At 32.9% G+C, this 44,037-nt stretch carries 46 protein-coding genes, 3 tRNA genes and 1 pseudogene; 13 read left to right on the forward strand and 37 right to left on the reverse strand.

Annotated elements, in window-relative coordinates:
• Positions 1–1,088: pseudogene (locus ACIQ2J_RS12660) on the reverse strand (hypothetical protein); the annotation flags it as partial.
• 377 nt (positions 1,089–1,465) lie between these two features.
• Here ACIQ2J_RS12660 and ACIQ2J_RS12665 point away from each other — a divergent pair.
• Positions 1,466–2,251 carry a DUF3050 domain-containing protein gene (locus ACIQ2J_RS12665; protein ID WP_396170400.1) on the forward strand — a complete coding sequence of 262 codons (786 nt, stop codon included), beginning with the start codon at positions 1,466–1,468 and terminating at the stop codon, positions 2,249–2,251.
• 33 nt (positions 2,252–2,284) lie between these two features.
• Here ACIQ2J_RS12665 and ACIQ2J_RS12670 read toward each other — a convergent pair whose 3' ends face one another.
• The 6 genes from ACIQ2J_RS12670 to ACIQ2J_RS12695 all read right to left on the reverse strand — a co-directional run bounded on the left by ACIQ2J_RS12670 (position 2,285) and on the right by ACIQ2J_RS12695 (position 6,526).
• Positions 2,285–2,617 carry a ferredoxin gene (locus ACIQ2J_RS12670; RefSeq protein ID WP_396170403.1) on the reverse strand — a complete coding sequence of 111 codons (333 nt, stop codon included), beginning with the start codon at positions 2,615–2,617 and terminating at the stop codon, positions 2,285–2,287.
• A gap of 139 nt (positions 2,618–2,756) precedes the next feature.
• Positions 2,757–3,935: an acyl-CoA dehydrogenase family protein gene (locus ACIQ2J_RS12675; protein ID WP_396170405.1), complete on the reverse strand. Its 1,179-nt coding sequence runs from the start codon at positions 3,933–3,935 to the stop codon at positions 2,757–2,759.
• 137 nt (positions 3,936–4,072) lie between these two features.
• The gene (locus ACIQ2J_RS12680; protein ID WP_396170407.1) at positions 4,073–4,780 is read right to left on the reverse strand and encodes a tRNA1(Val) (adenine(37)-N6)-methyltransferase; all 708 of its coding nucleotides are present in this window, start codon (positions 4,778–4,780) and stop codon (positions 4,073–4,075) included.
• 79 nt (positions 4,781–4,859) lie between these two features.
• Positions 4,860–5,210, reverse strand: a complete 351-nt coding sequence (locus ACIQ2J_RS12685; protein ID WP_396170410.1) for a four helix bundle protein — start codon at positions 5,208–5,210, stop codon at positions 4,860–4,862.
• A 127-nt stretch (positions 5,211–5,337) separates the two neighbouring features.
• Positions 5,338–5,862 carry a ribosome maturation factor RimM gene (rimM, locus tag ACIQ2J_RS12690; protein WP_396170412.1) on the reverse strand — a complete coding sequence of 175 codons (525 nt, stop codon included), beginning with the start codon at positions 5,860–5,862 and terminating at the stop codon, positions 5,338–5,340.
• Positions 5,863–5,875: 13 nt separating this feature from the next.
• Entirely contained in the window at positions 5,876–6,526 is a 651-nt protein-coding gene (locus ACIQ2J_RS12695) for a 30S ribosomal protein S16 (RefSeq protein WP_396170414.1), read from the reverse strand.
• A gap of 154 nt (positions 6,527–6,680) precedes the next feature.
• Between ACIQ2J_RS12695 and ACIQ2J_RS12700 the strand changes: the two genes are divergently transcribed.
• The 4 genes from ACIQ2J_RS12700 (at position 6,681) to ACIQ2J_RS12715 (ending at position 11,187) form a co-directional block, all read left to right on the forward strand.
• Positions 6,681–7,436, forward strand: coding sequence for a DUF6252 family protein (locus tag ACIQ2J_RS12700; protein ID WP_396170417.1), 756 nt, complete (start codon positions 6,681–6,683; stop codon positions 7,434–7,436).
• 139 nt (positions 7,437–7,575) lie between these two features.
• The gene (locus ACIQ2J_RS12705; RefSeq protein WP_396170419.1) at positions 7,576–7,947 is read left to right on the forward strand and encodes an RNA recognition motif domain-containing protein; all 372 of its coding nucleotides are present in this window, start codon (positions 7,576–7,578) and stop codon (positions 7,945–7,947) included.
• Between the two features lie 218 nt (positions 7,948–8,165).
• Entirely contained in the window at positions 8,166–9,932 is a 1,767-nt protein-coding gene (locus ACIQ2J_RS12710; RefSeq protein ID WP_396170421.1) for a DUF885 domain-containing protein, read from the forward strand.
• A gap of 175 nt (positions 9,933–10,107) precedes the next feature.
• Positions 10,108–11,187 carry an acyltransferase family protein gene (locus ACIQ2J_RS12715; protein WP_396170423.1) on the forward strand — a complete coding sequence of 360 codons (1,080 nt, stop codon included), beginning with the start codon at positions 10,108–10,110 and terminating at the stop codon, positions 11,185–11,187.
• 105 nt (positions 11,188–11,292) lie between these two features.
• Here ACIQ2J_RS12715 and ACIQ2J_RS12720 read toward each other — a convergent pair.
• Positions 11,293–11,374 (reverse strand) — tRNA-Leu (locus ACIQ2J_RS12720).
• A gap of 110 nt (positions 11,375–11,484) precedes the next feature.
• Between ACIQ2J_RS12720 and ACIQ2J_RS12725 the strand changes: the two genes are divergently transcribed.
• Positions 11,485–12,873, forward strand: a complete 1,389-nt coding sequence (locus tag ACIQ2J_RS12725; protein WP_396170426.1) for a dipeptidase — start codon at positions 11,485–11,487, stop codon at positions 12,871–12,873.
• Between the two features lie 157 nt (positions 12,874–13,030).
• Here ACIQ2J_RS12725 and ACIQ2J_RS12730 read toward each other — a convergent pair whose 3' ends face one another.
• The 16 genes from ACIQ2J_RS12730 to ACIQ2J_RS12805 form a co-directional block, all read right to left on the reverse strand.
• Positions 13,031–13,630 carry a hypothetical protein gene (locus tag ACIQ2J_RS12730; RefSeq protein WP_396170428.1) on the reverse strand — a complete coding sequence of 200 codons (600 nt, stop codon included), beginning with the start codon at positions 13,628–13,630 and terminating at the stop codon, positions 13,031–13,033.
• 27 nt (positions 13,631–13,657) lie between these two features.
• Complete coding sequence (locus ACIQ2J_RS12735) at positions 13,658–14,020, reverse strand: hypothetical protein (RefSeq protein WP_396170430.1); 363 nt, start codon at positions 14,018–14,020, stop codon at positions 13,658–13,660.
• Positions 14,021–14,477: 457 nt separating this feature from the next.
• A complete protein-coding gene (locus ACIQ2J_RS12740; RefSeq protein ID WP_396170505.1) occupies positions 14,478–15,179 on the reverse strand; it encodes a LytR/AlgR family response regulator transcription factor in 702 nt (233 codons plus the stop codon).
• Between the two features lie 15 nt (positions 15,180–15,194).
• Positions 15,195–15,515 (reverse strand): Hpt domain-containing protein, encoded by a 321-nt coding sequence (locus tag ACIQ2J_RS12745; RefSeq protein WP_396170432.1) that lies wholly within the window; start codon positions 15,513–15,515, stop codon positions 15,195–15,197.
• A 4-nt stretch (positions 15,516–15,519) separates the two neighbouring features.
• Positions 15,520–16,542 (reverse strand): ATP-binding protein, encoded by a 1,023-nt coding sequence (locus ACIQ2J_RS12750; RefSeq protein ID WP_396170435.1) that lies wholly within the window; start codon positions 16,540–16,542, stop codon positions 15,520–15,522.
• Positions 16,542–17,672, reverse strand: coding sequence for an FIST signal transduction protein (locus tag ACIQ2J_RS12755; protein ID WP_396170438.1), 1,131 nt, complete (start codon positions 17,670–17,672; stop codon positions 16,542–16,544). The genes ACIQ2J_RS12750 and ACIQ2J_RS12755 overlap by 1 nt, the downstream gene beginning before the upstream one ends.
• A gap of 4 nt (positions 17,673–17,676) precedes the next feature.
• Entirely contained in the window at positions 17,677–20,361 is a 2,685-nt protein-coding gene (locus ACIQ2J_RS12760; RefSeq protein WP_396170440.1) for a PAS domain-containing protein, read from the reverse strand.
• Positions 20,362–20,440: 79 nt separating this feature from the next.
• Positions 20,441–20,848 carry a response regulator gene (locus tag ACIQ2J_RS12765; RefSeq protein WP_396170507.1) on the reverse strand — a complete coding sequence of 136 codons (408 nt, stop codon included), beginning with the start codon at positions 20,846–20,848 and terminating at the stop codon, positions 20,441–20,443.
• A 191-nt stretch (positions 20,849–21,039) separates the two neighbouring features.
• Positions 21,040–21,738, reverse strand: a complete 699-nt coding sequence (locus tag ACIQ2J_RS12770; RefSeq protein ID WP_396170442.1) for a PH domain-containing protein — start codon at positions 21,736–21,738, stop codon at positions 21,040–21,042.
• A gap of 43 nt (positions 21,739–21,781) precedes the next feature.
• Positions 21,782–22,153, reverse strand: a complete 372-nt coding sequence (locus ACIQ2J_RS12775) for an MmcQ/YjbR family DNA-binding protein (protein ID WP_396170445.1) — start codon at positions 22,151–22,153, stop codon at positions 21,782–21,784.
• Between the two features lie 33 nt (positions 22,154–22,186).
• Complete coding sequence (locus tag ACIQ2J_RS12780) at positions 22,187–22,585, reverse strand: GNAT family N-acetyltransferase (protein WP_396170447.1); 399 nt, start codon at positions 22,583–22,585, stop codon at positions 22,187–22,189.
• Positions 22,582–23,334 carry a cyclase family protein gene (locus ACIQ2J_RS12785; RefSeq protein ID WP_396170449.1) on the reverse strand — a complete coding sequence of 251 codons (753 nt, stop codon included), beginning with the start codon at positions 23,332–23,334 and terminating at the stop codon, positions 22,582–22,584. Before ACIQ2J_RS12785 ends, ACIQ2J_RS12780 begins: the two co-directional genes overlap by 4 nt.
• A gap of 84 nt (positions 23,335–23,418) precedes the next feature.
• Positions 23,419–23,796 carry a GxxExxY protein gene (locus ACIQ2J_RS12790; protein WP_396170451.1) on the reverse strand — a complete coding sequence of 126 codons (378 nt, stop codon included), beginning with the start codon at positions 23,794–23,796 and terminating at the stop codon, positions 23,419–23,421.
• A gap of 74 nt (positions 23,797–23,870) precedes the next feature.
• Positions 23,871–25,004, reverse strand: coding sequence for a radical SAM family heme chaperone HemW (hemW, locus tag ACIQ2J_RS12795; RefSeq protein WP_396170453.1), 1,134 nt, complete (start codon positions 25,002–25,004; stop codon positions 23,871–23,873).
• Between the two features lie 83 nt (positions 25,005–25,087).
• Positions 25,088–25,642: a crossover junction endodeoxyribonuclease RuvC gene (gene ruvC, locus ACIQ2J_RS12800; protein ID WP_396170455.1), complete on the reverse strand. Its 555-nt coding sequence runs from the start codon at positions 25,640–25,642 to the stop codon at positions 25,088–25,090.
• 16 nt (positions 25,643–25,658) lie between these two features.
• Entirely contained in the window at positions 25,659–26,681 is a 1,023-nt protein-coding gene (locus ACIQ2J_RS12805; RefSeq protein WP_396170457.1) for a YhcG family protein, read from the reverse strand.
• Between the two features lie 67 nt (positions 26,682–26,748).
• On the opposite strand from ACIQ2J_RS12805, the gene ACIQ2J_RS12810 reads away from it, so the two are divergent.
• The 3 genes from ACIQ2J_RS12810 to ACIQ2J_RS12820 all read left to right on the forward strand — a co-directional run bounded on the left by ACIQ2J_RS12810 (position 26,749) and on the right by ACIQ2J_RS12820 (position 30,548).
• Positions 26,749–27,693: a hypothetical protein gene (locus ACIQ2J_RS12810; protein ID WP_396170459.1), complete on the forward strand. Its 945-nt coding sequence runs from the start codon at positions 26,749–26,751 to the stop codon at positions 27,691–27,693.
• 10 nt (positions 27,694–27,703) lie between these two features.
• Positions 27,704–28,831 (forward strand): glycosyltransferase, encoded by a 1,128-nt coding sequence (locus ACIQ2J_RS12815; RefSeq protein WP_396170461.1) that lies wholly within the window; start codon positions 27,704–27,706, stop codon positions 28,829–28,831.
• Between the two features lie 64 nt (positions 28,832–28,895).
• The gene (locus ACIQ2J_RS12820) at positions 28,896–30,548 is read left to right on the forward strand and encodes a phospholipase D-like domain-containing protein (protein WP_396170463.1); all 1,653 of its coding nucleotides are present in this window, start codon (positions 28,896–28,898) and stop codon (positions 30,546–30,548) included.
• A gap of 7 nt (positions 30,549–30,555) precedes the next feature.
• On the opposite strand, the gene ACIQ2J_RS12825 is transcribed toward ACIQ2J_RS12820, so the two are convergent.
• The 5 genes from ACIQ2J_RS12825 to ACIQ2J_RS12845 form a co-directional block, all read right to left on the reverse strand.
• The gene (locus ACIQ2J_RS12825; protein ID WP_396170465.1) at positions 30,556–31,035 is read right to left on the reverse strand and encodes a hypothetical protein; all 480 of its coding nucleotides are present in this window, start codon (positions 31,033–31,035) and stop codon (positions 30,556–30,558) included.
• A gap of 4 nt (positions 31,036–31,039) precedes the next feature.
• The gene (locus ACIQ2J_RS12830; protein ID WP_396170467.1) at positions 31,040–31,411 is read right to left on the reverse strand and encodes a hypothetical protein; all 372 of its coding nucleotides are present in this window, start codon (positions 31,409–31,411) and stop codon (positions 31,040–31,042) included.
• Positions 31,412–31,610: 199 nt separating this feature from the next.
• Positions 31,611–31,684 (reverse strand) — tRNA-Asp (locus ACIQ2J_RS12835).
• An 85-nt stretch (positions 31,685–31,769) separates the two neighbouring features.
• Positions 31,770–32,696, reverse strand: coding sequence for a DUF58 domain-containing protein (locus ACIQ2J_RS12840; protein ID WP_396170470.1), 927 nt, complete (start codon positions 32,694–32,696; stop codon positions 31,770–31,772).
• Positions 32,697–32,891: 195 nt separating this feature from the next.
• The gene (locus ACIQ2J_RS12845; RefSeq protein WP_396170472.1) at positions 32,892–34,127 is read right to left on the reverse strand and encodes an ABC transporter permease; all 1,236 of its coding nucleotides are present in this window, start codon (positions 34,125–34,127) and stop codon (positions 32,892–32,894) included.
• 79 nt (positions 34,128–34,206) lie between these two features.
• Here ACIQ2J_RS12845 and ACIQ2J_RS12850 point away from each other — a divergent pair, with 79 nt between their 5' ends.
• Positions 34,207–35,634 carry an exo-beta-N-acetylmuramidase NamZ domain-containing protein gene (locus tag ACIQ2J_RS12850; protein WP_396170474.1) on the forward strand — a complete coding sequence of 476 codons (1,428 nt, stop codon included), beginning with the start codon at positions 34,207–34,209 and terminating at the stop codon, positions 35,632–35,634.
• 159 nt (positions 35,635–35,793) lie between these two features.
• Here ACIQ2J_RS12850 and ACIQ2J_RS12855 read toward each other — a convergent pair whose 3' ends face one another.
• Entirely contained in the window at positions 35,794–36,288 is a 495-nt protein-coding gene (locus ACIQ2J_RS12855) for a YkgJ family cysteine cluster protein (RefSeq protein ID WP_396170477.1), read from the reverse strand.
• A gap of 74 nt (positions 36,289–36,362) precedes the next feature.
• Between ACIQ2J_RS12855 and ACIQ2J_RS12860 the strand changes: the two genes are divergently transcribed.
• Positions 36,363–37,064 (forward strand): class I SAM-dependent methyltransferase, encoded by a 702-nt coding sequence (locus ACIQ2J_RS12860; protein WP_396170479.1) that lies wholly within the window; start codon positions 36,363–36,365, stop codon positions 37,062–37,064.
• Between the two features lie 57 nt (positions 37,065–37,121).
• Here ACIQ2J_RS12860 and ACIQ2J_RS12865 read toward each other — a convergent pair whose 3' ends face one another.
• The 5 genes from ACIQ2J_RS12865 to der all read right to left on the reverse strand — a co-directional run bounded on the left by ACIQ2J_RS12865 (position 37,122) and on the right by der (position 41,324).
• Positions 37,122–37,589: a DUF2059 domain-containing protein gene (locus ACIQ2J_RS12865; protein ID WP_396170483.1), complete on the reverse strand. Its 468-nt coding sequence runs from the start codon at positions 37,587–37,589 to the stop codon at positions 37,122–37,124.
• Positions 37,590–37,659: 70 nt separating this feature from the next.
• A complete protein-coding gene (locus ACIQ2J_RS12870; RefSeq protein ID WP_396170486.1) occupies positions 37,660–38,067 on the reverse strand; it encodes an energy transducer TonB in 408 nt (135 codons plus the stop codon).
• A 47-nt stretch (positions 38,068–38,114) separates the two neighbouring features.
• Positions 38,115–38,894, reverse strand: coding sequence for an energy transducer TonB (locus tag ACIQ2J_RS12875; protein ID WP_396170489.1), 780 nt, complete (start codon positions 38,892–38,894; stop codon positions 38,115–38,117).
• Between the two features lie 9 nt (positions 38,895–38,903).
• A complete protein-coding gene (locus ACIQ2J_RS12880; RefSeq protein ID WP_396170492.1) occupies positions 38,904–39,536 on the reverse strand; it encodes a 7-carboxy-7-deazaguanine synthase QueE in 633 nt (210 codons plus the stop codon).
• Positions 39,537–40,013: 477 nt separating this feature from the next.
• Entirely contained in the window at positions 40,014–41,324 is a 1,311-nt protein-coding gene (gene der, locus ACIQ2J_RS12885; protein WP_396170495.1) for a ribosome biogenesis GTPase Der, read from the reverse strand.
• 180 nt (positions 41,325–41,504) lie between these two features.
• On the opposite strand from der, the gene ACIQ2J_RS12890 reads away from it, so the two are divergent.
• Complete coding sequence (locus tag ACIQ2J_RS12890) at positions 41,505–41,999, forward strand: hypothetical protein (RefSeq protein ID WP_396170497.1); 495 nt, start codon at positions 41,505–41,507, stop codon at positions 41,997–41,999.
• Positions 42,000–42,359: 360 nt separating this feature from the next.
• Here ACIQ2J_RS12890 and era read toward each other — a convergent pair whose 3' ends face one another.
• Positions 42,360–43,244: a GTPase Era gene (era, locus tag ACIQ2J_RS12895; protein WP_396170500.1), complete on the reverse strand. Its 885-nt coding sequence runs from the start codon at positions 43,242–43,244 to the stop codon at positions 42,360–42,362.
• A 196-nt stretch (positions 43,245–43,440) separates the two neighbouring features.
• Between era and ACIQ2J_RS12900 the strand changes: the two genes are divergently transcribed.
• A tRNA-Met gene (locus tag ACIQ2J_RS12900) sits at positions 43,441–43,513 on the forward strand.
• A gap of 71 nt (positions 43,514–43,584) precedes the next feature.
• Here the strand turns inward: ACIQ2J_RS12900 and ACIQ2J_RS12905 are convergent.
• Positions 43,585–43,812 (reverse strand): hypothetical protein, encoded by a 228-nt coding sequence (locus tag ACIQ2J_RS12905; RefSeq protein WP_396170503.1) that lies wholly within the window; start codon positions 43,810–43,812, stop codon positions 43,585–43,587.
• Positions 43,813–44,037: the final 225 nt, after the last annotated feature.

Consider the following 44,037-nt stretch of genomic DNA (forward strand, 5'->3'; position numbering starts at 1 on the left):
AATGTTGGTGTTACATTTGGATTAACTGTGATGGTTAATGTAGCGGTTGTAGCGCAAAGACCAGCAGTTGGAGTAAAAGTATATTCCGTAGTTGCCGTATTATCCAAAGCTGGAGACCATGTTCCTGCAATCGAATTGTTAGAAGTTGTAGGCAATGCTGTTAAACTTGCTCCGGAACAAATAGCAGTAACTGCATCAAATGTTGGTGTTACATTTGGATTAACCGTGATGGTTAATGTAGCAGTTGTAGCGCAAAGACCCGCAGTTGGTGTAAAAGTATATTCCGTAGTTGCCGTATTATCCAAAGCTGGAGACCATGTCCCTGCAATTGAATTGTTAGAAGTTGTAGGCAATGCTGTTAAACTTGCTCCGGAACAAATAGCAGTAACTGCATCGAATGTTGGTGTTACATTTGGATTAACCGTGATGGTTAATGTAGCAGTTGTACCGCACTGACCAGCAGTTGGTGTAAAAGTATATTCCGTAGTTGCCGTATTATCCAAAGCTGGAGACCATGTTCCTTCAATTGAATTGTTAGAAGTTGTAGGCAATGCTGTTAAACTTGCTCCGGAACAAATAGCAGTAACTGCATCAAATGTTGGTGTAGGAATTGCTATAACTGTAGTTACAATAGCATTTGAAGTATAAGTATTTTCTAAATCGGTTAAAATTGACACTGTAACAACTTGACCAGTTGTTAGACTATCTGTAGTAAAAGTATTGCTATCAGTACCTGCATTATTTCCGTCAATTTTCCATTGGTATGAAGTCACCACTTGACCATGTAGATTTGGAGTTGCTGTAAAGGTTACACTAGTTCCATCGCAAATACTATTGTCCAAATCACTTGAAATAATACTTACACCTGCTAGAGGGATTGAAGTAAATGTGGAAAAAATAATGTTTTCGCAATTGTTAAAAATAGGTTTAGCAGATACTTTTCCTCCAAAAAAGAAAAGAAAGACAAACAATGACAATATATTTAATGTCAAATAACTTTTGTTTTTTCTTAATGATAATTCATTAATAAAAGTTGTTTTGTTTTTCAAAAACAATAAAAAATAATCTAGGTTTGTAATTAATTTCATAATAAGAAATGGGGGTTTATTATTAATATGTTACTTCTAATGTATAATTCAATTAAAATAATTATCTAATCCAGACATTATCTTAATACAGTTTTAATAATTAGCAATGTTGGCAAATTTAACATTTTTTTATTTATATTAAGCAAATATATCTAAATATTAATAACTTAACTCATTAATATTAATAACTTAACAATAATAAACCCTAATTTATCAAAATCAGAAGTGAAATAAAATTAGCATAAAAAAGACTTAGCATAAAAAAAATCAAACATAAAAAACAAAATAAAGCACCTTTTTCTGCAAAAATTGTTAATTTAAACAAAAAGCTTCTCAGTTTCGAGAAGCTTTTTTACTTTTGCATTAAAATCAATAAGATGACTATACCAACCATCAATCAAAACATTCAAGAATATAAAAATCAATTACTTTCCCATTCGTTATACGAAAAAGTGAAAACCATTGAAGATTTACATGTCTTTTTAGAAAACCACATTTATGCTGTTTGGGATTTCATGTCTTTACTAAAGGCTTTACAAAACAAACTTACTTGTACTACAACGCCATGGATACCTGTAGGAAATCCAGAGGTGCGTTATTTGATAAACGAAATAGTTGTTGCAGAAGAAACCGATTTGGCAATAGATGGATCAAGACAAAGTCATTTTGAAATGTACTTAGATGCTATGCAACAATGTGGCGCTAATACACAAGAAATAACTGCTTTTTTAGAAAACGTAAAAACCACCCAAAACATTTTTGTTTCAATCAAACAAAGTAATTTACACCCAAATGTAAAAGCATTTTTAGATTTTACTTTTAGAGTAATTGAAGAAGGAAAACCTCATACTATTGCAGCAGCGTTTACTTTTGGAAGAGAAGATTTAATTCCGAGTATGTTTACTGAAATTTTGAAGAACTTTCAAACCAATTTTCCTGAAATCAACCTTTCCAAATTGATTTATTATTTTGAACGACATATTGAAATAGATGCCGATGAACATGGCCCTATGGCAATGCAAATGATATCCGAACTTTGCGGAGACAATCAAACAAAATGGAAAGAAGTAGAAGCAATTTCGAAACAAGCATTAGAAAAACGCATCGGACTTTGGAATGCGATTGAAGAACATATTACCCAAAAAGAATTGGAACTTATTTAATAAAAAAAGCGAGAAGAAATTCTCGCTTTACTTTTATTGTTCGGGGGCTATCTCTAATTCTAACCCATCAATATCCTCTGAAATAGGAATTTGACAACCTAGCCTACTGTTTGGCTTTACATGATAAGCTTCCGAAAGCATTGCTTCTTCATCGTCATTGCGTTCGGTTTTTAAAATATCGTTCAAAACATAGCATTGACAAGAAGCGCACATTGCCATTCCTCCGCACACGCCTATAGTTCCTTCCGGCGCTAATTCATACATTCGAATGAGCTCCATAACATTAAGGTTCATGTCCGTTGGTGCAAGAAGTTCATGCTGTACTCCTTCTCTATCGGTTATTTTTATAGTAATATCTTGTTGCATTTTAAATTAATATTTTTTAAAATCAGTTAAATTTCCTAAACATTACTATCGTATTTGAAAAGTATAATTGGAAAATACACTAAAAAACATTCAAGCTACTACTATCCAAATAGCTACACTCGTTCTGATTCAAATTATTTTATTTAAATGCTGGAATCCCAGTGATATCGGCACCTGTAATTAACAAATGGATGTCGTGGGTTCCTTCGTAAGTGATTACCGACTCTAAATTCATGCTATGACGCATGATAGAATATTCGCCTGTAATCCCCATTCCGCCAAGTATTTGACGCGCTTCACGAGCAATGTGAATTGCCATGTCTACGTTATTTCTTTTTGCCATCGAGATTTGAGCTGTGGTGGCTTTTCCTTCATTTCTTAAAACTCCAAGTCTCCAAGTTAGCAATTGTGCTTTGGTGATTTCGGTAATCATTTCTGCTAATTTTTTTTGTTGTAATTGAAAAGAAGCAATTGGTTTATCAAACTGGATTCGTTCTTTTGCATAACGCAAAGCGGTGTCATAGCAATCCATGGCAGCACCGATGGCACCCCAAGCAATTCCATAACGAGCCGAATCCAAACATTGCATTGGCGCTCCAAGTCCAGATTTTCCTGGCATTAAATTTTCTTTTGGGACTTTTACGTTATCAAAAATTAATTCTCCAGTTGACGAAGCGCGAAGTGACCATTTGTTGTGCGTTTCTGGAGTGGTAAACCCTTCCATACCGCGTTCTACAATAAGTCCGTGAATTCTTCCTTCTTCATTTTTCGCCCAAACAACGGCAACATCTGCAAAAGGCGCATTGGAAATCCACATTTTGGCACCATTCAATAAATAATGGTCGCCCATATCTTTAAAATTAGTAACCATACCACTAGGATTGGAACCATGATCGGGCTCGGTCAAGCCGAAACATCCCATGAATTCTCCTGTGGCTAATTTTGGTAAATATTTTTGACGTTGTTCTTCGGTTCCAAATTTCCAAATAGGATACATAACTAAAGAAGATTGCACGGAAGAAGTAGAGCGAACTCCAGAATCTCCTCTTTCAATTTCTTGCATGATTAATCCGTAAGAAATTTGGTCTAATCCTGCACCACCATATTCTTCTGGAATATAAGGACCAAAACCACCAATTTCTCCCAAACCTTTAATGATTTGTTTTGGAAATTCAGCGCGTTGGGCGTAGTCTTCTATAATTGGGGAAACTTCGCGTTTTACCCAAGCACGGGCAGAATCACGAACTAATTTATGTTCTTCGGTTAGCAAATCATCTAACAAGTAATAATCGGGAGCTTGAAATAAATCTGGTTTCATAGTTTAAATTTTGGTTTACGAAATCGTTTGCAAATTTACATAAACATATTTAGTATTTCATTCAACAAATGTTATAAATTTTGTAGATATGATAATTATTTAGGAAAAAGAGAGATGAAATTTGACGAATAGCGAATTTACATTTTAAGATAAAACTCTTTAGTCAGTTCTATATATTCTTCGGTGTACTGGTGTCTTGCTGTTTCGACAACCAATTCGTCAGCGGTTAAGGTGCTTAGTTCGTAACGTTTGAAAGCTAACAAACTTCGTTTGATTTCGGTAGTTTGGGTGCCTTTTACGCGAGTTACTTTTATAGGGAAAAGTTCTACTTCGGCACATAAATCAATGAATCTTTCTTCTTCTTTATATGGAATAATTACTGCGAAAATTCCATTTTCAGAAAGTAATAAATCGGCAGCTTCAATTAAATCTTCAAAAGGCAAAGCGTCTTGAAATCGTGCTAAATCGCGTTGTGAATTGTCGGTTTTGTAATCTTCAGAATAAAAAGGAGGGTTGGAAATAATTAAATCATATTCGTCTTCCGGATCTTCTACAAACTCATCCAGAGCTGCATGATAACAAAATAGTCGATCTCCCCAAGGCGAATTTTCAAAATTTTCTACACATTGTTCGTATGCTTCTTCATCAATTTCTAAGGCATCAATTTGTTCCGCATTGCTTCTTTGGGAAAGCATTAAAGATAAAATTCCTGTACCAGCTCCAATATCTAAAACCGAAAAAGGGTTGTTATCTAAAGGACACCAAGCACCAAGTAAAACTCCGTCAGTGCCTATTTTCATGGCGCAGCGGTCTTGGGAAACAGAAAATTTTTTGAAATGAAACATAAAAATGAAATTCCAATATTTTAAATTCCAAATTCCAAAAACTCCAGAATTAAATTTGGAATCTTTTTGTTAGAATATATTACTTTGTTGTTTTTGTTATTATGGCAGAAAGTATTTTTCTTAGTTCTTCAGATTCGATAATTAATAAATCTGAAATTGCATTAAATTCAGGATTTAATTCTTGCAGCAATCGAAGCCAATATTTTGATTCCTTTGCTTCTTTTCTGGCAATTTTTAATCGAAAAGAGAGGTCTTTCTCTCCAAGTTTTTCATTAGCCTCAATATAATTTGCACCAACTGAACCCGAAGCTCTCACTACTTGTTTTCCGTCTTCTATGTTTGAAATAGTTTTTGGTATTTTTTGAATGTATAACCTACAATCTCTTGCAAATAAATAAGTTCTTTCTTCTAAATCGAATGGTTTATTCATAAAATATTGAAATTTGGAATTTTATAAAAACAATAAATTTGGAATTTGGAGCTAAAAATATTGGAATTTAAAATGTATTTACATCTGTCAATATTTGGAATTTGGAATTTAAACTATTGGAATTTTCTTAAAGGTACATTTCAACAAGTCCTTCCGGTAAATCCATGATTACTTTCTTGTTTTCTCTATCAATTTTAACCAAGAACTGATCAATCATTGGAACAAGAATTTCAACATTACCATTTATAACTTCAAATAATGGTTGGGCAGAAGTGTCGTTTATGGAAACTATTTTTCCGAAAATACCCAAACGTTGGTCTTCAATTTCAAAACCAATCACTTCATGAAAATAGAATTTGTTGCCTTCTAGTTTTGGCAACATAGATATTGGAAGGTAAACATCACAATTAAGAATACTATCTGCTTCTGCTTCGTCGTCTACATCTTCAAATTTAACTCGTAGAAAGTCGTTTTTGTGTAAGGAAGAATTTTCAATAAAAAATGGAACCAAGTTTTTGTTGAATTCAACAAAAACCGATTCCATATTTTCATATAACTCAGGCTCGTCTGTATCTAAATAGATTAGTACTTCGCCTTTGAAACTAAATTTTTTTGCAATTTTGCCTAAATAGAAACAATCTTCTTTACGCATTATTGCAATTGTATTAAGCCTCTGTAGATTCGTTATTCTCTTCTGCAGCAGGAGCTTCTTCTGTAGCCGCTTCAACAACTGGAGTTTCCTCAACAGCAACTTCAACAACTTCTTCTGCAGCAACCTCAGCAACTGGAGTTTCCTCAACGGTAACTTCAGCAACTTCTTCTACAACTTCTTCTTCTACAACCTCCGGTGCTTCAGCAGCTTTCAAAGCTTCAGCAGCAGCATTGATACGTTTTTCGTTAGCAACTTTTTCTGCTTTCAAAGCTTTCGCTTTAGCATCAATTTGTACTTTCGATAAACCTTCTTTTTTAGCATCTACTTTTCCAGCTTTATCTTCAATCCAAGCTGCTAATTTAGCATCCGCTTGTTCTTGAGTTAAAGCTCCTTTACGAATACCTCCATCAAGGTGGTGTTTCAATAAAGCTCCTTTGTAAGAAAGAATAGCTCTTGCAGTTTCTGTAGGTTGTGCTCCATTGTGTAACCATTGTACCGCTTGATCAAGGTTTAATTCAATAGTTGCAGGATTGGTGTTTGGATTGTAAGTTCCTAATTTTTCAAGGAATCTACCATCTCTTTTTGCGCGAGCATCTGCCGCTACGATCCAGTAAAAAGGTCTTTGTTTTTTACCGTGTCTTTGTAATCTAATTTTTACTGACATAAAATCTTGTGATTAAATTGAGGTTCTCGACCTCTGTTAATTAAGTTTGCAAAGATATAAAACTTTTTCATTCTAACTAATACTAAATAAAAAATAGTTTATCTTGGATTTTTAGCAAAAAAAACTATTTTTGTAGTATTAAATTTTGTTTAAAATGAAAAAAATAGCTTCCCTTATTGTAATTTTAGTTGCATTTATATCGTGCACTACTGATGTAAAATTTAATACACCAGGTTTTCAGGCCTATAAAGACGGTGTTTTATTTAGAGGATTAGACGTTAAAGCCTATAAGTCTGCTTCAACTGGCACTATATCTTTAGTTGCCATGGCACAAGACGAACAAGTCACCATTAACACTGCAAGTGCCGCTTTAGGAACTTATTATTTTGGAACAACCGATACAAATACCGAAGCAACCTATAGTTCTTCCTTTAACTCTGTGTCTTTAATGTATGAAACTAATATTATCTACGGACCAGTTTCTAAAATGAGTGGCTACCTATATACAGGTGGATCAGGTTATACTTCTGATTGCATTTTGACAAACGGAGTATATGTATGTTCCAATTCTCATCCTACAACAAACTCTGGAACAGGAAGTGGACTAACATTATCTGTAATTGCTAATGCTGCAGGTGCCGTGACCTCTGTTAAAATAGCTTCTCCAGGAAATGGATATAAAGCTGGTGATTTAGTAACAATAACTGGAGGCGGCGCTAATGCTACAATAACAGTTTTAAATGTTGAAGGAAGCAATGGCGAAGTTAGCATTACCGAAAACACAGGAGACACTGTAACTGGAAACTTTAAGTTCAATGCAATTAACACTAGTGGCAATCCTTTAGGAGGCGAACAAGTTAATTTTCAGTACGGAACATTTTATAAAGTGCCTTTGCAAGCTGCTCCATAAATATCAATATAACGAATTACATTTAAAACCATTTGCTACAACAAATGGTTTTTTTTGTGTTAAAAAAGAATTAAAGTCTAATTTATAATCAATTACGGATTTTTTTGACTATCTTTGAAATGAATTTTAAAATAATATTATGAATATTTTTGTTGGAAGTCTTCCTTGGAGTATTGAGGAAGCAGATTTAAGAGAGTCTTTTGAAGTGTACGGATCTGTAAGTTCTGTTAAAATTATTACTGATAAATTTACTGGAAGAAGTAAAGGATTTGGTTTTGTTGAAATGGAAAGCGATGAAGAAGCTGAAAAAGCGATAGCTGAATTGAACGGAGCAACTGTTGATGGCCGTACGATTGTAGTTAACAAATCAGAACCAAAACCAGAAGGAGAAAGAAAATCTTTTTCTAACAACCGTCCAAGTGGTGGTGGTTACAATGGTGGCGGTAATTCTCGTGGTGGCGGTGGTTACAACGATAGAAACAGTGGTGAAGGTAACAGAGGAAGATACTAGTTTTTCAAACTTATTATACTACAGAAACCATTCGATAATTCGGATGGTTTTTTTGTTTAAAGCGTAATCGTTTGTATTCTTTTTAAATCCCAAATTCTTTTATAATTTTGCATTACAACTTTGAGAAGCAATCTATCAATGACAGACCTACCATTTCAATAGAACTAATTATTATTTGTATTGCATACTTTCGAAAAAACTAACCAACCAAAAAACAAATGAAAAAACTCAAAATAGGAACCACAATAATTCTTTTTTCGCTGCTTTTAGTAAATTGCAAATCCGAAGAAAAATCAATCGACTTTAAAAAATTAACTGATAGTTATTTTGACGGAAAAAATGCGCTAAATCCTTTTGAAGGAACACTAAATGGACAAAATCAATTTAACGACAAATTGGTTTTTGACATGACCGATTCCTATCGAAAACAACAAGCCAAATTTTTAAATAAATACCAAACCGAACTTTCTAAAGTCGATTTTGAAAAACTTTCGGCAGAAGAAAAAAACAGTTACGAAATCATTAAATGGGAAGTAGAAGTTGGCCAACAAGCCCTTAAACAATCCACCAATTTAATGCCCTTACACCAATTTTGGGGAACTCATTTAACCATGTCTCAATTTGCAAGTGGTACAGCAGCACAACCATTTAAAACCGAAAAAGACTACCGCAACTTTCTGAAAAGAGTTGACTTGTATTCGGTTTGGATAGATTCTGCAATAGTTTACATGAAAAAAGGAATCGACAAAGGCATGGTGTTACCAAAATCGTTAACGATAAAAGTAATTCCACAATTTGAAGAAATCCTAACTCCAAAAGTAGAAGACAACTTATTTTATTCTACCATAAAAACATTTCCAACCAATTTTACGGAAGCACAAAAAAACAGTTTATCCAAAGAATATGCCGTTGCCATTCAAGAAAAATTGATGCCACAATACCAAAAAATGATTGCCTTTCTTAAAACCGAATACCTTCCAGCATCCAGAAGCACAAGCGGTATTGGAAGCATTCCAAACGGAAAAGAAATTTATGCAGCCTATGTAAAACAATGGACTACCACAACCAAAACTCCGGATGAAATTCACGAAATCGGACTAAAAGAAGTAGCCCGATTGAATGCCGAGATGGAAAAAGTAAAAGTACAAGTTGGTTTTAAAGGCAGCTTAAAAGAATTCTTAAACGACGTTCGAAATAAAAAGGAACTAAAACCATTTACAACTCCAGAACAAGTTATCGCTAATTTCCAAAAGATTTACCAAACCATAAAACCCAACGTAGACAAGTTATTTTCTTTACAACCCAAAACCAAATTTGAAATACGAAGAACCGAAGCTTTCCGCGAAAAAACCGCAAGCGCCGAATACGTTCAAGGCGCTGTAGATGGCTCCCGGCCTGGAATATTTTATGTTCCGATTCCTAACGCCAAAGAATACAATGTGCTAGAAGATGAGGATTTATTCTTGCACGAAGCCATACCAGGGCATCATTTTCAAATATCATTACAACAAGAAAATACCAATTTACCAAACTTTAGAAGATACAATTGGTTTGGAGCTTATGGCGAAGGCTGGGCTTTATACACCGAAAGCCTGGGGAAAGAGTTAGGTTTATACACAGACCCCTACCAATATTTAGGAATGTTAAACGACGAAATCCACCGCGCTATTCGCTTGGTGGTAGATACTGGAATTCACTCTAAAGGATGGACCCGCGAACAAGCTATTCAATATTCATTAAACAATGAGGCCGAAAGCGAAGATGGAATTACAAGTGAAATAGAACGTTATATGGCAATTCCTGGACAGGCGCTATCGTATAAAATTGGACAATTAAAAATTATAGAATTACGCCAAAAAGCAACCAAAGAATTGGGTACTAAATTCGATATTAAAAAATTCCATGCCATGATTTTAGAATCGGGTGTGATGCCATTGGCGTTATTAGAAAAGAAAATGGATGCTTGGATTCAGGCTAGTAAATAAATGCTAAATTTTACCACGAGCAGTTTTTTTTATGCGCTCCTTGTCAGTTTGACGAAGGAAGAATCTCATTACGAGTTCTTATTCTGTGATTCCTCCTTCGTTGGAAAGACAAAATACCGAACAAGATTATAAATTTAAATAATGTATATTTAACAAAATATAATTTGTTGTCTGCATGCTAGCTGCCCAAACCAAACCAACTTATTTCAAATCACTTACTGGAATTCGAGCCATAGCAGCCATCATGATATTTGTATATCACAATAGAAAGTATTGGAAAAACGATCTGCACCCAGAACTTTTACGATTGTGCAACGAATTCAATTTGGGCGTTCAATTGTTTTTTGTATTGAGTGGCTTTCTTATTGCTAAAAGTTACGGAGCAAAACCCTTGCAATCATTCAACCATTTCAAAAGATATTTTTCGCAACGTATTATACGCATCATGCCTTTGTATTGGCTTTTGCTAACTCTTTTTTATTTAGATGCAAAGTTTGGAAAACACCATTTTTCTCTACTTCATTATCTTTTATTACAAGGATTTTCCTCTAACCTGTCTTTAGATGCCATTGCACAATCTTGGTCGTTAACTGTTGAAATGACTTTTTATGCATTTGCACCTTTATTGCTATTGTTGTTAGAAAAAAATCGGGCGTATTTAATTGCATTTTTAGCATCCTTATTAGGAATTTCAATACTTACAGGCAGTTTATTGCATTCGTTTACAGGAAATGCCGATGGCTATTTTTATCCCGTAAATTTTGTAGTAATGAGCACTTTTGCAGGGCAATCGTTATTGTTTATTGCTGGAATGTGTTTAGCAAAATATCCTGATTTTTGGGAAAAATTATCCAGAAACAAACACCTTACAACTATTGGAGCATTGGGTTTTATTATAACCTTATATGCTATTGGCTATTTTCAAGAAAACAGAGTAGATCACGGCACCAACCACTGGCAAGGAAAACTATTGTTTTTTGGAGTTCTCCCTCTATTTATAACACTCTTATTTCAAGGATTAATTACCCAACGTAACTATTTGCAACGATTTTTATCTTCTAAAATCATGGTGGTATTAGGCAATGCCTCTTTTGCGTTTTACCTCATCCATATTAGTTATGTAAACCTAAAAATAAAATCTTGGGTATTTTTTAGTGATAGAAATTTCATTTTACTTTGGTTAGTAGCTATCGCTTTATATTATGGTTTTGAGAAACCTATATATGATTGGTATAGGAGGAAGTTTGTGAAATAGTGAGTGAAAAACATTTTTTTCACAAATTGTTTGGTAAATGCCTGGCAACTATTAAAATCAAAAAAACGCAAACCTTTATAAATTAAAGATTTGCGTTCTTAAAAGTGCGGATAATAGGACTCGAACCTACACGCCTTGCGGCACCAGATCCTAAGTCTGGCATGTCTACCAATTTCACCATATCCGCGAAATTTGTGAGTGCAAATATAATAATAAAATTCAATTACAAATTATGAATTACGAATTTTTTTTAAAACTCTTTTTTGTATTTTTGAAATTCCAAACAAACAATTAAAAATGAACAACATAAAAAATTACGTTCAAGAAAATAAAGAACGTTTCCTTAATGAATTAATAGAATTATTGAAGATTCCTTCAGTAAGTGCCGATTCTGCTTATGCGCATGATGTTATTGCTACTGCAAATGCCGTAAAAGAAAGTCTTGAAAAAGCGGGGTGTAACTTGGTTGAAATTTGTGAAACTCCTGGTTATCCAATTGTTTATGGCGAACACATAATCGACAAGAACCTACCAACGGTTTTAGTTTATGGTCATTACGATGTGCAACCGCCAGACCCTATTGAACTTTGGACTTCTCCACCATTTGAACCCGTTATTAAAACTACCGAGATTCATCCAGAAGGAGCCATTTTTGCTCGTGGTGCTTGTGATGATAAAGGTCAAATGTACATGCACGTAAAAGCATTCGAATACATGATTGCTAGCAATAATTTACCTTGCAACGTGAAATTCATGATTGAAGGCGAAGAAGAAGTTGGCTCTAAAAGTCTAAGTTGGTTTGTTACTCAAAATCAAGAAAAACTAGCCAACGACGTAATTTTAATTTCCGATACGGGAATGATATCCAACCAACAACCATCTATCACTACAGGTTTACGTGGTTTAAGTTACGTAGAAGTAGAAGTTACCGGACCAAACAGAGATTTACACTCTGGTTTGTATGGTGGCGCTGTGGCAAACCCTATAAATGTGTTGACCAAAATGATTGCGTCACTTCATGATGAAAACAATCACATTACCATTCCTGGTTTTTATGATAACGTTGAAGAGCTAACCGCTGCCGAAAGAGCCGAAATGGCGAAAGCACCATTTGTGTTAGACAATTATAAAAAAGCCTTAGACATTGCCGACGTTTATGGTGAAACTGGCTACGTTACCAACGAAAGAAATTCAATTCGTCCAACATTAGACGTTAACGGAATATGGGGCGGCTATACTGGCGAAGGTGCTAAAACGGTTATTGCTAGCAAGGCGTTTGCTAAAATATCGATGCGATTGGTTCCTAATCAAGATTGGGAAGAAATTACCGAGTTATTTAGTAAGCATTTTGTGAGCATTGCTCCAAAAACAGTAAAAGTAAAAGTTACTCCACATCATGGTGGACAAGGTTATGTAACCCCAATTGACAGTATTGGATATAAAGCCGCAAACAAGGCCTATACCGAAACTTTTGGAGTTCCTGCAATTCCCGTTCGATCTGGAGGAAGTATTCCAATTGTAGCCTTATTTGAAAAAGAATTAAAATCAAAAACAATCTTGATGGGATTTGGATTGGATTCGGATGCAATTCATTCACCAAACGAACATTTTGGAATTTTTAATTATTTGAAAGGTATTGAAACGATTCCGTTGTTTTATAAGTATTTTGTGGAAATGAATAAGTAGTTTAACCGCAAGGATCGCAAAGTATTACGCAAAGAACGCAATTTTTAAAAATCCGTTTATTCAATTAAGAATAAACGGATTTATTTTTTGTGCTACTTTTAAAAAAACCATAAAAAAAACGGAGCTTAAAGCTCCGTTTTCCGTAGGTTAATCTATATTAAATTTTAATCTGGGACCAGTTTTCACCGCTTTTAATTCTTCTGATTTGCATTTCGCTAACTCCAAATTGTTTTGCAATCATTTTTAATCGCGTTTTTTGATCTGGTTTAGCTAGCAGTTTTTTTATAAGCATTACCTTGGTAACGGTTAATTTTCTGCCATCCGAATTTAAGTTGTGTTCTATTAATTTTTTTTGTGCCTCAATTACAAAAGGACTTTTTCTGCTATGCGCTTCCATTTCTTCTTTGGTAGCCCATTTCAAATTGCGATAATCATCATTATCTCTTTTTCGGTCTAAATGCAAAACATACGTTTGCTCTTCCGATGTTTTATGTAAAAAATATTCAGCAACTAATTTAGAAATAAATAAGTGCTTATTTTTTATCAAGCCATTATTAAAAATCTTGTATTTGAATAAACGATACCCGTCAGACGAGCCTCCTTTTAGTTCGCGACAAAAGTTGATGTCGTCAACAAAACTAACTAATCTCCCTTTGTTGGAGACAGCATATCGTAATTTTAATTTATCCTCAACGATAATCTCCTTAAACTCTTCGTTAGGATAAATTCGAATTGGTTTCATTAATTCTAGTTTCATTTACTGTTTGATTTTTATTGTTACTTTCTAAATTTCTATTAACTCTTTTAACTCTAAATTGAAATTTATGACTTTTAAAATTTCATGCTTACTGCTATTAAAATCTAAAACCACTACGTTTTCGTAATTCAAAGAATCTATTTTATCTTCAGTAATTTTATTGGGAGCACCAATAAAAAAATGTTCAATTTTATAATACGCTTTAATCAAATTTGACAAATCATCCATGTCATTTACAACAAAAAAACAAACGTCATAACCTTTAATATTATCTAATACAAATTTTTTTTTATTAGTACAAACATCAATATCCATTTTAGTTGAATAGTAATGTTTAATTAAGGAAGAAAACCCTTTAGACGTATCGTATATAAATGCTTTTTTTTTCATTTTTCATTGTCGTAACCTATACCCATTTTTAAAAAAAACTATTAATGTATGTCAATTCTTTAAAAAAATAATTTTAGAATTAATGGATTTTTATGGAACACGATTGGATTTTTTCATTTTAAAAAAATAATCTTCCGTAAAAAAACAACCTAAACTAATTCTTAAAAAAACAGGAGAGATTCTTTATTTAATCTAGCTTAGCTAAATTAATTTATTTACCTATTTATTGCTTTTTTATTCGTTGAATAGTCTTATTTCATAGTTGAAAATTCTATTTTAATCGACAAGAAGAATGTTTTATTTTAAAAAAAATACAGAAAAACACAGTTGATTTTGAAATAATTTGTTTTTAAAAACACAATTATTTTCATAAAGTAGGGATGGAAATTTAACCACATAGAAGTATTTTTCAAATAGAAATTCTATTTGAAAATTAATGGCAAATATGAAATTGGTATTATAGTAGATTGATAGACTCCATTAATATTGGTCGGTTATTTTTGCTAACCGGAATCAAATCCTTACCAATTAATACGGTAGAATCCTGAATGTCTATAATTTTATTCACATTTATTATATACGATCTGTGAATTTTTAAAAAGGAATTTTTAGGTAATTTATCTTCGATTTTCTTTAAAGTAGTATGTACGGTGAAATTGGTTCCTTCTGTTTTAATCAATATATAATCACCATTGGCTTGAATAAAATTAATAGCAGAAATTTCAATTTTAATTAGTCGCTTGTCTATATTAATGTATATTTCTTTTACAGAAGAATCGAATGGATTTAAAGGCACGAGAGGATTTTCTCTTTTTATAGTAATTCTGTTTATTGCTTTGATGAATCGCTCTTCAACTATTGGTTTTATTAAATAATCAGTAATGCAATTATAATTAAAAGCTTCCAAAGCAAAGTTTTTATCTATAGTTACTAGAATTACTTTAGGTGGATTTTTAATTGTTTGCACAAAATCAAAGCCTGAAAAATTAGGCATGTGAATATCCAGGAAAATTAAATCTACCTTATTGACATTAAGATATTTAATAGCGTCAATAGCATTAGAAAACTGTTCTAACAATACAAGTTTCTCCGATTTTAATATTAAAACGGATAGCACTTCCCTAGCTAATTTTTCGTCGTCAATAATGATACATTTAATCATAACAGTATAAACTTATAATTTTTGGATAAAGTTAGTTATATTTTTTAAAATAGCTTCAAACTCATTTTTATTTTGTAAATTATGTTCTCTTAAGCAATGTTCGTAATCATTAGCCACATTGTGTCCCTTTTCAAGCCCCAATAGTCCTACTTTATGTTTTAATTTATGAACAGCTTCTGCGGCTTCTATATAGTTTGCTTCCAAAATATTTTGGTTATAACTTTCTATCTGCTGCGGAAACTCACTTTTTAATATGGAAATTAAAGTGTTTACTATAGTTTCATCTCCATCTGCAATTTGATTAAAGTAATCTAAGTTTGGTAATTCTTCCATGGTATTATTTATGAAGTGTAAAAAAGAAGGCTGTGCCTATATTTTCCTGGCTTTCTAGCCATATTTTTTCGTTACTATTGTCTAAAATTCGTTTCACTATTGAAAGTCCAATTCCTGTAGATTTATCATCAACTGTAATCGATTCGAAGATTTGAAATATTTTTTCTTGATCTTTATCCGAAATTCCAACCCCATTATCTTTGATGGAAAAAATATACTCCATCTCATTTTCAACAAAGGCTATATCAACAAATCCGGTTGGTTTATCATTAAAATTAATTGCATTACTAATTAAATTTTGAAATAATTGTTGCATTCTAAACGCATCATTTCTAATAATAGGCAATTTGTTTTTAATTACTATTTCAACATGGGATGGAATAAAAATCATATTGACAATATTATTTACTAAATCGTTCAAATCTATCTCCTCTTTAATAATATTAACTTTATCAATTTTAGTATAGGTTAAAATTCCCTGAATAAGGTGATTCATTTTTTCTACTTTTTTTTGAATAAGAGAAAAATAATTGGATGTTTTTTCGTCAAATATTTTTTCGTTATCCTCTTGTATCCAAGTAATTAAGGAATGAATACTTCGAAGTGGTGATTTCAAGTCGTGGGAAACTATATGTGCATATTCATTTAAAGACTGGTTTTGTTTTTCAAGACTATAAAGCAACTCCTCTCTTTGTTTATTGATTTTTATTATTTCAATAGTTTGGTGTTTAATGTAATCTGAGCTATTAAATTCATTTAATGGTTCATTAGTAATAGTATCTAAATTCATAGAGTTTAAAATAAATTCTAAATTTTTATTTATCTCTTTTAGACTATCGGCTTCGGCTCTTAATTTTTGATTGGCTTCGTATAGTTCATCCGAACTAATTTTCATGGAATGTTGCAAAATAGCAATTTGATCTTCATAATTTTTATACGAATTATCAATAGATTCCAAAAACTGGTCCATGTGATTTAACCCGTTTTTCAAATGTTTTCCTATCTGTCTTTTTAGTAATAAATTCATTATTCGCTTATAAGAGTTACTGTCATTGTTTGATTATGAAGGTTGGCATAATCATTTCCATCAAAAGGCGCTATTTGACCATAGGAATAAAACCCGGTTATTAATGTGGAAGCACCTAACGATTCTTTCACATATTCTGTCTCCTCTCCTACTCTATTATTCATGACAAATTTCCTACCAATACAACTTACTAAAATTGCAATTTCTGCCTTTTTTTTTCGGTTTTTCATTGCTAATTGTGTTGCTAATTGTGCTCCGTCAATTATTGCATCTACTGAGGCCATCAATAATTGTACTTTAGAATTTTCAGGCGCATCACCTGCTAATATTAAGGAATTTTGAGACTCATCAATATCTAAAATAGTTCTTACAACAGCCTGGTTTTTATTTTCATAGGTTACATTTAAAGGAAAAGATAAAGAAGCAGATGGTAAACCTATTGCTCTGTGAGCTAAATGGTTTTTATAAACATCTAATGCCGGTTTATTATCAATTTCAAATATTATGTTGCCTTTAGATTTTGTTATTTTTCGTTCTGGGCCAAAAGGAAACCAACCACCTGCACTTGCATAGGAAATTTCTAGTGTTTCACCATATAATCCTATTAAAACGACTTCACCTGTTTTTGGATTGTCATTAAATGAAGTTACTGTTTTTTCAAAACGGGCATCATCACCACACAACCCCCCTGTAATAGCAATGGTATTACTTAGATTATTTTCTAATCCTTCAATTAATTTGCTTCCATCGAGGAGCCCATCAGACAAAACAAAAAGATGTTTTAATTTTTCTTTTGATAATTTTCCTAAAAGCTTTTCTCCTAATAAATTGGATTGCATATTAAAATTAGAAATATTTTCTCGTTCTATAACAAAGGTGGTGTTTTCTAATTCAATTGCAGTAACTGAAATAGAATTATCTTGAAAACTACCATCTAATATTTCGCCCGAAGTAGAACCGAAAACAATATTTTCATAAGTGAATTCTTCTCTAATATTCTTAATAATATTTTCATCTTCTAACAAATATCTATTTCCAAAAACTAATACTAAAGGGTTTTGCAACGGTACTTTTTCTTGCAAATAGTACCAGTTCTCATCTCCATTTTTAAAAGCTTGAATAATTTTCATCCTACTATTTTTTTAACTCAATATAGAAAGTCGTCCCTATACCAAGTTCGCTTTCAATCCATATTCTTCCATTAAACATTTCGACTATTTTCTTTGCAATTGATAGGCCTAAGCCGATTGATCTATCATGATTATTAAAATATTTAGAAATAGTAAATATTTGATATTGGTTTTCTTTTGCAATTCCTCTCCCATTATCTTTAATAGTAAAAATATAAGAGTCACGCTCTTCTTCATAATCAATTTCAATAATTCCTTTTGGCTTATCAATAAAATTTACTGCATTAGACATTATAATTTGAAATAGTTGCTGTATTCTATACCTATCCATTAGGATAGTTGGTAATTGCTGGACGATAGTAACTTTGATATTGTCTGGAATTTGTAATAATTCTATACTGTTGGACACAATCTCATTACAGTTTACGTCTTCATAATTAAAAACTTCATAATCTATTTGAGCATATTCTAGAACATCGTCTATTTGACTGTTCATTTTTTCTAATTTTTTTTCTATAATTGCAAGATATTCTAATGATAATTTATCTAATTCATTATCTTCTTTTAAACAAGTAACTAATGAATATATACTTCTAATTGGCGCTTTCAAGTCGTGTGAAGCTATTAATGCATAGCTTTCTAAATCCTTATTGGTTTTAGCAACACTATTTACAAGTTTCTCTTTTTGTGTTTTAAGTTTTTTATGACTAGTAACATCTTCTTCAATTGCAAAATATTTTAATATTTTCCCTTCTTTACTATATAAAGCTTGTCCTTGAATTTTAACCCAGTATTTTTCTCCTGATTTCTTGTAATTAATAAGTTCACATTTAAATGGTAGTCCATTTTGTAATTGCGTTCTTAGGTAATGAATTTGTTCTAAATTAGAGTCTTTTCCTTGTAAAAAATGTCCAGGTTTCTTACCTATTACTTCCTCAAATGAATATCCAGACATGGTACTAAAACTATTATTTACCCATTCTATTTTACCCAGATCATCGCAAATTATTACTGAATTAATATTTTTTTCAGCAATTAAAGATAGTAATATAAGTTGTTGTTCCTGTTTTTTTTGTTCCGTAATATCTAAATGAATTCCAATAGAACCAATAACTTCACCATTGATATTATAATTTGGCGCGCCACTTATTAACCAGTGTTTTAATTCTTTTTGTTTATTTTTAACAATTATTTCATACGAATCCGATATTCCTCCCTTTCGTTCTTTGCTTTTATTAATTAATTTTTCTTTTTCTTGGGCATCTAAAAACAGTTCCGATCCTTTCTTTCCAATAAGTTCCTCAATAGTATATCCTGACATATCCGAAAAACTTTGATTGGCCAACAAGATGGTGTCTTCATTATCTACTTCTAACAATCCTATATTCATATTGGCAATAATTCTTCGGTATTTGCCCTTCTCATAATTAACTCTTTGATAATAATTTTTATTAATTGTAATATCATTATAACTCCAAAGATGCCCTTTGTAAATTCCATCTGTAAATAGCGGAATAAAACTTCTTTCGAAATAGCTACCATCCACTAACTCTAATTCTTCGTTTAATACAATTTCCTTTTGTTCAACTATTTGATTTATTCTGTTTACAAATTGCTCACTATCTTTAATTAAATGTTTAGACTGTTCGGCAGATTTGGAACAATCTAATCCAACCATCAATTTAGGATCTATTGCAACAGAAAACATGGAGCAAAATTCTTTATTTACAACTACTATTTTTCGGTTTTCATCCTCTAATAAAATACCTTTTTGCAAATTCATTATGACCGATGTAAGTCGGATTTCGTATTCCTTTAATCTATCTTGAATGTTTTTTTCTTTGGTAATATCTTCAACAACAACAAAGTACTGTAATATCCCTCCACTGACATCTAAAACTGGCTGCCCTTTTATTCTTGACCAAAAATCATCTTCCATATTTTTGTTATGAAAAACCTCACAATCAAAACCAACCCCCTGAATAAAAGAATTTTTTATTTTTTCTATTACTTCACAATTTATACAATCGGAAGAAAATAGGTTTAATAAGGGCTTATTAAGTATTTCAAAATTACTAAAATTAGTTAATTTCAAATACGCATCGTTACTCCAAAAAACAATTCCATTTATATCCGTCAATACTACTCCATTAGTATTACAACTTGCAACCAATGAAAGTTGTTCAATTTCCGCTTTATCTTTTTTTAATGCTTCATTTTGCTCATTAATTTTATAAACCAAACTTTTCAAATCTTGATTACTAATTTCTTGATTTTCAAATACTTTTTGCAAATCAATTTCCAATTCAAAGGAGGTGTTTTCAATACCATTTATATCCGAAAGAGTAGCGTTAGCTCCCAAAGACTCAAAATAGGGGGTGCCTACAAAAAGGAAAAAATCTTGGTGTTTATTAAAGTGTCCTTTTAAGAGTAAATTACTTTTAAAAAGTGATTCCAAAGTAACTAATTTAGAAATTAATTCGTTCGCATTTGTAGTATGTTTACAATCAAAATTTGGAGATTTTATTTTAAAAAAATCAAAAAAGGAAGTGGTATTTATTGTTTTTGGAATATACTTCGACAAACTATCTCCAAAACTTTTTATAGAAAAATCCTTATCCATTAATATGTAAAATGGGAAAAAAGAATTAAAATTATTCTGATCAAATTGGAATTGGAAATTTTTCATTTATTACTAACTTCTTATTTCCAAAATCAAATGGAAATTATTTATTCTTTTTAATGTATAACTATAAAAAATCAGTTGTTTACATTAATTCATTGCAGGACCAATAGTCAAGTGTTTTTTTTACCAAAACTAGATAATCATCATATTTTAAAGGCTTAATAATATACCCAGCAATACCTATTTTATAGCATTCTGTAATATCTCTATGATTATTAGAGGTCGTGAAAATAATGATTGGGATATGCTTTAATTCTTCATCATTCTTTACTATTTTCAAAAAATCAATACCATTGAGCTTTGGCATATTTAAATCTAATAATATTATATCTGGAGTAATTTCTTTAGTTCTTAATATTTCCAAAGCATTTTCTCCATTACTAGCTTCTATCAATCGATGATTAAATCCAATTTTTTGGAGTACCCTATTAAACATCATTACCTCGATAGTATCGTCTTCTACAAATAGAATATTTAACAACTTAAACATTGTTTGGATTTTATTAATATTTTTCAAATATCATATAATATTTTTATTCAATTTTTATAGCAGCATCTTTAATCGATAAAAAAACGTTTAATGTAGTTGAAAAAAAGTTAAATTCTTACTTTTGTAAGAAACACAACAAAAAAAATGCCCTTGAAAAAATTTCAAGAGCATTAGTTATTATTAAGAAGACATTACATATTCATTAATATTTCTTTTTTATAATTATCATATTCACCTTGAAGGATTAACCCATTATCAAGGAGTTTCTTATAATTTTGAAGTTTTTCAAATAATTCATCTTGCGATAATTCACTCAATTTTCGTTCTCCAGAAACCACATCCCCTTTAGTGTCTTCAAAAGAAGAAAGATGGTTTGTTGTTGGCATAATTTCAGCAAAATTAATTACTTCTTCCGTTGCAAATTCTTCTACTTGCTTTTCAGCAACAAACTGTTGTTCTGATGTTTTAGATTCTTCAATTACATCTGATTTAGGATTTTTTAATAAATCTAATTGCTCTTTAGCAAAAGTATATAATTTTCTTGCCTGATTTTTCGGCAAATAATCAATTGTGTGTGTTAAATCAGATTTGGTTGTAAAGGTATAATCTGCCCCCAGAATCCCTTCTTTTACGAAACTTGCAGCAACATCGTCCCAATCATAATCTATGAATTCCATAGATAAACCTAAGTTTTTTGGTTTACATAAAATAATACGTTTGTTAGTAACCACAATACTATCTGGAAATATAGTCACTGCAGGCTTTTTTTGAACCGCAATATATCCTATTTCTTCGTTAGACATTAAAAGATTTTCCAACTTAGCAGTTATTTTTTCAATAGCCTTTGGATCCTGATCTTCGTTTAATATTTTCTTCAGATTGTCAATCATAATTTTATTTAATTTTATTCATTTTGTGTAACAAAAGTAATGCCTAATTTTCTAATTCGTTAATTTCCGCTTGAATTTTTTTAGTCAAACTATTAAAAACCAATTCATAGGAATGATTTATGAGTTCTCGCATCATTTTATCTGAAACATCACTATTAAAAGCAACTGTATTCCAATGAATTTTACTCATGTGCCAACCCGGAATTATGGCTTCGTATTCAGCTCTAAGTTCTTCGGCTCGTTCTGGATTACACTTTAAATTTAAGGATGGAGTACCTTTTTCCCATTCTTTTAATGAGGTTAGACAAAACATTTTGCCGCCAACTTTAAAAACTAAAGTTTCTTCATCAAACGGAAAATGTTCGGTAACTCCTTTTTTAGAAAGGCAAAATTCGTAAAATTGTTGAATGTCCATTTTGTCTTAATTCTTAATACTTTTGTCTTAATACTAAATTATTTTCTCCATCATTTTCTCCGGATGCGCTAAACTAGTAAACCCAAATTTTTGATATAAAAAATGAGCGTCAGAGGTCGCTAAGCGCCAAATTTTTACTTGCTGTAATTGAGGTTCGGTCATCATGGCATTTATTAAAACAGAAGAATATCCGTTTCCGCGATGCTTTTCATCAATAAAAACATCCATGACATAGGCAAAGACCACATAATCGGTAATGACTCGGCAAAAGCCTATTTGCTTTTCTTTCAAATAAATTCCGAAACAAAAAGAAGCATCTACAGTGGTTTGCACTTCTTCTATGGTTCTACCAGCTGCCCAATAAACATCCTTCAAAAAGTTTTGAAGAAACGGGATGTCTAGCTTGGATTTATCTGTGGAAACGGATATCATATTTTATATAAAACAGGTTTGGAAGGAGAAGCATCATTTTCAAAGGCAGCAATTTGAAGGTTTAGAATATAACTTCCATCCGAAACTGTGTCGTCAACATAAATCATTTCGGTAATAGTGGCATTCAATCGCGCATCGTCATTTAAATCATCCACATTTTTTACATTCCAAAAGGCTTTGTGTGCCAATAATTTTCCTTCATCTTCTTCCCTATCTACGCTAGGCAAATCAATTAACAAATGCTGAATTCCGATTTCTCGGATAAAAGTCGCTGCATCTTCTGACAAATAAGGCGGATTGGTTTTGGAATAATTCTGATGCTTTTTGCTTTCTGAATTAGGTAAAGTTCGAATAATTATTGCTTCGGGAGTTTTCCCGTTTAATGCGTTTTTTATTTGAAATTTAGTGATAATAGAATCGTCCACAATAAATTCTGGCTCCACCGAAATTAATTCGGCAGTAAAAAAAAACTTCTTTAAACATTGATTAATGCTGTAAAATTCTCGTGTAATGTGTCCGAGGCATTCGGTGTGCGTGCCGTGCCCGTGGGGATTGAAAAAAATGTTATTGAAATTGGTCGAACTTCCTTCGGAAACTTTTCCTATCCAATTGCCAAAAACCACCGGCTCTATTTCGGGTTTTTCAATATACCACGCTATAGGATTCGCATCCGTATTGGATAAGGGTATGGAAATATCAATTGGTTTTGATAGATCTATTTCGAATTGGTTGTTGATAGCTGCTTTCATATTTCTTAACCGCAAAGAGCGCAAAGGTTTACGCCAAGTTCGCAAGGTATATTTTAATTTGTTTATCTTTTTCTAAAAATGAAATTAAAGATTATTTGCTACTCTTTTTATTCCGTTTTTAATTAAATTTACATTGAAGTTGATTAACATACCGAGTTTGCAATCGGTTAATTTTAAATAAGTTAAAAGCTGGGCAAAATGAACATCATTCAAAGCTTCAACAGATTTGATTTCTAAAATTAATTTATTTTCAATAATTATATCTATTCTATATCCAATATATAATTTTACATCTTCGTAAATTAAAGGCAATCCTTTATGCTTCTGAACCTCAACTCCTGTCTTCTTTAATTCATAAAACAAACATTCTTCATAAGCACTTTCTAAAAGTCCTGGGCCTAAATTTTGATGTACTTTCAATGCACAATCAAATACAATTCTTGATAATTCATTTTCGGACATTTTTATACATTTTGTCAGTTATAAAATATTTAATTGCGAACCTTGCGTATACCTTTGTGAACTTTGCGGTTAAACTATTCCAAATTTAGCAAAAACAAATCACTTGCAATTCCATCGGATAAAAATTTACCTTTTTTGGTAGTTCTCAAAATATTTTCTTCCACAAAAAGTAAATGATCTTCCATATATTTTGCTGCTTGTTGGTTTAAATAATTTAGATAGGATTCTCCAAATTCGGTTGCAATTCTGTCTAAAGAAACGCCCCAAATAGTTCGCAAACCAGTCATGATGTATTCGTTATATCGATCGGTTATGGTAAGTGTTTCGGTTTCAATTGGTAGTTTATTTTCGGATATGGATTTTAAATACAAAGCATTATTCGAGACATTCCAACCACGTTGTTCTCCGTCATAACTGTGGGCAGAAGGGCCAATTCCGATGTATTTTTTACCCAACCAATAACTCGAATTGTTTTTAGAAAAATAATTTTCCTTCCCGAAATTAGATAATTCGTAATGGATAAAATCATTTTCGGCTAGTTTGTCTACCAAAATTTGGAAATGTTCCTGCGCCACTTCATCCTCCGGTTGTGGGATAATTCCTTTTTGGATAAACGAATGCAAAGCCGTTTTGGGTTCGACAGTTAAAGCATAACTGGAAATATGCGGAACATTATAAGACAACGCCATTTCTATATTTTGCAACCATTTTTCATTGCTCATTCCTGGGATTCCATAAATCAAATCAACGGAAATATTATCAAAATATTGAGTGGCTTCCCGCAAACATTTTTTGGCTTCCGCCGAATTATGCGCACGATTCATCATCTTCAAATCGTCTTCAAAAAAAGATTGAATTCCGATGCTTAATCGGTTAATTCCAATTTTTGAAAGTTCCATTAAATAGTCGCTTGACAAATCATCTGGATTGGCTTCAAGAGTAATTTCAGGATTTTGAGCAACCTTATAATTTTCATAAATCGAATCCAACTGCAATCTCAAATCTGCAATTTGCAATCTGCTCGGTGTTCCTCCTCCAAAATAAATAGTTTCTACAACCTCCTCTTGAAATTCACTTTTGCGCATTTCAATTTCTTTAGCCAATGCCAAAACCATCTCGTATTTCTTCTTCAAGGAAGTAGAAAAATGAAAGTCGCAATAATGACACGCTTGCTTGCAGAATGGGATGTGGATGTAGATGCCGCTCATTTTTTAGTGTTCAGTGATCAGTATTTAGTGATCAGTGTTCGGTGTTCAGTTTCTAGTGCTTACTGAGCACTGAATACTGAACACTATTTTTTAACTCTTTTCTCATTATCTTTTACAAATGCATCCCAACCCGAATAACTTTTCTCTCCAACCACTTTTCCGGAATTGAAAAAATGACACACCGCAGCGGCCAAACCATCCGTTGAATCTAGATTTTTAGGTAATGTTTTTAATCCTAAAAGTTGTTGGAGCATTTTAGCAACTTGTTCTTTTGTGGCATTTCCGTTGCCAGTGATGGCCATTTTTATTTTTTTTGGCTCATATTCCGTTATAGGAATATCTCTCGAAAGTCCTGCTGCCATTGCTACCCCTTGTGCCCGACCTAATTTCAACATCGATTGCACATTTTTACCAAAAAAAGGTGCTTCAATAGCAATTTCATCCGGATGATGGGTATCAATCAGCTCGATAGTTCGTTCAAAAATAACTTTAAGTTTTTGATAATGGTTGTCGTATTTACTCAAAATCAATTCATTCAACTGAACAAATTCCATTTTTTTGTTGACGACTTTAATCAATCCAAAACCCATGATGGTAGTTCCTGGGTCGATTCCTAATATGATGCGTTCGTTTGCCAATTTGTTTTTGGAAGAATTAATCTTCTGTTTTTAGGTTAAAAAAATCATTCAATCGATCCTCTATCAATTGTTGATTGGGTAAAAATTCTTTGTATTTTTCTGGTAAAATTACCGATGTGGAATAGGTTGCAATGCCTATAGGATTCAGAGTATTTTTTAAAGAATATTCTACCACAGTACGGTCTTTGTATTTGCAAATTATTATTCCTATCGAATCGTTTTCATTTGGTAATTTAATCTTATCATTCAAAACGTTCAAATAAAATTCCATTTTGCCTTTATGTTCTGGTTCAAAATCATTTATTTTCAAATCGATAGCAACTAAACATTGCAAAGATCGATGATAAAGCAACAAATCAATTTTATATTCTTTGTCGTTTACGTTCACCAAAAATTGGCTTCCAACAAAGGTGAAATGATGTCCCATTTCTATTAGAAATTTTCTAATATTTTTAATCAGCTCCAATTCTAATTCTCTTTCTGAATGGAAATCAGTCAGCTCTAGGAAATCAAAATTATAATGATCTTTTACTGCCAGAATAGCTTGGTTTTTTATTTTTTCTGGAATAGTTTCATCAAAATTAGTTTGATTTAATAGATATTTCTCATAAGTCTTATTTTCAATTTGATGTGTTAAAACATCTTTTGTCCATCCAAATTTTTTGGTTGCAATGGTATAAAATTGCCTTTGGTTATTGTCTTTACACTTCTTTAAAATAACGATGTGTTTAGACCAGCTAATTTCTCGTACCAATGGAACGAGATTTTCAACTAAATAATATTCAGCATAAAATTGGGCCATAAGCCATAAATTCCCGACCGAAAATCCGCTAATTCCTGGAAACTCTTTTTGCAGTTCTTTGGATAAATTGGCAACTATGGATTTTCCCCAACTTTCAGATTGTTTCTCCGAAATAGACCTTCCTATTTCCCAATATAAATTTATTAGATGAACATTTACAGCCTTTAAAGCTTCGTATTGTGCCTGCCTAACCTTGCCGATTACATTGATAATGAAATCTTTTTGAATATCTTCCATATATATAATTTACAAATCCTATAAAAAATTTATCGCTTCAAGTCCAAAGTTTTGTTTCTTTGCAACAATGATTTCAATTCCTCACAAAGCTACACAATTCTTGGTTTTTTCAGTCAAACTTTTGATTGTTGTTGGCGCATTTTATTTTATTTACAATCAATTGGCTAGCAATGATAAACTAGATTGGGATAAGTTTCTAATCTTGTTTCATAAAAACCAATCATTTGTAGGAATTTCATTTCTCTTGTTTTTTAGTTTTTTGAACCGGTATTTTGAAATTTTGAAATGGCAAAATCTAGCAGAAGTAGTTAAATCTATTTCAATAAAAGAGGCAACCAAACAAGTTCTTGCAGCATTAACTCTAGGTGTTTTTACTCCGGTAGGCGTAGGAGAATATGCTGGAAAAGCATTGTATTTTGAGAAAAAAGAAGCAAAAAAAATTATTTTTCTGAATCTAATTTGCAACGGAATTCAGATTGTTGCCACAGGTTTATTCGGAATTATTGGAATGCTTATTTTAGGCTATTGGCTTTGGAGTTTGGGAATTCTAATAATTACTATTGCCTTTATATTGTTTTCTTTTTTTACTAAAAAAATCAAAATTAATGGCTATTCCATTGAGAAATTAGTAGAGCGAATTAATGAAATTCCGAAGAAAATCCATAAAAAAAATATGTTTTTAGGCTTCTGCCGTTATTTGGTTTTTTCCCACCAATACTATTTTTTGTTTGTGGCATTTGATGTGAATTTGTCGTATACTGTTTTAATGGCAACCATTACCACTGTTTACTTTCTAGCTTCTGTTATTCCGAGTTTTCAATTTTTGGACTTTGCTTTAAAAGGAAGTTTGGCCGTTTATTTCTTCGGATTGCTTGGCGTTAATGAATGGATAGTGATTTTTGTCACTACCTTAATGTGGTTTTTAAATATAGTTTTACCCGTAATTATTGGAAGTTATTACGTCTTAATTTTCAAAATTCACAAGCCTATTATTTCTAATAATTTACCTTAAAATTTTAAGCATGATTGAAGTCGTTTTATATTTGATAGCAGCAATTTATGTGGTTTTTATAGCCCAATTAATTTATGGTTTTAATAAAGTGAAAACTTTTGAAAGAACCGAGGTAAAACCTAAAACTTCCTTCTCCATTATCGTTCCGTTTAGAAATGAAGCGAAGAATTTGCCGAAACTTTTAAAATCCATTTCAAAATTAAAGTATCCCAAAGAATTATTTGAAATTATACTAGTAGATGATTTTTCTTCGGATACTTCCGAAAGAATTTGCATTCAATGGCGAATGGCGAATGGGCTAATTGAAAGTACTCTTTTAGAAAATTTACGCCTTTCTAATTCTCCAAAAAAAGATGCGATTTCTAGAGCGGTTCCTATCTTAAAACACGAATGGATGGTGACTACCGATGCCGATTGTGTTGTATCCAAAGATTGGTTGCTGACTTTAGACAATTTCATACAGCAAAACAATCCCGAAATGGTGGTTGGAGCGGTGGTTTATAAAACTAAAAACAACTGGTTCCATCATTTTCAGCAGTTGGATTTAATGAGTTTGCAAGGAACTACCATTGGCAGTTTCGGAATTGAAAAACCTTTTATGTGCAACGGGGCAAATTTTGCATATACCAAAAAATTCTTCCAAGAACTTGGCGGTTTTAGAGGAATCAATAGTACCGCTAGTGGTGATGATGTATTATTATTACAAAAAGCAGTTGCAGCCAATTCGGATAAAGTACTCTATTTAAAAAATAAAGAATTTATTGTAAAAACAAAGCCAGTAAACGATTTGTTTGTGCTTTTTATGCAGCGTGTTCGTTGGGCAAGCAAAACTACAAGTTACAAGAACGTCTATGCTAAATCACTTGCTGTGGTTGTCTTAATGATGAATTTATCGTTGGTTCTAGGTTTTGGGTTCTGGGTTCTGGGTAAAATTGGGATTTGGAATTTGAGTATTGTTTTTTTTATAAAATACATCATTGATTACATTTTACTTTATAAATCCAATCAATATTTAAATAAAGGAAAATTCCTGCTTCCTTTAGCAAGTAGTTTGGTATATCCTGTTTTTTCAAGTTTGGTTGGCGTTTACTCTTTATTTGGAAGTTTTACCTGGAAACAAAGACGCTTTAGTAAGTAAATTTTCACAAATATTGCCTTTTTTTATAAGAAAACACTTATAATTATTTACTTTTGGTAAAAAAATGATTAGATATTTCCCCTTATCTATCTTAATCTTTTTTCTACTCACTATTTTTCCGGTTTTCGGACAAGAAAGTATTCCTGAAAAAGATTTTACGGTACATTATTACTCAACTCGATTAGAATTGGAATTTGATAAATCAAAAGCTCCTAGTTCTATTAAAGTAACAGATGCTTTGTCAAATAATGAAGTGCCTATAGAGAAAACTCCCAATTCCAATTTATGGGTTATTAATTCTATAAAACCATCTCAGTTTTTCACCATAGAATATACAGTAAACACGGATAAAACATCCGTTTTGTCTAGCACCACTATCGCTTCTAAATCGGCTTCAAGCGGAACAATAACAGTTTATTTTAACCATTCCGTTGACACTACCTTCAGTCAAACTCAAAACGCAGTTAATCTTTCTAATACCTTAGATGATATGCTGATTACCTATATCAATAATTGTGTTGCTACATTGGATATTGCTATTTATAACTCTTATTCCCCTTCAACAACTACAGGTATTGCAAGTGCAATTAATGCTGCTTTTGCAAGAGGAGTTCAGGTTCGAGTTATTTACGACGGTAGCACCAGCAGTGTAATGATACCATTATTAAATAGTGCCATTCCAAAATTAGCAAGTCCAACTTCTTCTTCATATGCAATTATGCATAATAAATTTGTTGTTTTTGATGCGAATAATAGCAATCCTAACCTTCCTTATGTTTGGTCGGGTTCTACCAATTGGACCACAGCCCAAATTGATGGCCCCGATAGAAATAATGTTATTGTACTTCAAGACCAGACTTTAGCTTTAGCCTATACCATAGAATTTGAAGAAATGTGGGGAGGATCTTCCGCAACTCCAAATGCAACTACTTCTAAATTTGGACCTTATAAAGCCAATAATACTCCGCACAACTTTGTTATTGGAGGCAAAACTGTAGAAAGTTATTTTAGCCCATCTGATGGAACGACCTCTAAAATTATTACCGCTCTAAATTCTGCAAATAGTGATATTGAAATTGCCGTAATGAATTTTACCAGATCCGACATTAGTGCAGCCTTGATAAGTAGTTATTCTAATGGATTTACTAATATTAATGTTCTACTGGATAGTAGTAATCCGAGTGGTAATCAAATTGGAACATTACAAACTGGATTACTTCCTAATCATGCGTTGGTTGATACCGCTCCAGGAATTATGCACCATAAATTTATGGTTGTAGATAATTTTGATAGTACTTCTGATCCTTTAGTTTTAGTTGGCTCACATAATTGGAGTACGTCTGCAGAGACTAAAAATGATGAAAATACTCTAATTGTTCACGATGCAAATGTTACAAATCAATATTTTCAGGCTTTTGCTTCTATGTATCAAATAGCAGGAGGAACTTTATCAAATTTAGAAAATACTACTGATGAGAAAAGTATATTGAAAATAGTACCAAACCCTAATAATGGGATATTTGACATTGTTTCTAATAATACTATTGAACACCTAGATTTAGTCGTTTATGATGTTCTAGGAAAAAGAATTGCTTCGAAGATTTATAATTCTTTTTACGCTTGCAGTATGGATTTAAGTGCTGAATCGGCAGGATTTTATTATATAGAAGCTACTGCAGATGGAACAATTTTCCATTATAAATTTATAAAAAAATAAAACTAATTTATTTCTCTGTTTTGATAATAACGGGTAATATAAATTGCGTTTTTACTGGAATGCCGCGTTTTATTGCTGGATTTACCTTGGGAAAATCAACTAGTTTAATTTTTAGTATACTGTCTATTTTAATAGTATCGTAGGCTACTGTATCTTTTGGAAATTGTGGTTCAAATTGCATGGTAGCATCCGAATTTACCGTAACTTTTACTTCTATAGTATCTAACTTTGGAAATAAAATTTTTAGAGTATCTACGCTTAATTTTTGTTGGATGGTACTTGCAAGGAATTCAAAAAAGCACTGTTTTTGTTGTACTGGATCAGTTAGTTTTTCACAATCCACAATAGAAGGATATTGGTCTACTTCTTTCCAATTGATTTCTTTAATTTGTTGTTCTAGTAATTCCTTTTCAGAAGGTACCTGCTTCTCAAAATATTGACAAGATTGCATTATTAAAACCAATAGTAGTAAACTAATCTTTTTCAAATACTTATTTTTTGGATTCTAAATAATCAGAATATTTTTTATCAAACCATTCTTTTTTGGTTTGTTGCGCTTCCGTTTTATGGTCTTTATACAACATGCCATATTTCTCAGAATAAATTGCAATCTTGATAGTATAGGTGTAAAATTCTTCTTTAGTAAGCTTTATATTAGTGTCATTTTGTTTCTGAAAAAACTCAAAAAACAGGTTATCGAAATCTTTTTTGTCAAAAGCCCATACTTCTTTTTTGTACTTGTGATAAATAGATTCTTTTAGAGTACCATCTATATCCACGGATTTCTTATCTTGTGCCAATGCATCGCTAATGGAACAAGATAAAAATAAAACAAGAGTTACTATTGGAATTATTTTTTTCATACAACTTTCAAAAATAGTAAATATTTACAAACTATCCTAAAAGCAAAAAAGCTATCCACAAAAGTGGAAAGCTTTTCATTGGTCTAACTACTAAACCATGATACGAGTTACAAATTCGTATCGAAAACAACACAACTAATCTTAAATGCTTTTTGGGCAAAAAAGCACTTCATTTCTGAAGTGCTTTTCCCAATTTAAGCGGTCTGGACGGGACTCGAACCCGCGACCCCATGCGTGACAGGCATGTATTCTAACCAACTGAACTACCAAACCATCGCTTTATTGCGGTTGCAAATATACACCCATTTTCTACATTAACAAGCGTTTCTATGGATTTTTTTAGTTATTTTTTTAAGGCTTAACCAAACATTTGTTTTTCAGCTAAGTAGGTTGTGAGAATTTTTTCAAAATTCGCTCCCACATTTACCGGAACGTACTTTATTTTGTTTTGAGCACAAGCCATCGACAAACTTTTAAAGTAGTTTTGAAGTGTTTTTTCGTATTCCTCTTTTACATTTTCGGCAAATAGGTTGACTATTTCACCTGTTTCTACGTCTATAAACTTGCGTGGCGTGTTATCAAAGTCAAAATTGAGCTCTCTTTTTTCGTCAATCACATGGAATAATACTACTTTGTGTTTGTTGTGTTTTAAATGCTGTAAAGCATTAAACAAGGCTTCTTGGTTGTCTTCTTGAAACATATCGGTAAAAATGACTATCATGGAACGACGGTGCATTTTTTCGGCAATTTGGTGCAGAAAAGTAATTGTATCAGTAGGTTTTGCTTGTTTTGGCGAAACCAATAAATCTTCCAGCTTATGTAATAACATTCGGTGGTGACGGTCGCTACCTTTTTCTGGAGCATAGTATTCGTAATTGTCTGAGAAAACACTTAACCCAACTGCGTCGCGTTGCTTTTTAAGCAAACTCATGAGTACAGCAGAGGCAAGTACCGAAAATCCGATTTTACTTTCGTAAAAGGGCTGGTTGGACTCTAGCTTAGGGTAGTGCATGGAAGAGGAATTGTCTATAATTAAATGACAACGAAGGTTGGTCTCTTCTTCAAATCGCTTGGTATATAGCCTATCGGTTTTGGCAAACAATTTCCAATCGATGTGTTTGGTGCTTTCGCCAACGTTATAGGTTTTATGCTCGGCAAATTCGGCAGAGAAACCATGAAAGGGCGATTTATGCATTCCAGAAATAAAGCCTTCTACCACTTGGTTGGCTAATAATTCTAAATGTTTGAAACCAGAAATGAGTTCTTTTTGATCTTCTATCTTCATAATTCAAAAGTAATAAAAAAAAAGTTTATTAGTTTAGAAAGTTTATTAGTTTAGTGGTTTTAAATTTGAATTTCACAAAAGACGAAAATCATCTAGCCCTGATTGAGCCGGTAGCTCTCGTGGAGGAACGGAACGAGACTAAAGGCGAAAGCAGGAATGACATTTACCGAAAATGCCAAATGTTTCGCTCCTGATTTAATCGAAACGGATTGTTTTGGCAGGGGATATCTTGGTGATGATGTAGGATGGAATTAATAGCACTACTAAACAAATGGCTACGGTGCCGAGGTTTAATAGTAGTATATAAAGCAAATTGATGTCGACTGGAGCGACGGTTACGTAATAGTTTTCGGGTGGTAATTTTATGATGCCGAAGTATTTTTGGATTACTAAAAAGCCGATACCGATGAAATTTCCCCAAAATAAACCGCGAACGATAAGATAAAGGGCGTTGTAGAGAAATATTTTTCGGATGGTCCAATTGTTGGCGCCCATGGATTTTAAGATTCCGATCATTTGGGTTCTTTCTAGAATTAGGACTAATAACGCTACTACCATATTGATGGTGGAAACGATTATCATTATTATTAGGATGACTAAGATGTTGAAATCGAAGAGTTTTAGCCAATCGAAAATGTAAGAAAATTTTTCTTCGATGGTTTGGGTGTTGAGGATGGAAGTGGTTTCGCCATAAACTTCTTCTCCTTTTTGTTTTATTTGGGTGAAGTCGTCAATGAAGACTTCGAAGGAACCAACTTGGTCGGGAGCCCATTTGTTCATTTTTTGAATGTGTCGGATATCGCCTATTATAAAGGAAGCATCAAATTCTTCGAGACCAGAGCTGTAGATTCCTATAATCTTAAATCGACGGCTGTTGGGTAGGCCGTTTCCTCCTTGTTTCATGAAGAAGGTATTGAAATTATCTCCGAGTTTTAGATTTAATCTATTGGAAAGGTATTGCGAAATTACAATTTCGTTGTTTAGTTGGGCTTGTAAATTGGGAATGGTTCCTGAAATTAGGTACTCTTTAATATTGTCCCAATTGTAGTCTTTGCCTACTCCTTTATATACAATTCCCTCAAAGGCAGTTGGAGTTCTGATGATTCCTACTTTGGTTGCAACGGCTTGGACGTGGCTGATGCCTTGTATGTTTTTGAATTTCGGGTAAAACTTTTGGTGGGTGGAAATTGGCTCGGTACTAACATCGGATTCGTTTCCGTTGAAGTTGGTAATGATAATGTGCCCGCTGAATGCTGCAACTTTTTGACGTATCTTTTGTTGTAAGCCTATTCCAGTTGCCACGGAGACAATCATCATGATCATTCCCAATGCAATTGCCACAATAGCAATTTTTATAATTGGTGCAGATATACTACTTTTATGGTCTTTAGCAGTAATGAGTCGTTTGGCTATGAAATGTTCTAGGTTCAACTGTTTTGTATTTGCAACAAATATACATAAAGTTTTTGGCCACAGAAATAAGAGATTTTCACAGATTAAAAATAATTTTATGAAATATATAATTAATAGTTGTTTAGTGTTGGTTGGGTTTTTATTTGTTTTGGGTTCTTGTGGGAATTCTAAAAACCTCACCCCGACCCTCTCCAAAGGAGAGGGTGCCGAAGTGGAAAAAAGTGCGCAAGCCCAATCAGAAAAGATTACGGAACAAGAAAAAAATGCAACTGGTGATAATGCAAAAGTACTCTCCCCGACCCTCTCCAAAGGAGAGGGAGCCGAAGTGGGAAAGATTGCGGGAGAAGGAGTTGGATATACTGCATTGAAATTGGCAATCAAAACTGGCGCGGATAATTTTGATGCTTACTTACCTTTATTGAAAGATAAAAAAGTTGGGATTGTAACCAATCAAACGGGGATAGTAACGTATCAGGTACCGGAAATTGTTTACGTCCAGGATCCGAGGCAACACGAGACAACCAAAATAACTAACAAAACGATATCTATAGTTGATTATTTAATTGGTAAAAGTGTCAATATCCAAAAAATCTTCGCCCCCGAACATGGTTTTAGAGGTACTGCAGATGCTGGCGAACATGTAGTGGATGGAAAAGATACTAAAACCGGTTTACCTATTGTTTCGCTTTACGGAAGCAACAAAAAACCGAAAGCCGAACAATTGGAAGGAATTGATGTCCTAGTTTTTGATTTGCAAGATGTAGGCGCACGATTTTATACTTATATATCTTCGTTGCATTATATAATGGAGGCCTGTGCGGAAAACAATATACCGCTAATTGTATTGGATAGACCAAACCCGAATGGGGCTATTGTGGATGGACCGATTTTGGAAAAAGAATATACGAGTTTTGTAGGGATGCATGCTATTCCGTTGTTGCACGGAATGACCATTGGAGAATATGCGCGAATGATTAATGGTGAAAAATGGCTGAAAGATGGCATACAATGTGACTTAAAAGTAATTCCTTGTTTGAATTATAAACGCGAAATGGCTTACAGTTTACCCGTAAAACCATCTCCAAATTTACCCAACGACCAAGCAGTGAACTTATATTCCAGTTTGTGTTTGTTTGAAGGTACTAACGTGGGTGTTGGTCGTGGCACTGAGAAACAGTTCCAAATATATGGTTCTCCTTTTTTACCTAAAGGCGAATTTAGTTTTATTCCTATTCCGAATTTTGGCGCAAAAGAACCTGTTTATAAGGATCAGTTATGTTATGGTGAAGATTTAACGGCTATTCCGAAAGTGAAGCAATTGGAATTGAAATGGCTTATTAATGCGTATAATTTGACTTCAGATAAATCAAAATTTTTTACTGATTTCTTTACCAAATTGGCTGGAACTAAAAAATTACAACAGCAAATTGAGAACGGCGTTTCGGAAATAGAGATTAGAAAATCTTGGGAGGAAGGGTTGAATGAGTTTAAAAAAATGCGGGAGAAGTATTTAATATATAATTAAAAAAATAGAATAAAATAACTTGGGGCGTTGCCCAAGGTGTATTAGTAAAATAATAGCCACAGATTCACAGATTTTTAAAAATCTTTTTAATCAGTGAATCTGTGGCTAAAAAAATCTAAGAAGAACTTCGAGGAATTGAACATAAAGTAAACAAAGACTTTATAGAGGCAATTTCTCTTTCATTTTTTCTACAATATTAAAAGCCGCTGGGCAGATTGCAACATTTTTAAGAGTTAGATCGGAGATTTGTTGGAACTTTTTTCGGTCGGTATGTGGGAATTCTCTGCAGGCTTTTGGGCGTACATCATAAATAAAACATTTATTGTCTGCTTCTAAAAAAGTGCACGGGACACTTTGCAACACATAATCCTGATCTTCATCTACTCTTAAATACTGCTCAATAAATTGTTGTGGCTTTTGCTTGAAGGATTTGGAAATTCTTTCAATATCGGCCAAAGTAAAAAGCGGTCCTGTAGTTTTACAACAATTTGCACAATCCAAACAATCGGTTTTTTTAAATTCGGCATCGTGCAAATCTTGCATGAGGTAATCTAAATTTTTGGGCGTTTTCTTTTTTAGCTTATCGAAATACTTTTTGTTTTCGATATGCTTATCTTTGGCCTCTTTAGGAAGATTATTTAAAATATGTTTCAAGGTGTAGGATTCAAGTTATCCTACAAAATTAGAACATTTTAAACTTGAAACTTGAAACCTGAAACTAAATTTTTATGAAAGACCTTTTTGGAACTGCCATTCTCGATTATCAAACCAACAATTCGCCTGAGGATATTAGCACCGAAACTAATATATCGGAAGTTGATGCTATGGAAGTGAGTTATCTTTTTCGTTCTTATAAAGAAATGCCGAAACTAGAACAGAAAGCCTTACAACTTGCAAAAGGCAAAATTCTAGATGTAGGATGTGGCGCTGGTAGTCATAGTTTGTATTTGCAAGAGAAAGGATTGGAAGTGACATCGATAGATATTTCGGCAAATGCTATAAAAGCCTGTGCACTTCGTGGATTGAAAAATGCACAAATTCAAAATGTTTTAGATTTGGATCCGAAGGATAAGTTTGATACTATTTTATTATTAATGAATGGTACCGGAATTTTTGGGACTTTAGAGCAAACCTCTAAATATTTACAGAAATTAAAAAATTTGCTTGCGCCAAATGGGCAAATCCTGATTGATTCTTCGGACATCATTTATATGTTTGACGAGGACGAAGATGGATCTAAATGGATTCCTGGCGATGGGTATTATGGCGAATTGACTTTTACCATTTCGTATAAAAACCAAACCGAAGAGGCATTTCCTTGGTTGTATTTAGATTATAACACTTTGCAAAATGCCGCTCATGCTAATGGTTTAGAATGCGAATTAATTTTAGAAGGAAATCATTTTGATTATTTAGCACGATTGTATTAAATAAAAAATCCCAAACAACTAAGTTATTTGGGATTCTATAGGCTTAATAACAAGTTACTATTGCATGTATTTTGCAACTAATGCTTGCATCTCTCCTTGAACAGAAGCCATTGCTTCTTGAGATTTACTTGAAATTACTTCTGCTTTTTCCTCTATTTTCTTACCAACAGGGCTATCATAAAAAGCTAACATTGCTTTAATATCTTCTTTGCTATATTCTTCCATGTAGATTTTTGCAGAAGCATCATAGATTTTTGGCAACATTGCTTCAAATTCTACTAAGAAAGCTGCTTGTTTTTCTTCTGGAATCATACCAAGAATTTGCTTTTTTGCGCCAGCAATTTGACCACCTGTTCCACTTTTTTCAATTACTCTCAATACATCTTTTTTAAATGCTTCGTCAACTGGTGCTGCTGGAGCAGCCGATGTAGTTAATGCTGGAGCGGTAGTTTTTGTTGTAGCAGCTTGCGAAAAGCCAAATTGACTTACTAATACTATTCCGAAAGTTACAATTAATTTTTTCATTTTTATTGTTTTAAAATTTTTTATAAATATATAAACTTTTGCGTTTTTCTCAAAATATATTGTGCTTTTTTTAAGGAGTTTGAATAGCAATAGGCAACATAAATTGGCAACGTACTGTTTTCCCGTTTTGTTCTGCTGGGCTCCATTTTGGGCAATTTTTTAAAATTCGTATTGCTTCTTCTCCTGAACCATAGCCAATATCTTTAAGCACTTTGATGTCGGTAATAGATCCGTCTTTTTCAACAACAAAAGATATTAATAATTTTCCTTTTAATCCAGGAACATCTGGTGATCGGTAGTTTTTGGCGATGTATTCATAAAATTTATTTAAACCTCCTTTAAATTCTGGTTTCACTTCTATTCCTCCAGAATTGTAAATTGAATTATCTTCGTTTGGTTGGGCTTTAGACGAATCTGTTTGGGATTGTGCATTTTGAAAAGCACAAAAAACGAGTATTAGTAATATTATTTTTTTCATTGATTCACGTTATTAAATCGATTGTTACTATTTTTGATGACAGTATTTTAATCTTCTTCCACATTATTTATGCTTACTGGTAGTGTAAATTTTGTTTTAACTGGTTTGCCATCTTTAACTGCTGGAGTCCATTTTCCACTGCTTTTCTTTAGAACTCTTATTAATTCTTCTGCGGATCCATGCCCTAAATCTTTAACAATTATAAAATCACTTAAACTACCATCTTCATTAACAACAAAGCTCACTATTACTTTGCCCTTTAAACCAGGTGTATTTGGTGGTCTATAATTTTCATGCAGAAATTTATTGAATTTACTTATTTTAGAAGAAATTTGTTTGTCATTTTCATTTAAATCGTCAACTTTAATTGTCTTATTTGAAACTGATAATGAATCTTGGTTATTAACATCAGACTCTTTTATAATATTAAGTGGTTTGACGACTTGAGCTTCTTTTTCTTTAAAATTCAAAGGAAACCTTATTGCTACACTAAACGGATTTCCTCCTCTTAAGGCAGGCTTCCATTTAGGGGCAGATTTTAATACTCTAATTATTTCAGTTGCTGCTTCGATAGATGCAAATTGAATAACTCTAATGTTTTTTATTTCGCCAAACTCGTCTACTGTGAAAGCAGTAACCATTGTGCCTGGTTTGGTAACTTTAGAAAAATCGAAATTCTTGTTGACGTAATCGTAAAAAATATCCAAACCACCATCGTTAAATTTTGGCATAATCACATCGGGTGGATATACATCTTGGTATTCTGCACCTTGGCTGTAGTTCAATTGACTCAAGAATAACAACAACAATAGAATAAACTTTCTCATCTGCAAAATTTATGGTATATTCAAATATTTATGGGTTTGTAAGGAAACTCTCCATTTGGGATGGTTCATTACATAGTCTACAATGAGCGGGGTCATTTCTTCTTTTTTACTCCATTCTGGTTGTAAAAAAAGTATTGCGTTTGGATTCACTTTTTCGGCTTGCTCTTCGGCAAAAATGAAATCGTGCTTGTTGTAGATGATTACTTTTAGTTCGCTTGCTATTTGGTAAGCGCTTTCTACTGGAAGTTTGTTTTTCTTTGGAGAAAGACAAAACCAATCCCAGGTTCCCGTTACGGGGTAACAACCTGAAGTTTCGATATGTACTTTAAGATTTTGCTCTTTTAACCTACTAGTAAGTAAGTTCATGTCCCAAGTTAATGGCTCTCCACCGGTTATTACAACGGTATCTGCATATTTTTTGGCATTGGAAACAATAATATCTATTTGGGTTGGGGGATGCAATTCGGCATTCCAACTTTCTTTTACGTCGCACCAATGGCAACCTACGTCGCAACCACCTATACGAATGAAGTAGGCAGCAGTACCGGTATGAAATCCTTCGCCTTGAATGGTGTAGAATTCTTCCATTAAGGGTAACATTTCGCCTTTATCGACTGCTATTTGTATGTGTTTTTCTAGCATTTTTTTTTAAGATTCTAAGTGTCTGAGTTGCTAAGGTACTAAGGTTTTTTCTTTTTGCTCGCAAAGGCGCTAAGTCGCAAAGTTTCTCTAGTTTATTATTTGTTACTTTTGAAAACGGAACAAATAAGAAAATGGATTACTTTTTTGTTGCTAAGCGTCTAAGTTGCTAAGGTACTGAGTTTTTTTCTTTTTGCTCGCAAATGCGCTAAGTCGCAAAGGTTTTCTAGTTTATTATTTGTTGTTTTTGAAAACGGAACAAATAAGAAAATGGATTACTCTATAGCCCCGATTGCAGTGGAAATCCTGGCATTGCGACAAGGCAATAGTGCTATTGGATTGCTTCGTTCTTCGCAATGACAGATTGAAACGGAAAGCGGGAATTACCTTAACAAATAAAGCCCAAAACGTTCGCTTCTAATTATCTTCCTCTTTAAATAAAATACCTAACAGGTTGAAAAAACCTGTTAGGATATGAAATTATTTTTCTCTTATGTAAATATCAATTGGCACACCAGAAAATTCCCAGTGTTCCCGAATTTTATTTTCTAAGAATCGTTTGTATGCTTCTTTTACGTATTGTGGCATGTTGGCAAAAAACACAAACTGAGGCGTTGGTGTTGGCAACTGCATGCAATATTTTATTTTTACAAATTTACCTTTTAAGGCAGGTGGCGGATGGTTTTCGATGATTTTCAACATGTAGTCGTTGAATTTGGAAGTCGAAATTCTTTGGCTTCTGTCTTCGAAAACTTTAACGGTTGCTTCTAATGCTTTTAGCAAACGTTGCTTGGTTAATGCCGATACGAAAAGAATTGGCACATCGGTAAACGGTTGCAATTGCTCGCGAATTTTAACTTCGTAGTCGCGGGTTGACATGGTTTCTTTTTCAACCAAGTCCCATTTGTTAACTAGAATCACAACTCCTTTACGGTTCTTTTCGGCCAACCAAAAAATACTTTGGTCTTGTCCTTCAAATCCTCGGGTGGCGTCGATGATCAAGATACAAACATCGGAATGCTCAATGGCACGAACCGAACGCATTACCGAATAAAATTCTAAATCTTCTTTTACTTTGGCTTTTCTACGAATACCTGCGGTGTCCACTAGATTAAATTCAAACCCAAAACGGTCGAATTTAGTATCAATCGAGTCTCTGGTTGTTCCTGCAATATCGGTAACGATATATCTATCTTGTCCTATTAAGGCATTGATGAAACTAGATTTTCCTGCATTAGGACGACCTACTACAGCAAATCTTGGCAATACAATTTCTTCTTGTGTTGGTAGTGGTTTTATTGGGAAGGCATCAATAAGTGCATCCAATAAATCTCCGGTTCCACTCCCTGAAATACTGGCAAAGGTGAAATATTCTCCTAAACCTAAGTTATAAAATTCAATAGCGTCTTTTTCACGCATGGAATTGTCTACTTTATTAACGGCTAACAAAACTGGTTTGGTTACTTTCCGTAGTAATTTGGCCACGGCATCGTCCATTGGGGTAATTCCTTCTTCTACATCTACCACAAAAATAATAACATCGGCTTCGTCAATAGCAAGTTCTACTTGCTTACGGATTTCCGATTCAAAAACGTCATCACTACCACGAATGTATCCGCCTGTGTCAATTACAGAAAATTCTTTTCCGTTCCATTCGCTTTTTCCGTAGTTTCTATCTCTGGTAACACCAGATACCGAATCTACAATAGCTTCTCTTCTTTGTATCAGCCTATTAAAAAGGGTTGATTTCCCTACATTAGGTCTTCCTACTATCGCAACAATGTTATTCATGTGTATTTTTTTTATTTCCTTATTGAATCATTAGAACCTTATAAATTGGAACATTTTTCCAACTTTCTAATTCAGAATGATTTTAAAATAATGTGCAAAGGTACTATTTAGAGATGTAATATCCATTTTTTTACTACATTAGTACTATATAATTTTTTGTTTAATAAAATTTTGGCGTTTATGGAGGTTCCAAAAGAGATGCGTTTGCGCTTGCGTTTTTATAAAGATATCCCCAAAAGCATAGCGGTGGTAAGGCAAAAATTTGAAGATTTTAAAGCAATTTGCCCTGAAGATTATTCTATTAAGGTCAATGAAAATCATATTTGGTTGCACATTGTTGGCGAGAATAAGCAGTATTATTCTCCGCATTTGCATATTGAATTGGAGCAAAATAAGGAAAACGAAACTCACTTAAGATGCCTTTTTGGTCCCGACCCTACTTTATGGACTTTGTTTATGTTTCTTCATTTTATTGTAGGTGGTATCTTTTTAATCTTTGGAATGATTGCTTACTCCAACTTCACAATGAATCAACCCATCTTAATGGACGGCATCATCATGTCAATCCTGGTTATCGTTTGGTTTTTACTGTATTTTGTTGCTAAACAAATACGCGAAAGAGGCAACGACCAAATGCACGATTTAGAAGTTTTAATGGAACAAATAGTGCATTAGTTTTTTTTGAAGCGAAACATTAGGTATTTTCGGCAATGGCAATTCCCGCTATCCATTACAATAAAAAATGTCCCGAAAAGAATCGGGACATTTTTTATTTTCATTACTATCGGGGCTATACAGGTTTTGTCTTTCGTGAAATAAGAATTCTAAAAAACTCTTTCTTAATGAACCTTAATTTCTTAATGGTTTTAAAAAAAAATACCTAACAGGTTAAAAAAACCTATTAGGATAAGCAATATTATTTTGTCTTTTGTGAAATAAGAATTCCAAAAAACTCTTTCTTAATGAACCTTAATTTCTTAATGGTTTAAAATAATACCTAACAGGTTAAAAAAAACCTGTTAGGATATGCAGTAACTATTTTTGGTTATACCCAAAACGACGCAATTGAAATTGATTGTTTCTCCAGTCTTTGTTAACTTTCACAAACAATTCAATATGAATTTGTTTTCCGAAGAATTTCTCTAAATCCTCACGAGATTGCACCCCAACTCTTTTCAGAGCGGCACCTTTATGACCAATGATGATTCCTTTTTGGGTATCGCGTTCCACCATAATAACCGAACGAATTCGGATTATTTTTTCGTCTTCTAAGAATTCTTCCGTTTCAATTTCTACTGAATATGGAATTTCTTTATCGTAGTTCATCAAGATTTTCTCCCGAATAGTCTCGTTTACAAAGAAACGTTCTGGCTTATCGGTTAAAGCATCTTTTGGGTAATAGGCTGGTGATTCTGGTAAAAGTTCTAATATACGAGCAAAAACTTCCTTAACATTAAAGTTTTCTAATGCCGATATTGGGTAAATTTCCGCATTAGGAACTTTCTCTTTCCACATTGCAATTTGATCTTCCAATTGCAATTGGTCCGATTTGTCTATCTTATTTAACAGTAATAAAACTGGAATCTTAGCATTTATAATTTTAGCAAAGAAGGCTTCGTCTTTAAGTTCCGTCTCCCCTATCTCTACCATATAAATTAAAACATCAGCATCTTCAAAAGCAGATTTCACAAAATCCATCATCGATTTTTGCATCTCATAAGCAGGCTTAATGATTCCTGGAGTATCCGAAAGAATGACTTGAAAATCTTCCCCATTTACAATTCCAAGAATTCTATGACGGGTAGTTTGTGCTTTAGAAGTGATTATAGACAACCTTTCTCCAACAAAAGCATTCATTAATGTTGATTTTCCAACGTTTGGATTTCCTATTATGTTTACAAAACCGGCTTTATGCGACATTTATATTGATTTAATTTACTGCAAAGGTAGACATATCAAGTCAATAGAAGAAATAAAATATTTTTTATCTTTTTTGTTGCCAAAGTCAATAAACGTTGTATATTTGCACTCCAATCAACAACAAGATTTAATGATTACCAGTTGATTTTTTTCGCCTAGCGAAATTAGTTCTTAAAAATAATATTTAATCCTATATCGCGGGATAGAGCAGTAGGCAGCTCGTCGGGCTCATAACCCGAAGGTCACAGGTTCGAGTCCTGTTCCCGCTACTAGAAAAGCTTCACAGAAATGTGAGGCTTTTTTGTTTTTATAGAATTACTGCAAGAATAGCAACAACCCTTCATCTTCCCTCTATCATTATAGAGCTTCGGCATGTCATTGTTGAGTTTCGGTAGGTCATTATTGAGTTTCGGTAGGTCATTATTGAGTTTCGGTAAGTCATTGTTGAGCTTCGGTAGGTCATTATTGAGTTTCGGTAAGTCATTATTGAGTTTCGGTAAGTCATTGTTGAGTTTCGGTAGGTCATTGTTGAGTTTCGGTAGGTCATTGTTGAGTTTCGGTAGGTCATTATTGAGTTTCGGTAAAAAAGGCACAAAGGATTGTGTCCTAAAGTTTAAACAATCTAATGACTACTCTCTTAAATCGCCTACTGGGCGGATTCTTTTACTGACCCCTCCTAAAATTACTTGACACTTTTTGTTGTTAATTACTAAATTCTTATGTCAACTAATTTTTAATTTCTAATGTAATATTACATCGTTTTTTATTAATTGCAAAAATTATTTTTTTGCTG

Origin of the sequence: Flavobacterium sp. (assembly GCF_044357305.1) — a bacterium.
Taxonomy (GTDB): domain Bacteria; phylum Bacteroidota; class Bacteroidia; order Flavobacteriales; family Flavobacteriaceae; genus Flavobacterium.

Excerpts from the sequence above, each read along its gene's own strand:
- ACIQ2J_RS12665 (WP_396170400.1), top strand. The coding sequence starts at position 1,466 with ATGACTATACCAACCATCAATCAAAACATTCAAGAATATAAAAATCAA.
- ACIQ2J_RS12670 (WP_396170403.1), bottom strand. The coding sequence starts at position 2,617 with ATGCAACAAGATATTACTATAAAAATAACCGATAGAGAAGGAGTACAG.
- ACIQ2J_RS12675 (WP_396170405.1), bottom strand. The coding sequence starts at position 3,935 with ATGAAACCAGATTTATTTCAAGCTCCCGATTATTACTTGTTAGATGAT.
- ACIQ2J_RS12680 (WP_396170407.1), bottom strand. The coding sequence starts at position 4,780 with ATGTTTCATTTCAAAAAATTTTCTGTTTCCCAAGACCGCTGCGCCATG.
- ACIQ2J_RS12685 (WP_396170410.1), bottom strand. The coding sequence starts at position 5,210 with ATGAATAAACCATTCGATTTAGAAGAAAGAACTTATTTATTTGCAAGA.
- rimM (WP_396170412.1), bottom strand. The coding sequence starts at position 5,862 with ATGCGTAAAGAAGATTGTTTCTATTTAGGCAAAATTGCAAAAAAATTT.
- ACIQ2J_RS12695 (WP_396170414.1), bottom strand. The coding sequence starts at position 6,526 with ATGTCAGTAAAAATTAGATTACAAAGACACGGTAAAAAACAAAGACCT.
- ACIQ2J_RS12700 (WP_396170417.1), top strand. The coding sequence starts at position 6,681 with ATGAAAAAAATAGCTTCCCTTATTGTAATTTTAGTTGCATTTATATCG.
- ACIQ2J_RS12705 (WP_396170419.1), top strand. The coding sequence starts at position 7,576 with ATGAATATTTTTGTTGGAAGTCTTCCTTGGAGTATTGAGGAAGCAGAT.
- ACIQ2J_RS12710 (WP_396170421.1), top strand. The coding sequence starts at position 8,166 with ATGAAAAAACTCAAAATAGGAACCACAATAATTCTTTTTTCGCTGCTT.
- ACIQ2J_RS12715 (WP_396170423.1), top strand. The coding sequence starts at position 10,108 with ATGCTAGCTGCCCAAACCAAACCAACTTATTTCAAATCACTTACTGGA.
- ACIQ2J_RS12725 (WP_396170426.1), top strand. The coding sequence starts at position 11,485 with ATGAACAACATAAAAAATTACGTTCAAGAAAATAAAGAACGTTTCCTT.
- ACIQ2J_RS12730 (WP_396170428.1), bottom strand. The coding sequence starts at position 13,630 with ATGAAACTAGAATTAATGAAACCAATTCGAATTTATCCTAACGAAGAG.
- ACIQ2J_RS12735 (WP_396170430.1), bottom strand. The coding sequence starts at position 14,020 with ATGAAAAAAAAAGCATTTATATACGATACGTCTAAAGGGTTTTCTTCC.
- ACIQ2J_RS12745 (WP_396170432.1), bottom strand. The coding sequence starts at position 15,515 with ATGGAAGAATTACCAAACTTAGATTACTTTAATCAAATTGCAGATGGA.
- ACIQ2J_RS12750 (WP_396170435.1), bottom strand. The coding sequence starts at position 16,542 with ATGAATTTATTACTAAAAAGACAGATAGGAAAACATTTGAAAAACGGG.
- ACIQ2J_RS12755 (WP_396170438.1), bottom strand. The coding sequence starts at position 17,672 with ATGAAAATTATTCAAGCTTTTAAAAATGGAGATGAGAACTGGTACTAT.
- ACIQ2J_RS12760 (WP_396170440.1), bottom strand. The coding sequence starts at position 20,361 with ATGAAAAATTTCCAATTCCAATTTGATCAGAATAATTTTAATTCTTTT.
- ACIQ2J_RS12765 (WP_396170507.1), bottom strand. The coding sequence starts at position 20,848 with ATGTTTAAGTTGTTAAATATTCTATTTGTAGAAGACGATACTATCGAG.
- ACIQ2J_RS12770 (WP_396170442.1), bottom strand. The coding sequence starts at position 21,738 with ATGATTGACAATCTGAAGAAAATATTAAACGAAGATCAGGATCCAAAG.
- ACIQ2J_RS12775 (WP_396170445.1), bottom strand. The coding sequence starts at position 22,153 with ATGGACATTCAACAATTTTACGAATTTTGCCTTTCTAAAAAAGGAGTT.
- ACIQ2J_RS12780 (WP_396170447.1), bottom strand. The coding sequence starts at position 22,585 with ATGATATCCGTTTCCACAGATAAATCCAAGCTAGACATCCCGTTTCTT.
- ACIQ2J_RS12785 (WP_396170449.1), bottom strand. The coding sequence starts at position 23,334 with ATGAAAGCAGCTATCAACAACCAATTCGAAATAGATCTATCAAAACCA.
- ACIQ2J_RS12790 (WP_396170451.1), bottom strand. The coding sequence starts at position 23,796 with ATGTCCGAAAATGAATTATCAAGAATTGTATTTGATTGTGCATTGAAA.
- hemW (WP_396170453.1), bottom strand. The coding sequence starts at position 25,004 with ATGAGCGGCATCTACATCCACATCCCATTCTGCAAGCAAGCGTGTCAT.
- ACIQ2J_RS12805 (WP_396170457.1), bottom strand. The coding sequence starts at position 26,681 with ATGGAAGATATTCAAAAAGATTTCATTATCAATGTAATCGGCAAGGTT.
- ACIQ2J_RS12810 (WP_396170459.1), top strand. The coding sequence starts at position 26,749 with ATGATTTCAATTCCTCACAAAGCTACACAATTCTTGGTTTTTTCAGTC.
- ACIQ2J_RS12815 (WP_396170461.1), top strand. The coding sequence starts at position 27,704 with ATGATTGAAGTCGTTTTATATTTGATAGCAGCAATTTATGTGGTTTTT.
- ACIQ2J_RS12820 (WP_396170463.1), top strand. The coding sequence starts at position 28,896 with ATGATTAGATATTTCCCCTTATCTATCTTAATCTTTTTTCTACTCACT.
- ACIQ2J_RS12830 (WP_396170467.1), bottom strand. The coding sequence starts at position 31,411 with ATGAAAAAAATAATTCCAATAGTAACTCTTGTTTTATTTTTATCTTGT.
- ACIQ2J_RS12840 (WP_396170470.1), bottom strand. The coding sequence starts at position 32,696 with ATGAAGATAGAAGATCAAAAAGAACTCATTTCTGGTTTCAAACATTTA.
- ACIQ2J_RS12850 (WP_396170474.1), top strand. The coding sequence starts at position 34,207 with ATGAAATATATAATTAATAGTTGTTTAGTGTTGGTTGGGTTTTTATTT.
- ACIQ2J_RS12860 (WP_396170479.1), top strand. The coding sequence starts at position 36,363 with ATGAAAGACCTTTTTGGAACTGCCATTCTCGATTATCAAACCAACAAT.
- ACIQ2J_RS12865 (WP_396170483.1), bottom strand. The coding sequence starts at position 37,589 with ATGAAAAAATTAATTGTAACTTTCGGAATAGTATTAGTAAGTCAATTT.
- ACIQ2J_RS12870 (WP_396170486.1), bottom strand. The coding sequence starts at position 38,067 with ATGAAAAAAATAATATTACTAATACTCGTTTTTTGTGCTTTTCAAAAT.
- ACIQ2J_RS12875 (WP_396170489.1), bottom strand. The coding sequence starts at position 38,894 with ATGAGAAAGTTTATTCTATTGTTGTTGTTATTCTTGAGTCAATTGAAC.
- ACIQ2J_RS12880 (WP_396170492.1), bottom strand. The coding sequence starts at position 39,536 with ATGCTAGAAAAACACATACAAATAGCAGTCGATAAAGGCGAAATGTTA.
- der (WP_396170495.1), bottom strand. The coding sequence starts at position 41,324 with ATGAATAACATTGTTGCGATAGTAGGAAGACCTAATGTAGGGAAATCA.
- ACIQ2J_RS12890 (WP_396170497.1), top strand. The coding sequence starts at position 41,505 with ATGGAGGTTCCAAAAGAGATGCGTTTGCGCTTGCGTTTTTATAAAGAT.
- era (WP_396170500.1), bottom strand. The coding sequence starts at position 43,244 with ATGTCGCATAAAGCCGGTTTTGTAAACATAATAGGAAATCCAAACGTT.
- ACIQ2J_RS12905 (WP_396170503.1), bottom strand. The coding sequence starts at position 43,812 with ATGACCTACCGAAACTCAACAATGACCTACCGAAACTCAACAATGACC.